Annotated in this window: 31 protein-coding genes; 29 read left to right on the top strand and 2 right to left on the bottom strand. The window is 41.9% G+C overall.

Features of this window, described 5'->3' with window-relative positions:
• Positions 1–209: 209 nt before the first annotated feature.
• From tyrS to CLOL250_RS13150, 8 genes are all read left to right on the top strand, one after another.
• Positions 210–1,430 carry a tyrosine--tRNA ligase gene (gene tyrS / locus CLOL250_RS13180; protein WP_021943639.1) on the top strand — a complete coding sequence of 407 codons (1,221 nt, stop codon included), beginning with the start codon at positions 210–212 and terminating at the stop codon, positions 1,428–1,430.
• An 88-nt stretch (positions 1,431–1,518) separates the two neighbouring features.
• Positions 1,519–3,723, top strand: a complete 2,205-nt coding sequence (locus tag CLOL250_RS13175) for a PTS transporter subunit IIABC (RefSeq protein ID WP_008403096.1) — start codon at positions 1,519–1,521, stop codon at positions 3,721–3,723.
• A 99-nt stretch (positions 3,724–3,822) separates the two neighbouring features.
• Entirely contained in the window at positions 3,823–4,362 is a 540-nt protein-coding gene (locus CLOL250_RS13170; RefSeq protein WP_008403094.1) for a CinA family protein, read from the top strand.
• A 53-nt stretch (positions 4,363–4,415) separates the two neighbouring features.
• Entirely contained in the window at positions 4,416–4,628 is a 213-nt protein-coding gene (locus CLOL250_RS13165; RefSeq protein WP_147554353.1) for a hypothetical protein, read from the top strand.
• The gene (locus CLOL250_RS13990) at positions 4,618–4,767 is read left to right on the top strand and encodes a hypothetical protein (protein ID WP_274922296.1); all 150 of its coding nucleotides are present in this window, start codon (positions 4,618–4,620) and stop codon (positions 4,765–4,767) included. Before CLOL250_RS13165 ends, CLOL250_RS13990 begins: the two co-directional genes overlap by 11 nt.
• A 213-nt stretch (positions 4,768–4,980) precedes the next feature.
• Complete coding sequence (locus tag CLOL250_RS13160) at positions 4,981–7,086, top strand: glutamine synthetase III family protein (protein WP_446714959.1); 2,106 nt, start codon at positions 4,981–4,983, stop codon at positions 7,084–7,086.
• Between the two features lie 216 nt (positions 7,087–7,302).
• A complete protein-coding gene (locus CLOL250_RS13155; RefSeq protein WP_008403089.1) occupies positions 7,303–9,273 on the top strand; it encodes a DNA topoisomerase in 1,971 nt (656 codons plus the stop codon).
• Positions 9,274–9,445: 172 nt separating this feature from the next.
• Positions 9,446–10,126, top strand: a complete 681-nt coding sequence (locus CLOL250_RS13150) for an acyltransferase (protein ID WP_008403088.1) — start codon at positions 9,446–9,448, stop codon at positions 10,124–10,126.
• Between the two features lie 502 nt (positions 10,127–10,628).
• Here the strand turns inward: CLOL250_RS13150 and CLOL250_RS13145 are convergent.
• Positions 10,629–11,084, bottom strand: a complete 456-nt coding sequence (locus tag CLOL250_RS13145; protein WP_008403087.1) for a hypothetical protein — start codon at positions 11,082–11,084, stop codon at positions 10,629–10,631.
• 164 nt (positions 11,085–11,248) lie between these two features.
• On the opposite strand from CLOL250_RS13145, the gene CLOL250_RS13140 reads away from it, so the two are divergent.
• From CLOL250_RS13140 to CLOL250_RS13070, 15 genes are all read left to right on the top strand, one after another.
• Positions 11,249–14,635, top strand: a complete 3,387-nt coding sequence (locus CLOL250_RS13140; protein WP_008403086.1) for a PD-(D/E)XK nuclease family protein — start codon at positions 11,249–11,251, stop codon at positions 14,633–14,635.
• Between the two features lie 5 nt (positions 14,636–14,640).
• Positions 14,641–18,384 carry a helicase-exonuclease AddAB subunit AddA gene (gene addA, locus CLOL250_RS13135; RefSeq protein WP_008403085.1) on the top strand — a complete coding sequence of 1,248 codons (3,744 nt, stop codon included), beginning with the start codon at positions 14,641–14,643 and terminating at the stop codon, positions 18,382–18,384.
• A gap of 206 nt (positions 18,385–18,590) precedes the next feature.
• Positions 18,591–19,313, top strand: a complete 723-nt coding sequence (locus CLOL250_RS13130; protein ID WP_008403084.1) for an ABC transporter ATP-binding protein — start codon at positions 18,591–18,593, stop codon at positions 19,311–19,313.
• Between the two features lie 7 nt (positions 19,314–19,320).
• Positions 19,321–20,985: a hypothetical protein gene (locus CLOL250_RS13125; RefSeq protein WP_044946288.1), complete on the top strand. Its 1,665-nt coding sequence runs from the start codon at positions 19,321–19,323 to the stop codon at positions 20,983–20,985.
• A gap of 11 nt (positions 20,986–20,996) precedes the next feature.
• A complete protein-coding gene (locus CLOL250_RS13120) occupies positions 20,997–22,376 on the top strand; it encodes an aminopeptidase (RefSeq protein WP_008403082.1) in 1,380 nt (459 codons plus the stop codon).
• Between the two features lie 34 nt (positions 22,377–22,410).
• Entirely contained in the window at positions 22,411–26,595 is a 4,185-nt protein-coding gene (locus CLOL250_RS13115; RefSeq protein WP_274922295.1) for a response regulator, read from the top strand.
• Between the two features lie 14 nt (positions 26,596–26,609).
• Positions 26,610–27,161, top strand: a complete 552-nt coding sequence (gene purE, locus CLOL250_RS13110) for a 5-(carboxyamino)imidazole ribonucleotide mutase (RefSeq protein ID WP_008403080.1) — start codon at positions 26,610–26,612, stop codon at positions 27,159–27,161.
• A gap of 189 nt (positions 27,162–27,350) precedes the next feature.
• A complete protein-coding gene (locus tag CLOL250_RS13105; protein WP_444190914.1) occupies positions 27,351–28,262 on the top strand; it encodes a Rossmann-like and DUF2520 domain-containing protein in 912 nt (303 codons plus the stop codon).
• A gap of 117 nt (positions 28,263–28,379) precedes the next feature.
• Positions 28,380–29,207 carry a 3-methyl-2-oxobutanoate hydroxymethyltransferase gene (gene panB, locus CLOL250_RS13100; RefSeq protein WP_008403077.1) on the top strand — a complete coding sequence of 276 codons (828 nt, stop codon included), beginning with the start codon at positions 28,380–28,382 and terminating at the stop codon, positions 29,205–29,207.
• Positions 29,208–29,273: 66 nt separating this feature from the next.
• Positions 29,274–30,125, top strand: a complete 852-nt coding sequence (gene panC / locus CLOL250_RS13095; protein WP_008403076.1) for a pantoate--beta-alanine ligase — start codon at positions 29,274–29,276, stop codon at positions 30,123–30,125.
• Between the two features lie 66 nt (positions 30,126–30,191).
• A complete protein-coding gene (coaBC, locus tag CLOL250_RS13090; RefSeq protein ID WP_044946283.1) occupies positions 30,192–31,418 on the top strand; it encodes a bifunctional phosphopantothenoylcysteine decarboxylase/phosphopantothenate--cysteine ligase CoaBC in 1,227 nt (408 codons plus the stop codon).
• Positions 31,419–31,437: 19 nt separating this feature from the next.
• Positions 31,438–31,914: a VanZ family protein gene (locus tag CLOL250_RS13085; RefSeq protein WP_044946281.1), complete on the top strand. Its 477-nt coding sequence runs from the start codon at positions 31,438–31,440 to the stop codon at positions 31,912–31,914.
• On the top strand, positions 31,901–32,212 hold the full coding sequence (locus CLOL250_RS13080; RefSeq protein ID WP_243104420.1) for a hypothetical protein: 312 nt from the start codon (positions 31,901–31,903) through the stop codon (positions 32,210–32,212). The genes CLOL250_RS13085 and CLOL250_RS13080 overlap by 14 nt, the downstream gene beginning before the upstream one ends.
• Positions 32,213–32,215: 3 nt before the next feature.
• Positions 32,216–32,812 (top strand): HD domain-containing protein, encoded by a 597-nt coding sequence (locus CLOL250_RS13075; RefSeq protein WP_008403072.1) that lies wholly within the window; start codon positions 32,216–32,218, stop codon positions 32,810–32,812.
• Entirely contained in the window at positions 32,809–34,935 is a 2,127-nt protein-coding gene (locus CLOL250_RS13070; protein WP_008403070.1) for an aminopeptidase, read from the top strand. The genes CLOL250_RS13075 and CLOL250_RS13070 overlap by 4 nt, the downstream gene beginning before the upstream one ends.
• Positions 34,936–35,069: 134 nt before the next feature.
• Here CLOL250_RS13070 and CLOL250_RS13065 read toward each other — a convergent pair whose 3' ends face one another.
• On the bottom strand, positions 35,070–37,370 hold the full coding sequence (locus tag CLOL250_RS13065) for a diguanylate cyclase (protein ID WP_008403068.1): 2,301 nt from the start codon (positions 37,368–37,370) through the stop codon (positions 35,070–35,072).
• 282 nt (positions 37,371–37,652) lie between these two features.
• On the opposite strand from CLOL250_RS13065, the gene purM reads away from it, so the two are divergent.
• The 6 genes from purM (at position 37,653) to radA (ending at position 45,080) form a co-directional block, all read left to right on the top strand.
• A complete protein-coding gene (gene purM / locus CLOL250_RS13060) occupies positions 37,653–38,678 on the top strand; it encodes a phosphoribosylformylglycinamidine cyclo-ligase (RefSeq protein WP_008403067.1) in 1,026 nt (341 codons plus the stop codon).
• A complete protein-coding gene (gene purN, locus CLOL250_RS13055) occupies positions 38,672–39,298 on the top strand; it encodes a phosphoribosylglycinamide formyltransferase (RefSeq protein ID WP_008403066.1) in 627 nt (208 codons plus the stop codon). Before purM ends, purN begins: the two co-directional genes overlap by 7 nt.
• A 14-nt stretch (positions 39,299–39,312) precedes the next feature.
• The gene (gene purD, locus CLOL250_RS13050; RefSeq protein ID WP_008403065.1) at positions 39,313–40,584 is read left to right on the top strand and encodes a phosphoribosylamine--glycine ligase; all 1,272 of its coding nucleotides are present in this window, start codon (positions 39,313–39,315) and stop codon (positions 40,582–40,584) included.
• A gap of 136 nt (positions 40,585–40,720) precedes the next feature.
• Entirely contained in the window at positions 40,721–43,174 is a 2,454-nt protein-coding gene (locus tag CLOL250_RS13045) for an ATP-dependent Clp protease ATP-binding subunit (protein WP_008403064.1), read from the top strand.
• Positions 43,175–43,302: 128 nt separating this feature from the next.
• A complete protein-coding gene (locus CLOL250_RS13040) occupies positions 43,303–43,719 on the top strand; it encodes a hypothetical protein (protein WP_044946278.1) in 417 nt (138 codons plus the stop codon).
• 8 nt (positions 43,720–43,727) lie between these two features.
• Complete coding sequence (radA, locus tag CLOL250_RS13035) at positions 43,728–45,080, top strand: DNA repair protein RadA (RefSeq protein ID WP_008403062.1); 1,353 nt, start codon at positions 43,728–43,730, stop codon at positions 45,078–45,080.
• The last annotated feature ends 118 nt before the right edge of the window (positions 45,081–45,198 follow it).

The raw sequence follows: 45,198 nt of genomic DNA, 5'->3' as shown, positions 1-45,198 counted from the left end.
GTTGACGGGATTGTGGAAGTACAGGCTTGTCAAAGTGTTATATTTCGTTGTATAATCACAAAGTATGTGTACTATAGATGAAACAACTGCCGGAAAGTGGTCGAAGACATATATTTTGCCGGTAGCCGGTTGGACACAGAATAAAAAGTAGATAATAATTATGATATAAAAGGTCAGCATCTAAGCAGATGCTGTTACAGGAGGAAAAAATGAAGGTTTATGATGAGTTAGTGGCAAGAGGATTGATTGCCCAGACAACAGATGAAGAAGAAATTAAAGAGCTGGTAAATAACGGAAAAGCTGTTTTCTATATAGGATTTGACCCAACCGCAGACAGTCTTCATGTAGGACATTTCATGGCACTTTGCCTGATGAAACGTTTACAGATGGCGGGTAATAAGCCGATTGCCCTTATCGGTGGCGGTACAGCTATGATCGGTGATCCATCCGGACGTACCGATATGAGACAGATGATGACAACAGAAACGATCGCTCATAATGTAGAATGCTTCAAGAAGCAGATGAGCCGTTTTATTGATTTCTCAGAAGGCAAAGCACTTCTTGTAAATAATGCAGACTGGTTACTTGACCTGAACTATGTAGATGTTCTTCGTGAGGTTGGCCCTCATTTCTCAGTTAACAACATGCTTCGTGCAGAGTGCTACAAGCAGAGAATGGAGAAGGGCTTAAGCTTCTTAGAGTTCAACTACATGATCATGCAGAGCTACGATTTCTATGAGTTATTCCAGAAATATGGCTGTAATATGCAGTTCGGTGGTGATGACCAGTGGAGCAACATGCTTGGTGGTACAGAGCTGATCCGTAGAAAGCTTGGCAAGGATGCATATGCCATGACGATCACCCTGCTTCTGAACTCAGAGGGCAAGAAGATGGGTAAGACACAGAAGGGTGCTGTATGGCTTGATCCAAACAAGACATCACCATTTGAGTTCTACCAGTACTGGAGAAATGTTGCAGATGCCGATGTATTAAAATGTATCCGTATGCTGACCTTCCTTCCACTGGAAGAGATCGACAAGATGGACAGCTGGGAAGGCAGTCAGTTAAATACAGCAAAAGAGATCCTTGCATTTGAACTTACAAAGCTGGTTCATGGCGAAGAAGAAGCAGTAAAGGCACAGGAGAGTGCAAGAGCATTATTCTCCCAGGGTGTTGCTGCTGATATGCCATCTGTTACATTGTCAGCCGATGATTTCAAGGATGGTGCGATCGATATCGTATCCGTACTTGTAAAGTCCGGTCTGGTATCCTCCAGAAATGAAGGAAGACGTGCGGTAGAGCAGGGCGGCGTTGCTGTTGATGGTGACAAGATACCTGATATCTCAGTTACAATTCCGGAAGAGAAGTTTGATGGAGACGGAATCGTTGTAAGACGTGGTAAGAAGAACTTCCGTAAGGTAAGTAAATAAGGTTAAATATAAAATAAGAGAATGATTCTCCCTGTTTTGCAAATACTAGTTCGTATGAATATGTATCTATGAAACAGGGAGATTTTTTATGAAAGATAAAATATTTGGAATATTACAACGAGTTGGACGGTCGTTTATGCTTCCGATTGCGATCCTGCCGGTGGCAGGACTGCTGCTTGGAATCGGAAGCTCATTTACCAATGAAACCATGCTTGAAACATATGGGCTGATGCGGATCCTTGGGCCGGGAACGATATTTGCTGCTGTATTTGAGGTAATGAGTGAGGCAGGAAATGTGGTATTTGCCAATTTGCCAATCCTGTTTGCCATGGGTGTGGCGATCGGTATGGCAAAAAAGGAGAAGGAAGTTGCTGCGCTATCAGCGGCTATTGCATTCTTTATCATGCATGCATCGATCAATGCGCTGATCACGATAAATGGTGGTACGGAAGCAATGCTTGCAGGAGCGGTTACTTCTGTCTGCGGTATCACATCTTTGCAAATGGGTGTATTTGGCGGTATCCTGGTAGGACTTGGTGTGGCTGCCCTGCATAACCGCTTTTATAAGATTGAACTGCCGCAGGTGTTGTCTTTCTTTGGTGGTTCCAGATTCGTTCCGATCATATCAGCATTGGTATATACCGGAGTTGGTATTTTGATGTTCTTTATCTGGCCGGCAATCCAGAAAGGCATCTATACCATAGGTGATCTGGTTTTAAATTCCGGCTATGCAGGAACCTGGGTATATGGATTTATGGAACGTCTTCTGATACCATTTGGCCTGCATCATGTGTTCTATCTGCCATTCTGGCAGACTGCGGTCGGAGGAACGCTGGAGGTTGGTGGGCGTGTTGTAGAAGGAGCACAGAATATCTTCTTTGCACAGCTTGCAGATCCATCCGTTACAAAGTATGCGGTATCAGCCACCAGATTTATGTCCGGTAAATTCCCGCTTATGATATTTGGTCTGCCGGGAGCTGCTCTTGCTATGTATAAAACAGCAGCACCGGAGAAACGGAAGGCAGCAGGCGGACTGCTTCTTTCCGCAGCCCTTACAGCCATGATCACAGGTATTACAGAGCCGCTGGAATTCACATTTTTATTTGTCGCACCGGCTCTGTATGGAATCCATTGTATTCTGGCAGGCTTTGCCTATATGCTGATGCATGTATTTGAAGTCGGTGTGGGAATGACCTTCTCCGGCGGTCTGATCGATCTTACCCTGTTCGGCATCATGCAGGGAAATGCAAAGACGAACTGGATCTGGATCGTTATTGTCGGTATCGGTTATTTTATCGTATATTATGTATTGTTCTATCATCTGATCCGGCGGTTTGATCTGAAAACACCGGGTAGAGATAACAATGACGAAGTGAAATTATATCGTCGAAGTGATATGGATGCCAGAAAGCATGGAGAAAATGCCGGAGAGCAGGGATCAGACAATGACCGGAATATGGATGTTTTCCGGAATCACAGCCCACAGATGGAGACTTCCAGACTGATCTGTGAAGGACTCGGCGGCAAGGCCAATATATCGGATGTTGACTGCTGCGCAACCAGACTTCGTTGTACGGTATATGATGCAGCTCTTGTAAAAGAAGATGTTCTCCGGGCAAGCGGAGCATCCGGCGTGGTGAAAAAAGGATATGGCGTACAGGTCATCTATGGCCCGAAGGTGTCTGTGATCAAATCCAATCTGGAAGATTATCTGGAAGGGTATGATGAGAAGGTGGTTATTGCAGATGAGGGAAGACCGAGAGAGGATGTCATTGCAGGCAAAGAGAAAAATGGGAGAAATGCAAGAAACAGACAGAAAAAGCATATGGATGATAATACAGTATCTATATTGAGTCCGGTTACAGGAGAGGTTTTTGAATTATCAAGTGTGCCAGATGAGGCATTTTCCAGTGGAATGATGGGCGATGGAATCGCTGTATTGCCAACGGATCCTGAAATAACCGCGCCTGTTGCCGGAACGATTGCTTTTGTCTTCGACACGAAGCATGCCATAGGGTTGGTAACGGAACAGGGAATCGGTGTGATGATCCATATTGGAATCGATACGGTAAAGCTAAATGGCAAAGGCTTTGACGTACTGGTTGAGACCGGACAGATAGTGTCTGCCGGACAGCCGGTCATGCGGCTGGATCTTCCTTATCTGAAGAAGCATGCGCCATCCTTAATATCCCCTGTCATTATAACAGAGCTCCCGGATGGCTATAAACTGCGTCCGGTAAAGACCGGAAAGGTGAAGAACGACGAGGAGCTCCTGGTGGTGGAGAAGAGATAAGATAAATAGAAATGACAGAAGGATTTCCACTTGTGGAAATCCTTTTGTGAATATATTATAATAATAAATAGATTAAAGGCAACAAAGGCGGAAGGATAAATGGCAGGAAAAAAACTGGATGAACAGATGGAAAAGACAATACGGAATAATTACAGACGATTGACAGGCTGTCTGATCGACAGGAAAATGACGATCACAACCATGGAAAGTATCACCTGCGGGCAGATTGCTTCCATGATCACAGATACTGAAGGGGCATCTGCAATATTAAAAGGAGCATTTGTAACCTATTCCAACGAAGCAAAGATCATGCAGGGTGTTCCGGAAGCGGTGATAGAAACCTATGGTGTATATTCAAAAGAAACAGCGCGGGCAATGGCGGAAGCCTGTAAACAGGCATATCGTGCAGACATTGGAATCGGTATTACCGGTACAACGGGAAATATTGATCCAAACAATCAGGATAGTGTACCGGGAGAAGTATATTATGCAGTGGCTGTTTCGGATACGATCATCGATGGATATTTCCAGATGGGAGAACAGGATTCCAGACTGTATTATAAACTTTATGCCGCGGAGAAGGTGGCAGAAACGCTTGGGGATGTGCTTGGGGTTGAAATAGAAGCGGTTCTTGCCTGATGGTGTGACGAATATATTGTTGGAGAAATATATAAGATATGGGGGATGAAGATATGAAAAAGAAATTAATGGGGTTGATTATATGTTTAATAGGATTCGGGATGGGCTTTCTGTCCTTACTGTATTCCAATGAGACTGTGCGGTCCCTGAAAGAATGTACGCGAAAAGTAGTTAATTCAAGCATAAAAGATAAAAAGGACTGGATATTTTCCTCAATTGGGAATATAGGAACCGTTGGCTTCGATGCAGTTTTATGTGATCAGTGAAATGAACTGGTCGGGAAATCAGGAAGTAGCACAGTGGAAGTATTATTCAAATGGTGACTTTATAGACCTGGATGATACAGAACTCAGAACCAAACTGCTGGTTGCAAAAAATGCTGAAAATATAAACTGGCAGTTATAGGATAAAAAAGTGAGTATGTTTTGGATATTGTTACTGCTGTTAACTTTCTAAAAAATTTTCCCTCAAAATTTTTATTTTTCCTCTTGATTTTTCAAATCAAAAGGAGTATATATATTGTATCAAATAAATAGACGAAATGAACAAAGGTGTTCCAAATCATTGGGACACCTTTCTTTTTTTGTTTTATCAGAAGAAAGGAAGTACAAAATTATGATGAACAAAATTTCAGCCGTATTCGGTTCACACGTTTTCTCCGATCAGGTTATGAGAGAGCGTCTTCCAAAAGCAGTTTATAAATCCTTGAAGAACACAATCGATAAGGGCGAACCTCTTGATACATCTATTGCAGATTCTGTTGCAGCAGCAATGAAGGAATGGGCAATGGAACTTGGCGCAACACACTATACTCACTGGTTCCAGCCACTGACAGAGACAACAGCCGAGAAGCATGATTCATTCGTAAGTACAGTAGGCGATGGCGGAGTTATTCTTCAGTTCACAGGTAAAGAGCTGATCAAATCCGAGCCGGATGCTTCATCCTTCCCTTCTGGTGGACTTCGTGAGACATGCGCAGCCAGAGGATATACAGCATGGGATTGTACCTCACCGGCATTTGTAAAAACAACAGATGCAGGAACCTGTATCCTTTGCATCCCAGCAGCATTCACATCATATACAGGTGAGTCACTTGACTACAAGACCCCACTTCTTCGTTCCATGGATGCGATCAGCAAGGAAGCTTTAAAGGCACTTGCATTATTTGGAAATACATCAGCAAAGAAGGTTACAGCTTCTGTTGGTCCTGAGCAGGAATACTTCCTGATCGATAAGAAGAAATTCGCCAAGAGAACAGACCTGAAGCTTTGTGGACGTACCTTATTCGGTGCGATGCCTCCAAAAGGACAGGAGCTTGACGATCAGTATTTTGCAGCGATCAAAGATAAGGTTGCATCATACATGACCGAGTTAAATGAAGAATTATGGAAATACGGTATTCTTGCTAAGACACAGCACAACGAAGTTGCACCTGCTCAGCATGAGTTAGCACCTATTTTCTCAACAACCAATATTGCAACCGATCAGAACCATCTGGTTATGGCTACGATGAAGAAGATCGCAGCAAAGCATGATCTGGAATGTGTTCTTCATGAGAAACCATTTGCAGGTGTCAATGGTTCCGGTAAACATAACAACTGGTCAATCTCAACAGATGAGGGCGAGAACCTGATCGATCCTGGTAAACATCCGGAGACAAACCTTCAGTTCCAGTTCTTCCTTGCAGCCGTTCTTGCAGCCGTTGATAACAATGCAGAGTTGTTAAGACTGTCCGCATCATCCGCAGGAAATGACCACAGACTTGGAGCAAATGAAGCACCTCCAGCAATTATTTCAGCATTCCTTGGTGAACAGCTTGAATCCATCGTTAAGCAGATCATTGAGAAGGGTGAAGCTACAGAATCACCAAAGGGCAAGACTTATGTATCCGGTGCATCCACACTTCCTACATTTACAATGGATGCTACAGATAGAAACAGAACATCACCATTTGCATTTACAGGTAACAAATTCGAGTTCCGTATGGTAGGTTCTACACAGTCCATCGCATTCCCAATGATGGTATTAAATACGATCGTTGCAGATCAGTTAAAGAAGATGACTGACGAACTGGAAGGTGCAGAAGATTTCGAAACAGCATGTAAGGCACTGATCAGAAAGACTCTGACAGAGCATCAGAAGATCATTTTCAACGGAAATGGTTATTCAGATGAATGGATCGCAGAAGCTGAGAAGCGTGGACTTCCAAATATCAAATGTATGGTAGATGCAGTTCCATATCTGGCAGCAGATAAGAGCGTTAAGATCTTTGAAGGCCTTGGCGTTATGGATAAAGCAGAGTTATCAGCCAGAGCAGAAGTTATGCTTGAGAATTACGCAAAGAAGATCAACATTGAGGCACTCACAATGATCGAGATGTCAAATGAAGAGATCATCCCAGCAGTTATGGAATATCAGGCAGAGCTTGCAAAGGGCGCTGCTGAGATCAAAGCTCTTGGTATCGAGCCAAGCGTACAGGTATCTCTGTTGAATACAATCTCTGATAAGCTTGCAGAACTGAAGACAGCAACTGTAAAACTGGAAGAGCTTGTTGCAAAAGCTGCTGATTACGAAGATGATATCGAAGCATGGGCAAAATACTATCACAACGTAGTATTTGCAGCATTTGATTCTGTAAGAACACCTGCTGACGAATTGGAAAAAGAACTTCCAAAGACAGCATGGCCATTCCCTACATACGAGCAGTTATTATTCGAGCAGTAAGATCAAATACAGTAAATGTTTATTACAACCTAAAATAGTCAAAGGGCATCTCGTTTTCTATAATAGAAGGCGGGGTGCTTTTTTACTTTGAGCCATTGTCGTATGGAATCACTGTACGGATATCATAAAAGCTATGGTCGAAACCCCGTTTTTCTGGTATTATAAAAAGATGTGATGTGTAATATTGATCAAATATAAAAGAATCAGGAGTTTGATTTGAAGAACTTATATATAGCAGAAAAACCAAGTGTTGCAAGGCAGTTTGCAGATGTGCTTGGTGTAAAAGGAAATGCCGGAGCGGGCTATCTGGAATCGGAAGATTCTGTTGTGACCTGGTGTGTGGGACATCTGATCACGATGAGCTATCCGGATGCCTATGACGAGAAATTAAGAAAATGGGATCTGGCTACGATTCCTTTTATTCCGACAGAATTCAAATATGAAGTGATACCGGATGTCAGCAAGCAGTTCAAGATCGTAGCAGGGCTGTTGAACCGGGATGATGTAGGCTGTATCTATGTCTGCACCGACTCAGGACGTGAGGGAGAATACATCTATCGTCTGGTGGATCAGATGGCAAAGGTTGGAAATAAAGAGAAGCGGAGAGTCTGGATCGACTCCCAGACAGAGGAAGAGATCCTGCGTGGGATCCGGGAAGCCAAGCCGCTTTCAGAATATGATTCGCTTAGTGATGCCGCATATCTTCGTGCAAAAGAAGATTATCTGATGGGTATTAATTTCTCCAGAGCTTTATCGTTAAAATACAGCTATGTGATAAGAAATTATCTGAAACTGGACAAATGTGTGATTGCGGTTGGACGTGTTATGACTTGTGTACTTGGCATTATCGTGAAGCGGGAACGGGAGATCCGTGAATTTGTAAAGACACCATTTTACCGTGTTGTTGGTACGGTAAATGTTGCCGGGCAGACATTTGAGGCAGAATGGAAAGCAGTAAAGGATACACCGTATTTTAATTCACCGCTTCTGTATAAAGAAAATGGTTTCAAGCAGAAGAAGGATGCAGAAGATCTGGTAAAAAAGCTGTCGGCAAATGGAATGGAAGCCACGCTTGTTGCAAGTGAGAAGAAGAAAGAAAAGAAGGCTCCGCCAATGCTGTATAACCTTGCCGAGTTGCAGAATGACTGTTCTTCCCTCTTTAAGATCAGTCCGTCCGACACCTTAAAGATCGTGCAGGAGTTATACGAGAAGAAGCTGGTGACATATCCGAGAACGGATGCCAGAGTGTTGTCAACGGCTGTGGCAAAGGAAATTTATAAGAACATATCCGGCCTGAAACGCTATACGCCGATGGCTGCCTATGCCGATGAGGTTCTTAACATGGGAATCTATAAGACGATCGCAAAGACCAAGTATGTAAATGATAAACAGATCACAGACCATTATGCGATCATTCCGACCGGACAGGGCATGGGTGCGTTAAGGGGATTGTCTGAGATCGCGGCAAATGTGTATGAGATTATTTGCAGACGGTTCTTAAGCATCTTTTATCCGGCAGCAGAATATCAGAAGCTTTCAATGACACTGGCAAAGCAGGATGAATTCTTATTTGCCAATTTCAAATATATGTTAAAAGAAGGTTACCTGAAGGTTGCCACGAACCGCTTTGCAAGGAAAAAGGATGATACAAAGTACAGCCCGGAATTCATCGAGACGATCGGACATTTGAAAAAGGGAGATATTCTTTCACTTGACAAATTCGAGATCAAAGAGGGTGAGACATCACCTCCGAAACGCTACAATTCCGGTACGCTTATCCTGACGATGGAAAATGCCGGACAGTTTATCGAGGATGAGGAGCTTCGTGAGCAGATCAAGGGCGCAGGTATTGGAACCAGTGCGACCAGAGATGGAATCATCACCAAGCTTGTAAATAACAAATACATTGCTCTGAATAAGAAAACGCAGATTGTAACACCGACATTTCTCGGCGAGATTATTTATGATGTTGTTTATTATTCAATCAACGGACTGCTTCGGGCGGATCTGACGGCAAGCTGGGAAAAAGGCTTGTGTGGTGTCGCTGATGGTTCGATCACGAAAGAAGAATATACAGACAAGATGAACACCTTTGTGATCAAATATACAAATCTGGTAAAGGGAATCAGCAATCAGAACCAGATTACAACAGTATTTGACAGAACAAGGGTATATTATAAAAAATAACCTTGAACATAGTTGCTTAATAGAAAGAATTATCCTTTGTGGATAGATGATTGCTTTTTAAAAAAGAATTATTCTTTGTGGATAAATGATTGTTTTTTAGATAAAAATTGTCCTTTGCGGGCGAATGATTGTTTTCTATTAAATTCTGAAAAAGATAGTGAGGTATAAGAAAATGAATAATGAAACAGTAAAACAGGTAACGATCAAAGAATTATATGATCTGACAGAGACAGCAGCAAAGCCATTGCTTGAAAGCGTTACATATCCGTGGGAAGCGCTTCCGAAGATCAAGGACTTTATCATTGAACTTGGAAACAGCTTAGATCCGGAAGAGTATGAGAAACGTGGTGAAAATATCTGGATTCATAAATCAGCAACTGTATTTGATTCTGCTTATATTGCAGGCCCATGTATTATTGGAAAAGATACAGAGGTCAGACAGTGTGCATTTATTCGTGGAAGTGCTTTAGTGGGAGATAACTGCGTTGTCGGTAACTCCACAGAGTTAAAGAATGTCATTATCTTTAATAATGTGCAGGTTCCACATTATAACTATGTAGGTGATTCGATCCTTGGCTTCCATTCTCATATGGGAGCAGGTAGCATTACCTCTAATGTCAAGTCAGACAAAACACTGGTGCATGTCAAAGGTGCGGACTTCGATATTGCAACCGGCATGAAGAAATTTGGCGCAATGCTCGGCGATTATGTAGAGGTTGGTTGTAACAGCGTTTTAAATCCGGGAACTGTGATCGGCTCACATTCAAACATCTACCCATTGTCCCGTGTCAGAGGCTATGTGCCATCAAACAGCATCTACAAAGACCGGAACGACATCGTAACCAAGCATTAGACGCTAGCCTTTACGTTGAGGCACAAGGACGAAGGCTGGCAGGCTGTTATATCTTTATTCCGCAAAACGCTTTCGCTCTATCCTCAACGCAGCGGTACCTAAGGCTCCCTGCATCCGCAGTTCGCCAAGTACCGGCGTGAGGAGAGGTTTGCTTCATAAAATATAACACCTATCATCCTTCTATATTGTGGTAAGCATATAAAGAAATATTTGGCTATGCGATTTATGATTGAAAGGCAGCGCAGCCAAGGCTGGGACAATAGTGTGCTAGTGTACAAAAAACTGACATACAGAAATGTTATATAACGCATCTTGGTATAGAAGCACAAATCACCTGAGTAGAATGTCCTTATGTAGCAGACCTGTCCGAGCGTCGGTACTTGGACAGCGTAGTTTGCTGTCCTATGTACCGTTACGCCGAGGATAGAGCGAGAGCGTTCTGCGAAATAAGGAGCATACTATTCAGGTGATTGTACGGTAACAAGGCATATATCGTTCGATTTCATTGAGCCACAGCCTTGGCAAGCGCCTCTTTGATGGCGTTGATCAGCAGCATTGAGGTATACTTGGTATCGCCGGAAACGGTGAGGTTGTCAACGGATGACACATACTGCAGGTCGGTGTTGATCGCCTCTAAAGAAGACGACAGGAGCGGATACATGGTGGTGACACTTTCGTCCAGGTTGGAGAGCGCAACATCCCGGATAGAATGTTCATCAACCGTAACCATAACAGACAGAGTAGATTCGCCAAGCGTGATAGTAGAATCATATGTACCGGGGTTATAAGAAGGCTCCGTTGTTTCGGAAGCGGTATTCGAAGAAGCAGTTTCTGAAACGGTGGCAGGTTTTTTGAACATGATCGTCAGTATGATGATAAACAGGGCGACAAGTCCGAGAAAAATAACCGTGTATATGATTTCTTTAGATTTTAAAACGATAAGCTTTGTGGATGCCATATAAATATTCCCCTCATTTATTATTACTATATTGTATTCACGGAGAAAACAAAATATAACCAAAGAACAGATGGTTAGTAAAACAATATTGAAGTAAATATGGCTTAGCAAAGAGAGAGTCAGAAAAAGAGTATTGCTTGACAGATGAGTGAAAGGAGACCGTTATGTCAGTTCGATTCTTACTTGGAGCATCCGGATCAGGAAAATCCAGACAGATTTACAATGAAATCATTCAGGCATCGATAAAAGAACCGGAGCGGAATTTTTATCTGATCGTGCCGGAACAGTATACGATGGAAGCACAGAGAGAACTGGTCACAATGCATCCGGCCGGAGGCATGATGAACATTGATGCGATCGGCATGAACCGGTTGGCATATCGTGTATTTGATGAACTGGGGATCAGCACCGGACAGGTGCTGGAAGACTTTGGAAAAAGTATGCTGATCAAGAAGATCTTATGTGAACAGCAGGACACCTTACAGGTATATGGAAGCTATTACGACAAGCTTGGATTTGTGGATGAGATGAAATCCATGATGTCGGAGATCTTTCAGTATAATATCAAGCAGGATACGATCGATGAGATCATGGAGCAGATTTCGGAGGATAGCGTTGTTGCAGGTAAAATGCAGGATATCAGACACATTTACGAAGAATTTGAAGCATTTGCAGGTGAACGCTATATTGTGGCAGAACAGTTGGTGGAACTGTTGACCAGACATGTTGGCCAGTCTAAACTTGTGTGTGGCAGTTCGCTGTATTTTGATGGGTTTACCGGATTTACGCCGGTACAGCTTGAACTTGTTGAGAAGTTGATGACCTGTGCGGATGATCTGACCTTTTCCTTTACATTAGATGACAGAGATCAGAAATATGAGCATATAAAAGACTACGAATTATTCTATCTGACAAAGACTACGATAAAGAAATTAACAGAAGCGGCAGCAGCCGCTGGTGTGGAGATTGAGTCTCCGGTCGTTCTGCCTGGAACAATCAACTATCGTCTGGGGGAGAACCGAGAACTGTTTTTCCTGGAGCGGAATTTGTTCCGTAGTCCGTATCAGAAATGGAAGCAGCCATTAGAGCGGATCCATCTGACAGCGACAGGAGATGCGCAGGACGAGATCGTATTTGTCGCATCTACGATAAGGAGGCTCGTGCGGGAGAAAGGATACCGTTATAAGGATATCGCGATCGTAGCGGGAGATCTGGAACAGGCATCCCACATCTATGAACGGGTGATGGATGAATATGAGATCCCTGTATTTATCGATGCAAATGCCTGCCTGAAAGCAAATCCATGTGCGGAAACGATCCGAAGTGTACTGGCGGTTCTGGCAGATGATTTCTCCTATGACAGTGTGTTCCGGTTCTTAAAAGCGGGTATGACAGATCTGTCCTTTGAGGATATAGAGCTTCTGGAAAATTATGCATTAAAGCGTGGTGTCCGTGGCTACAGCAGATGGAACCGGGCAGTATCTGAAAACTATGAGAAGACCTCTCCGGTAAATATAGAAGAGATCCGTCAGGCATTTATGAAGATGTTTGGGGATATCCGTAAGGTCTTTGCAGATAAAAAGGCAGTCACAAAAGATTATGTGGAAGCCCTTTATGACTTTCTGCTTCAGATTCATATGTATGAGAAGTTAGAAGCCAGAAAGAATGAATTATATGAAGAAAACCGGATCAATGAAGGAGATGCTTATGGTCAGATCTTTGAGAAAACGGTCCGGTTATTTGATAAGATAGCGGAACTCTTAGGCGATACAAAGATGAGCGTGAAAGAGTTTTATGAGATCGTGGATACCGGACTTTCAGATATTGAAGTCGGTGTTGTACCGCCTACGGTTGATCGGGTGTTGATCGGAGATATCACAAGGTCAAGATTAAATCATATAAAGGTGTTATTCTTTACATCGGTCAATGATGGAATCGTGCCAAAAGCACCGAAAAAGGGAAGAATCCTAAGTGACAGAGACCGGGATATTTTGTCAGACTGCGGCCTGGAGCTTGCTCCATCCGACAAACAGAACAGCTATATCGAGCAGTTTTATATTTATACGATACTGACGAAACCATCCGATTATCTGTATATATCGTATCATAAATTAAGCGCATCACTTGAAAGCATGCGTCCGTCTTATCTGCTTGGAAGGATCAGCAGCATTTTTCCGTCCCTTCAGGCAGAAGAGTATGATGCTGCTTCCTGTATGCCGGATACCGTCAACCGTTCATTAAGACGGATTCTCCGTGCAGAGGATAGCGAAGATGCAGAGAGCCGGATACTGACAAGAATCTTGACAGAAAAGGGATTTGCCGGAGAATTGACAGCCATTTATAAAGGCAGAACATACAGAAACGTGGCAGAACAGCTTCCACCGGAGACGATCGCCCTGTTATATGGCAGATATCTGCATGCATCAGTATCGAAGCTTGAATTATATGCCAGATGCGGATTTGCATATTTCTTAAAATATGGTCTGCGTCTAAAAGAGCGGGAAATGTATCAGGTCGATGTCAGAAATGTCGGAGTTATCCTTCACAGTGTAATGGAAGGACTGTTTAAGCAGGTAAGAGACACCAGAAATAATGACTGGGAGAATTTTCCGGAAGATGAAAGAATGCTGATGGTCACGGAGCTTGTAAATCGTGCAGCGGAGGAATCGGCAGGAGATTTCTTTGAAGATAATGCAAGAAATGCCTACATGCTTCAGATGATCGAACGTATGGCACAGACATCCGCCGGTATGTTACAGAAGCATATAAGACTTGGCAGCATGAAGCCTGGAATGCTGGAAAAGACCTTTGATTCCGCAAAGGATGAAGTGGGTTCCTATCTGTTTGAGCTTCCAAATCAGATCCAGATGAGCATCAATGGTAAGATCGACCGTGTGGATGTGGAAGAAGAGGATGGAACCGTTTATATCAAGGTGATCGACTACAAATCATCTGCCAGAAAACTCAGTCTGGAGGAGATACTGAATGGAGAACAGCTTCAGCTTGTGACCTATTCTGCGATCGCATATGAGATTGAAAAAATGATCTATCCCGATAAGAATATTCAGATCGCCGGTTTATTATATTACAGCTTTGATGATCCGGTGATCGAGATTGAATCTTCGGAGATTGATACCGATACAGAGCAGCCGGAATTCTCGGATCAGGAGAAATTAGACGCTGAGAGAATGGAGAAAATGAAGCTGCAGGGATTTGTCAATGAATCACCTGCCGTGATACAGAAGATGGATCATACCTGCAATCAGTCACTTCCGGTAAAACTTGATAAAAATGGTGACATCAAGAAAAGTGAGAATGTGGTATCGGCAGACCAGATCCGGACGATCATGGAATTGACGAGAGAGAATATAGAAGAACTTGGAAGTCAGATCGCAGAGGGAAAGATCGCGATCGAGCCATATAAGAATAAGAGCAATACAGGCTGTGATTATTGTGAGTTTAAGAATATCTGTCATTTTGATGTTAAGAATGGCGGAAATCAATATCGCAGACCGGATAACGAGAAGCTTAAGCGGTACAGGGAGGAGTAGCAGAGATGGGTATTTCATGGACAGATGAACAGAAATCAGTCATTAATTCCAGACATGGTAATCTTCTGGTATCTGCTGCGGCAGGCTCCGGTAAGACGGCTGTCCTTGTAGAACGGATTCTTGAGATGGTCATGGGAGTTGATGCGGATGGCAATAAGGCAGAGGAGAAAATCGATATTGATGAGGTTCTGGTTGTAACATTTACCAGAGCTGCGGCTGCCCAGATGAAAGAGAAGATTGCCGATAAGCTTGAGCAGGCAGCCGAAGATCATCCGGAGGATGAGCATATCGTTAAGCAGTTATCCCTGCTGCCACGGGCAGATATTATGACGATCGACAGCTTCTGCCTTGGAATCGTAAAAGACTATTTTCAGATGATCGGGATCGATTCCTCTTTTGATATAGCAGATAATGCAGAGATGGATCTGATCAAGAATGATATATTGGATGAAGTATTAGAACAGAAATATCAGGAAGCATCCGATGAATTTATCGGACTGGTAGACAGCTTTGCGAGAAAAGAATCGGATGAGAAGATCCGGGAGCTGGTCTATCAGATCTACCGGGTTGCTTCCGGTTATCCGAAGCCGGAACGTTGGATAAATGAAGCAGAAACAGCACTTGAAGTATCAACAAAGGAAGAACTGTATACCTTAAAATGGTATCGGGATTATATGCAGATCGTAGCAGACACGCTTGATTCAGCGATCGGTCAGGCAGAACAGTGCTTAGAGATTGCAGGTGAAGCAGATGGTCCTGCAGGTTATGATCCTATTATACGCTTGGATCTGGAATTACTGCGGAATCTGAGACAGGCCGAGGATATGGATGAGGCATATAAACGGGTTTCCAAATTTTCCAATCTGAAGCGTATCGCAGCCTGTGATCCGGAGAAACAGCAGTATGTAAAGACGACTATGCAGACCTATCGTGGGAGTGTAAAGGACATGATGGCATTGTTCCGTCCGACAGGTGTCATACTTTCAGAATGTGCGATGATGAAAGGACCATTGTCAGCTTTATTATCCCTGACACGTTCCTATATGGAGCGGTTAAAGGAAGAAAAGCTCGACAGGAATTTGTATGAATTCCGTGATATTTCAGAATTTGCCTATGACATCCTGTGTGCAGGAACGGATGAGAATGGCTGTGTGATTCCATCGGAAGCAGGAAAGACGGTTGCCAGACGGTATCGTGAGATCCTGATCGATGAATATCAGGACAGCAACTTTTTACAGGAAGATATCTTAAATTGTGTGACAGGTCACGGAGAAGATCGGAAGAATATGTTTATGGTGGGGGATATCAAGCAGAGTATCTACCGTTTTCGTATGGCAAGACCGGATCTGTTCCTGAATAAATATAATACATATTCTGACCGGGAAGATGCAGAAGATCAGAAGATCCTGCTTTCGAATAATTTCCGAAGTGCAGGAAAGGTGATTGATACGATCAACCAGATCTTTGAACCGTTGATGTCAGAGAATCTGGGCGGGATCGATTATGATGAATCGGCAAAGCTGCATATCGGAAGACAAGACAAGAATAATATGGGGTATGGATCCGAGATCCTGATCGTAAGGAATGATTGCGCAGATTCGGAGAAATCCCAGCCGGAAGAGATACGGTCGTTAACAAATGTGGATATAGAGGCACGGATGATCGCAGATGAGATCTATGAGTTAGTGAAGGGTGATAAACCACTTTATATTCCGGATGGAGATAACGGAGAGACCAGAAGGGTTTCTTACCGGGATATTGCGGTATTGATGCGAAGTGTGAAGAAGAATGCAAAAGCCTTTGAGGAAGCATTTGCGGAGCGTGGGATTCCATTATTTGTAGAGAGCGAGAGTGGATATTTTGATGCGATCGAGATCAGTACCCTGCTTGATATGCTAGCGGTGATCGATAATTCCCATCAGGATTATGCACTTGCAGCAGTCCTTCGTTCACCGCTTGCAGGTGTAAAGGAACAGGAGCTTGCAGAGATTGTAGGTATCTATGATCGGGACTTCAAGGATCATGAGAAGAATCTGGCGCGGACGGCAAGTTTTTATCAGAAGGTCTGTTATTATGCAGAAAAGCCGGACTCAGAAGCTTCAGAGGAGCTTCGACAGTTTCTTCGTATGCTGGATAGCTGGAAGGCAGATAAAAACTATATGAGTATCAGTGAACTGCTTCATTCGATATTGGAGCAGACCGGATATTATTGGTTTGTTGGCGCGATGCAGTCGGGAAAACGAAGACAGGCAAATATCGATATGCTGATCCAGAAAGCGGATACCTATGAGGACAGCAGTTTTCGTGGACTGTTTAATTTCCTGCGTTACATGGACCGGCTGAAGACGAATGATCTGGATTTTGCAGAAGCGTCGGTGCTTGGAGATGATGACGATTCTGTTGTGATGATGACGATGCATAAGAGCAAGGGACTGGAATTTCCGGTTGTATTTGTCAGTGGACTGGCAAATCGTTTTTCGAATCTGGATGCCTTATCTCCGGTGACGGTAAATGCAGACAGCTATCTGGCAGGTTATGCGATCGACCGGAAGAACCGTGCGAAGAAGAAAACATTTGCAAGAGCGGCCATGCTCAGTGTCATGAATGCAGAGAAGCTGGCGGAGGAGATCCGTATCTTATATGTTGCCCTGTCAAGAGCAAAAGAGAAGTTATATATGACAGCGGCGGTAAAAGACCCCGGAGCGGAAAAGGCAGTCTTTGATTATCCGCTGCAGACTGATTTTCTTATTGAAGCGTCCGGACAGATGCGGATGGAGCTTCCATATATCACCAGAATGGAAGCCGGCTGTTTTATGGACTGGATCTTATCGGCGTTATCTATGCATATCGTATCAGAAGATATTGTATGCAGAAAGGATACTTATGCAACCTGGGTACTTGCAAAGACCGGCTATCAGAATCAGATACTTGCCGGAACAAAAACAGATATGTCAGAAGAAAATGCTGTACAGACAGAGAATGAAACAGAGAATAAATCTAAGAGCATGATTGCACAGGAAGATCGTCAGTTATATGAAAAGTATAAGGAACTTTTAGATTATACCTACCCGTATAAAACAGAGCAGGCAGTAAAAAATAAGATGTCCGTTACAGAGATCAAACGACTGGCACACCGCGGAGAGGAGAATCCGGGATCTGACCTGTATCAGCCGCCTGTGACAGAAGCAGAGCTTACAATACCGGTGCTTCATTCCCGCATGAAGGAGGAGCCTGTAAAAGGAAATGAGATGGGTACTGTGATCCATAAGATCATGGAGCTTATTGATTTTACAAGAAACAGCATGGATGAGATCAGAGAGCAGATCCGGTCATTTTTTGATCATGGATATCTGGAAGAACGGTACAGAGAGCATGTCCGTGCAGATAAGATTTATAACATGGTCAACAGTCCGCTAGGAATCCGTATGGCAGAAGCACAGAAGAACCATACCTTATACCGGGAGCAGCAGTTTTATATCGGCATGAAGCCGGAAGATATATCACCTGAGTATAAAGACAGCAAGGATATGGTCGTGGTTCAGGGAGTGATCGATGCCTATTTTCTGGAAGGAGATCAGGTGGTTTTAATGGACTACAAGACAGATCGGGTGGATCAGATATCGGATCTGGTCAGCCGTTATCATGTGCAGCTTGATATGTATGCAAAGACGATACATCAGCTTACCGGAAGAATGGTAACAGAGAAGATCATCTATGCCTTTCATTTTGATGACAGTATCAACTTATAAACAGTAAAATGTCCACGGACAATCATTTAAAGAAGATGGCAGCCTGTTACTATGCAGAGTATTTTCAGGCTGCCTTTGGTATATTTATATTGTAAAGAGATTAGGTGCTTGGTATAATTAAAACCAAATGGAAAGAAGTATTTTGATAAATGACAGACCAGATAGAAACGATGGTGTGACAGATAAGAACCGGGAGAAGATAAAGAATGATAATAGCCAATAACTTAAAGAAAATTTACGGTAAAGATTTTGTGTCCGTAAACAATTTAAGCTTTCATATTAAGAAAGGTGAGATCGTCGGATTCGTAGGGCAGAATGGTGCGGGGAAGACGACAACGATCAAGATGCTGACAGGCATATTAAATCCGACAGAGGGCAGAGTTCAGATCAATGGTCATGATATCCGGAAAGATCCACTTGAGGCAAAACAGTCGATCGGATATATTGCAGATAATCCTGATATCTTTTTACGGTTGACAGGACTGGAATATGTGAATTTCATTGCAGATATTTATGGTGTATCAGAGACTGACCGTAAGAAGCGGTTAGAGGAAATGGCTGGGCGTTTTGGTATGGAAGACAGCTTAAATAAACAAATGGTCAGCTATTCGCATGGTATGCGCCAGAAAATGATGGTAATAGGCGCATTAGTACATAAACCACCGGTCTGGATCTTAGATGAACCGATGACCGGATTGGATCCGAATGCGGCATATGAATTAAAGAAGATGATGCGGGAGCATGCGGATGAAGGTAACTGCGTATTTTTCTCAACGCATGTTCTGGAAGTTGCAGAGAAATTGTGTGATAATATCATCATGATCAAGAAAGGTCATGATATCTATCAGGGAACGCTGGATGATCTGGTTGCCGCACATAAGAATAAGTCACTGGAAGATATATTTATAGAAATGACACATGAGGAATAGAGTGCTTATGAAGAATTTTTTGTATTTGACCAGAGTAATGGCAAAGGATACAGAGATGACGATGCCGGACACCGGAGAAAAAGCGAAGGTATATAAGACACTTGGTTCACTTGCGATGTTCTGTATCATGGTTCCCTGTTGTCTGGTCGTTGGATTTATTGTATATATTATGACAGAAGCACTGATAGAAGCCGGAGGAATGACCGAAGGTGTAGAGCTGATCATACAGTTGATGTCCGTATTTGGCATGATCTTTTCGGTGATGGTACTGTTTAATGTACTGTTTTTTTCATCGGATCTGGATCATCTGCTTCCACTTCCGGTAAAGCCGGGTGAGATCGTAGCAGCCAAATTTGTAAATGCATATATCGCAGAGAGTGTTATGGAGTTTATGGTTTTATTCAGTGGCTTTGTAGGCTACTTCATAGCTGCCGGATTTAAGCCGGTATCTGCACTGACTGCATTGGTCGGAGTTGCACTGCTTCCGATCCTTCCGCTTGTATATTGCGGTATTTTCGCTTTACTTTGTATGGCATTTTTAAGCCGGATAAAACTGTTTCGGAATGTAGATGTCATGACAGGACTGGTAACCGTTATTTTCCTCGGACTCTTTTTATTATCGTTTATTCAGATGGACAGCATCAATATTAACAATTATATTGATGGTCTGATGAATCATAATAATATGTTTACAGTGATCATGGGAAAGATATTCTTTACGGTTCCTGTATTCTTAAAAGCGCTTGAAACGAACAATATTGCATATTTCCTGCTGTTCATTCTGCTAAATGTGATTATGGCAGGACTGTTGTTCTTTCTTGGAAGCAAGCTGTATCTGCGTGGTGTATATCTGGTTTCATCTGTCGGAAAAGCAGAGAAGAAAGAAGATGTGGTTTCTGATGCGGCATATGCGAAAAAAAGTATTCACAAAGCATATTTTCTGAAGGAATGTAAGATACTATACCGGACACCGGCATATCGCAAATATTGTGTAATGGTAAATATTATATGGCCGCTTCTTGCGGTGGCATTGTTTGTTCTGCCTGCAACAAAGAACTTCATGACTTCATTTGAGAATCTGCTTTCCAAAGGTTTTGTAGCATCCGATCTGATCGCATTATTGCTGGTGCTGATCGTTTCCTTCTTTGCAACAGCAATGAACAGTATCGCATCAACCTCATTTACAAGAGAGGGAGAGCATTTCAGCTTTATCAAATATGTACCGGTCAGCTATCGGACACAGATTGGGATCAAAGCAGGTGTCAGTCTGGTATATAGCGGAATTACGGTTATAATTACGATTATCGTATTATGTGTCTGTATGCATATCAGTGTGCCAACAGCAATTTATTTTATTATTATTGCGTTATTGTCGGTTATGTGTTGTACTTATATCGGCCTTTGGTTGGACGCAACACATCCGAAATTAAACTGGGAAGATGAATACGGAGCGCTCAGAGGCAATTTGAATGCGTTCTTTAATATGGCGATTGCAATTCTGGTATCCATGATCCTATGTGGAATCGGTTTTTGTTTATTTAAGTTTACAAGGATGGATTCTTTTATGATCTTTGCAATCTATCTGGTAATTCTCGGACTTGTGACATACAGGATCCGCAGAAATGCCATTATATATATAAAAAAGAGTATAAGCAATGACTTATATGTTTAGGAGGCATAAAAATGAAAGATAAAAATGCATGGAACAGTTATGACAAGGAAGAACTTGCAAAGCTGGAAAAATTATGTAAAGCTTATCGTGAATTTCTGGATGCAGGAAAAACGGAGCGGGAATGTGTAAAAGAGATCGTAAAACAGGTAAAAAAAGCCGGATATGAAGATATTCAGGATGTAATCAAAGAAGGCAGGAAGCTGACAAAAGGTTCAAAGGTATATGCGGTATGGATGAATAAGACCGTAGCGCTATTTAACATCGGTAAGAAGAATATCGAAAAGGGTATGAATATTCTTGGCGCACATATTGATTCCCCACGCATGGATATCAAACAGATCCCATTATATGAGAAAGAGGGATTTGCTTATCTGGATACGCATTATTATGGTGGAATCAAGAAGTATCAGTGGGTAACTTTACCACTTGCTATCCATGGTGTAGTTGCCAAGACAGGCGGAGAAGTTGTAGAGGTAAACATTGGGGAAGACAAGAATGATCCTGTATTTTGTGTTACCGATCTGCTGATCCATCTTGCCGGTACCCAGATGGAAAAAAAGGCAAATAAGGTCATCGAAGGAGAAGAGTTGGATATCTTATTTGCAAGTAAGCCGTTAAAGGGAAAAGAAAAAGAAGCAGTAAAGGAACAGGTACTTGCACTTCTGAAGAAGAAATATGGAATGAAGGAAGAGGATTTCATTTCAGCAGAGCTTGAGATCGTCCCGGCAGGAAAGGCAAGAAACTGTGGAATCGATGAGAGTATGGTCATGGCATACGGACAGGATGACAGAGTATGTGCATATACATCTATGGTTGCGATGTTGGAAGCAGAAGATGTAGAAAAGACGACCTGTTGTCTGTTGACAGATAAAGAGGAGATCGGAAGCGTGGGGGCAACCGGAATGCAGTCTCATTTCTTTGAGAATACAGTCGCTGAGATCATGAATGCGATGGGCTGTTATAATGAACTGGCACTCAGAAGATGTCTGGCATCCTCCAGAATGTTATCCTCTGACGTATCTGCAGGCTATGATCCAACCTTTGCAAGTGCATTTGACAAGAAGAATGCAGCTATCTTTGGTGAAGGTATGGTATTTAACAAGTTTACAGGTGCAAGAGGCAAATCCGGTTCCAACGATGCAAATGCAGAATATCTCGCAGCTATCCGTAAGGTGATGGATGATGCAGGAGTATACTATCAGACAGCAGAGCTTGGTAAAGTAGATGTTGGCGGTGGCGGTACGATCGCTTATATCTTATCATTATATGGAATGGAAGTTGTGGACTGTGGTGTGGCAGTATTAAACATGCATGCTCCATGGGAGATCACCTCCAAAGCGGATATTTACGAAACTAAAAAAGGATATGTAGCATTTTTATTAGGTGCATAAGAAAACTATGAAGCAGTTACATTCAAAAATCAGAATGATTATTTTAATAGCAGCAGCCGTGATGATACTTTTTTCACCACGGCTAGTTGTGTCTGCCGGAGAGAATTTTACCTCTGATTACAGTCAGACAGAGTATACAGAAGAAGATGGATTTGAGAGCGGTGAGGCGAATTGTATAGTCCAGTCTTCCAGTGGATATATATGGATTGGAACGGATAGTGGTCTGTATCGATATGACGGAAGTGAATTCCGTAAATTTACACTTGGTGAAGATGAAGGAAGCAATGCTTATTCTGTAAACAGTATTTTATCAACATCTTCCGGTGAGTTATATGTTGGAACAGAAAATTATGGCTTGTTTGTCTATGATAAAGGCAAATTTTTTCGTGTAACAAATCCATCCGATGCAGAGATAACAACGATCCATAGTATGTATGAAGATGAAGAGGGTAAGATATGGCTGGCAACATCTTCGGGTATTTATTATTATTCAGACGGAGATATGACATTAGTTGCTGATGAAGATATCGTATATCCGGATGTGACTGCAATCGGCGGATACAAATCTTATGTGTATGCGATAGTAAACAGTGATACGATTGTCAATATTAAAAATAATGAGATCGTCAGTAAGACAAATAAGGCGGCATATACTGAAGAAGATCTGAACAGCCTGTATGTGGATTCGGATGGAAATCGCTATATTGGTACGGTTGGGCATACGATTGTTCGTTTAACGACGAATAAAAATTTTACCCTGATTTCAACAGCTGCCCTCAGTGGTATCAATAAGCTTGGCTTATATGGAGACAGATTCTGGGTGCTTGCGGATGATGGTATAGGTTACATAAATCAGGACGGCGGTATACAATATGTGACCGGGCTTGCGTTTAATGAATCGATGAGTGATATTCTGGTAGACTTTGAAGGTAATTATTGGATGACCTCTTATCGAAAAGGACTACTGTTTCTCGGTCGAAGCAAATTCCAGAATGCGACACTGAAATATGGCATGAATGAATCCATTGTAAACTGTGTGACAGAATATCAGGGGAGATTGTATGTTGGTACAGATGATGGTCTGGACATCATTAATGCAGATGGGACATTGGACAGAGAATCAGATCTGGTGACCATGCTTTCCGGCAAAAGTATCCGTGATTTTTGTGTGGATTCCAGAAACAATTTATGGATATGTTCTTATCGTCTCTATGGTGTAATCAAGGTTAATCCGAGAGGTAAATATAAAGTATATAATAAGAGTGAAGCGCTTCTTACCAGTAATGCCGTTAACTGTATAATTGAACTGAAAGATGGAAGCATGGCAGTCGGTACAGAGAATGGTATTACTATACTCAGTAATGGTAAAGTGGCAGCAAGTTATGGCAGATTTTCCGGAATGGAAAATGCGGATATCATATCACTGTATCAGGGAGATGATGGAACGCTGTATGCAGGTTCTAATGGTTCCGGTCTGTATACGATCGACATAGAATCAAATCTTCGAAAACTATCTGCAGCTGACGGACTGGATTCCAATATTGTTTCTTCTATTGTTGGTGGCAGTAATGGAATCTGGATCGGAACAGACAATGGTCTGTACTATCAGGAGGGCGTGATTCGTCAGATTAGTGCCATTGATTCATCAAATTCTATTGCAGATCTGATCATGGATGAATCCGGCAATTTATGGATCTTCGGATCCAGAGGTATTCAGAAATATTACGAGGGGGATCTGCTTAGTTCAACGGCGCCTGAAGGTGAGAGTTATACAAAAAATGATGGGTTGATTTCCGGTATTTCGGATAATTCTACAGAATATATATCAGCAACTGGAAAAGTATATGTATGCTGTGATCAGGGACTCAGTGTTTTGGATCTGAATCAGATATATACAAATGAGGTTTCCCCACAGGTCCGTATATCATCAGTTACGGTTGATGATAAAGAATATGCATTTTCCGATCTGGATGGTAAAATCCGCGTTCCGGGAGATACGAACCGTATCGTTGTGAAATTTTCGGTTCTTAGTTATGTGAATCGTGGAGACATTCAGGTAAAGTATCATTTGGAAGGCTTTGAAGATAAGGATCGTGTCTTATCAGGGACCGATTATCTTGAAGCGGAGTATACAAATCTGGAAGGCGGGGACTATACTTTTGTCCTGACGGCCGAGAATTCAGATGGTATAGCCTGTAAAGAACCGCTGTCTTTCTCAATCGTAAAAGAATTGAAATTCTGGGAAACATCATTTTCAAAGGTTCTGATCGCTTTATTTGTGATTCTGACCTGTATTACGATCATAGTGGTTGCCAGATATATTTTCATATTACTTGGCAGAAAAAATAAACAGGTAGAAGAATTAAGTAAAAAGAATGAGCAAGCAGAGAAATCAAATCGGGCAAAGAATGATTATGTTAATTATCTGAGCCGTGAGATCCGTGTTCCGTTGAATTCCATTCTTGCAATCAGTGAGATGCTGCTCCGTAATGTAGATTCTCAAAATGAAGAAGAGCTAAAGCAATTATCAACGGTTTATGGTTCCGGTTATGAGATACTTGGAATTATTGATGGTATTTCCAGACTATCAAATCTTCAGGATGGAACAATTGATCTGGTTGAAAAGGAATATGCAGTTTCTGATGTGATCGAAGAACTGGCAATACAATTTAAAGAGATGATCAATCGAGAGCTTGTAAGTATAAAAGTAAGTATTGAGGATGATATTCCAAATGGACTGATTGGTGACTGTTCAAAGATAAAAGAGATATTGCTTAATCTATATCAAAGGGCGGCTAAGACGACGAAAGAGGGAAGTATAAGTATTTCGGTTGACTGGCGTACGATTCCGCCTGAGGAATGCGAGAAAGAAGACAGTATATATCTGGATATAGAGATATCGGATACAGGCACGGGTGTAAAGGAAGAACGTTTGGACAGCTTTTTTGATCTGGATGATTCTTACGACAGAACAGATATCGGTAATTTTGATGTCAGTATCGGGCTTGCGATCGCGCGACAGTTGATTGAGAGTATGGGTGGAACTCCTGAGGTTGACAGCACATATGGAGCAGGAACGACGATCCGGTTCTCGATCATACAGCAGGTATTTGATTACAGCTATGTAAATTATAATGTTAGCAAGCGAAAAGAGTTGGCCTTCCGTAACTCGAGTTCCAGAATCTGGCTGCCGGATGTACGTATACTTCTTGTAGATGATTCTGAGGTCAGTCTGGGAATCCAGAAAGTTATATTTGAATCATATGAGTTGGTCTGTGATACGGCATTATCGGGCTTTGAGGCAATCGATAAGGTAATGGTGACACCATATGACATGATATTTATTGATACCGTGATGCCTGTTATGGATGGAGCAGATACTGTTCGTGAGATCAGAGGCCTGGATGGAGAAGAGTATAAGAGAGTTCCGATTGTTGCGCTTTCAGAGAATAATGTAGAGAGCAACAGGGATGAGATTGTTAAAGAGGGATTCAGTGATGTTCTGGTAAAACCCCTTGAAATGGATGGAATTGAACGGGTGTTCCGGTTATTCCTGCCGGAGGAGAAGATCAAAGAAAAGACAAGCAATATCAGACAATATATCAGTGAATCCAGATTTAAGGATGATGTTTATATTCTGGAGAACAGTATTGTTGTAGAAAATGCATTGAAGATGCTTGGTGGCAATTTTGATACATTTAACCGATTTATTATGGCGTTTAAGGAAGATTATGAACAGGATGCGGACAGACTGGAAGAATATATCGACGATGATGTCAGAAAATATCGGAATATCATTCATGATATTAAGAGCAGCAGTGGTAATATCGGCGCATACAGCATCGAACGTAAAGCGGCCAATCTTGAATCGGCAATTAATATAGGAAATATGCAGTATGCAAAAGAGAATACGCATGAATTTGTGTCAATGTTGAGACGATTATTTAAGGATATCGGACTTTATCTTGATAAGATCAATCCAGAAGAATCACAGGAAAAGATAATGAAAGATTCTGTTGATCGTGGACAGCTGAAGGATATGCGTAGCTTCTTACGGGATGCGGATATCAAGTCTGTTAAAGAGATATTTATCGAGATAGAAAAATATGAATATAGCGATGCTGACATAGAATTCTTAAATGCGTTAAGGATGACGGTAGATGCGATGGATTATGAAGGTGCAAGTGAGATTATCGATCAGTATCTGAACAGTAAATAGTATACCATTGTGTGATGCAGATTCATGCAGAACACAGGGATATTAAAATACAAAAAGGAAGAAAGAAGGATAAAAACATGAGAGTAGCGATCATTATGGGATCAACAAGTGACCTGCCTAAGGTTGAGCCGGCAATTGGCATTTTAAAAGATTATGGAGTAGCTGTTGATGTAAGATGCCTGTCTGCACACAGAGCACATGCAGGACTTTCAGAGTTTATTGAAGAAGCAAATAATAATGGAACACAGGTTATCATTACTGCAGCAGGTATGGCAGCAGCACTTCCGGGTGTTGTAGCAAGCCAGACAGTTATTCCGGTTATCGGTGTACCGATTTCCGGTTCAGTATTAGATGGAATGGATGCACTTCTTTCTATCGTTCAGATGCCATCCGGTATCCCTGTAGCAACAGTAGCGATCAACGGAAGCAAGAATGCAGCATACCTGGCACTTCAGATCATTGGAAATAGCAATGCAGAAGTAAGAAAGAAACTTTTAGCAGAACGTGAGTCCATGGAAGCTGCAGCTATGAAGGCAAATGCAGAAGTAATAGCAAAATATAATTAATCAGTTGCAGGTCATATAAAATGATGATTTCATATGTAGATATGTGATCTGCATAGAGTGAAAACAGAAGAAAAGCAGGAGAAAAAATGATGATAAATTCAGGTTCTCCTGCTTTACTTTTTACCTTGTAAATGGTATTGTAAAGGGCGGATGGTATTCGAAAGAAACTATACCTGATTTACACCACAGATAGAACAGGCGATAGCAGGTGATCATATGAGGATTGGATTTATCGGTGCAGGCAAAGTAGGCTTTACACTTGGAAAGTATCTTGAGCAGAATTTGAAAAAAGAAAAGATACAAAAGAATCTTCCGGAGACAGTAACCGTATCCGGATATTACAGCAGACAGGTGGAGAGCGCAAAAGAAGCTGCAGCATTTACCGATACCGCAGTGTTTGATGATCTGAAGAAGATCGTTTGTGCAAGCGATGTCCTGATGCTTACCGTTCCGGATGGAAGAATAGAAGCAGTGTGGGACAGTATAAAAGCCTTTGATATCAAGGGCAAACTGATCTGTCATTGTAGTGGTGCTATGACATCTAATATTTTTTCAGGTGTAACAGAGGCAGGAGCCTTTGGTTATTCGATTCATCCTATGTATGCAATCAGTTCAAAGACAAAATCCTACAGGGAAATGCAGAAATGTTTTTTTACAGTAGAAGGTGATGAAGAGTGGGGAAATGAAATTTGCCGCTTTATTCGTCTTTTAGGAAATGACTGTGTACTTCTCTCAACAGAAAATAAAACAAAATATCATGCTGCAGCAGTATTTGCCAGTAATCTGGTAAATGGTCTGTACGGATCGGCAGTTTCATTACTGGAAGACTGCGGATTTGAAAATAAACAGGCAGAACGTGCGCTTGTTCCATTATTTATGGGAAATGCATCGCATATAGCAGAAGATGGACCGGTGGCAGGGCTGACCGGACCGATTGAGAGAAATGACACAACGACAGTAAAGAAACATCTGAATGTTCTTGAAAAAAATGAGAAATATATTTATACCGGTGTATCAAGAGCTGTAGTTACTCTGGCAGAACAGAAATATCCTGACCGTGATTATTCAGAGATGAAGAATATTCTATCAAAGCAGGAGTAAAAGACGAAAATGCTGCAATGCCGGATGGGCTATGACAGGCAAGCCGGCAGATATAACAAAACAGGATTTTGAAATGAACAAAGTACGAAATGATTTCAGAATAGGAGAATAAGACGTATGAAGAACACAACAACATCAATTATGCAGATGAAGAATTCCGGGCATAAGATTTCTATGCTGACAGCGTATGATTATACGACAGCAAGATTATTGGACGAAGCAGGAGTCAACACGATCCTTGTCGGTGATTCCCTCGGAAATGTAATCCTTGGATATGAGGATACGATCTCCGTAACCGTAGAAGACATGATCCATCATAGCGCAGCCGTTGCAAGAGGAGCCAAGAATGCACTGGTTGTAACCGATCTTCCATTTATGTCCTATCAGACCAGTGTATATGACGCAGTCGTAAATGCAGGCCGTCTGATGAAGGAAGGCAGAGCCGGAGCTGTAAAGTTAGAAGGTGGTAAAGAAGTCTGCCCACAGATTAAAGCAATCGTATCAGCAGGAATCCCTGTTGTTGCACATCTGGGACTGACTCCGCAGTCAATCAATACTTTCGGTGGCTTTAAGGTTCAGGGTAAGACAGAAGCAGCAGCTAAGAAGCTGATCGAGGATGCCAAGGCAGTAGAAGAAGCAGGTGCGTTTTTACTGGTACTGGAGTGTGTCCCTGCAAAGCTTGCAAAGCTTGTAACAGAGAGCATCAACATTCCTACGATCGGAATCGGAGCAGGAGCAGGATGCAACGGACAGGTTCTTGTAATTTACGATATGCTTGGCATGTTCAGTGATTTTAAGCCGAAGTTTGTAAAGCATTTTGCAAATGCAGGAGACATGATTCGTGAAGCAGTAAAGACTTATATAGCAGAGATTGACGATGGAACATTTCCGGCAGAAGAACACTGCTACAAAATTGATGACGAAGTAATCGATAAATTATACTAAGAGATAGAAGCTGTCTGAACCGGTAAAAACCGGGAGACAGGATCAGGAAAGGACTGGAAATCAGAAATGAAGATTTTAAAAACAGTAGATGAAGTAAGAAGTCAGGTTAAGGCATGGAAGAAAGAAGGCTTAAGTGTTGGACTTGTACCAACAATGGGATATCTCCATGAGGGACATCAGAGTCTGATCAGGAAATCCGTAGAACAGAATGACAGAACCGTTGTATCTGTATTTGTCAATCCGATGCAGTTTGGACCAACAGAGGATCTGGAGAGTTATCCAAGAGATCTTGATGCAGATGCAAAGTTATGCGAGACAACAGGTGCAGATGTGATCTTTCATCCGGAACCGGAAGAAATGTATAAGCCGGGATTTTGTTCTTATGTCAATATGACAGGGCTTCCGGATGCATTATGCGGACTGACTCGTCCGGTACATTTCAAAGGTGTATGTACAGTTGTAAATAAATTATTCAATATCGTTCAGCCGGATCGTGCTTATTTTGGTCAGAAGGATGCACAGCAGCTTGCGATCATTATGCGTATGGTTACAGATTTGAACATGGATATTGAGATCGTTGGATGTCCGATCATCCGTGAGGCAGATGGTCTTGCCAAGAGTTCCAGAAATATTTATCTGAAGCCGGAAGAACGTCAGGCAGCAGTTGTACTGAGCAAGTCAGTTAAGCTTGGACAGAAAATGATCGAAGATGGTGAGCGAGATGCGAAGAAGATTGTAGCAGCAATGAAAGACCTGATCGGATCAGAGCCACTTGCAGATATTGATTATGTTGAGATGGTGGATATGGATACTATGAAGTCAATCGATATAGTAGAGGGACATGTCCTTTGTGCTATGGCAGTCAGATTTGGCAAGGCAAGATTGATCGATAACTTTATCCTTGATATGAACAAATAACAGCCGGATCAGGATTCGTTCCGGACAGAATGATTTTCAATGATACGATGCAGAATGGAGAAAATGATGTTAAAGAATAAGACCGTTGTTTTAGGTGTAACAGGAAGTATAGCAGCATATAAGATGGCAAATGTTGCCAGTATGCTTGTAAAACTGCATGCAGATGTAAATGTCATCATGACAGAAAATGCGACCAATTTTATCAATCCGATCACATTTGAGACCTTAACAGGAAATAAGTGTCTGGTGGATACCTTTGATCGTAATTTTCAGTTTAACGTAGAGCATGTTGCACTTGCAAAACGGGCAGATGTCTTTATGGTCGCTCCTGCATCGGCAAATATCATTGGGAAGATTGCAGGCGGAATTGCTGACGATATGTTGAGCACTACGATCATGGCAGCAAAATGTCCGAAGCTGATCGCACCTGCAATGAATACGAATATGTTAGAGAATCCGATCGTTCAGGATAATATCAGAAAACTGCAGTCCTATGACTATGAGATCATAGAGTCGGCAAGCGGATACCTTGCCTGCGGAGATACAGGCAAGGGAAAGCTTCCGAGTGAGCAGTTGTTAGTTGATTATATATTAAAAAATATCGCAGCAGAGAAAGACATGCAGGGAATAAAAGTACTTGTTACTGCAGGTCCTACGATGGAAGCAATTGACCCGGTTCGCTTTATCTCAAATCATTCAACCGGTAAAATGGGGTATGCGATCGCGAGACAGGCGATGCTCCGTGGGGCAGACGTAACCCTCGTAACAGGAAAGGTAGCGATTGCACCACCAAAATTCGTAACAGTGGTTCCGGTTACTTCTGCACAGGATATGTATGAAGCTGTAACGGCAGCCAGTGCTGATCAGGATATCATTATTAAGGCAGCCGCAGTTGCTGATTATAGACCGGCAGAGGTAGCAGATAACAAGATCAAGAAATCGGATGCTGATATGAGCATTCCGCTTACAAGAACAAAGGATATTCTTGCATTTCTTGGAATGCAGAGAGAAAAGGCAAGAAAGACAAACGGGGACAGCAGACTTGCCGGACAGATCATATGTGGATTTTCGATGGAGACACAGAATCTGTTAGAGAATTCCAGAAAGAAGCTGGAAAAAAAGAAGATCGATATGGTCGCAGCAAATAATTTAAAGACAGCGGGGGCTGGATTTGGGACAGATACCAATGTGCTGACATTGATCACACAGGATGAGGATATTGAATTGCCACAGATGAGTAAAGAGGAGTGTGCAGACAGACTTCTTACCCAGTTAATAAAAATGAGGAAATAATATTACCTGGAGGCTGGCATTGAGCATAGAAAATAAGAAAAAGCTGCGGGTGTTATGCCTGGTGCTATTTATATTATACAGTATATCCATTGTCTATTTTCTGATATTCAGTGATATGTTTGGAAGGGGACATGGATATGAAGAGATGCGGTACAATCTGACACCGTTTCTCGAGATTAAGCGTTTCGTAAAGTACAGAAGTTATATGACGACCACAAGCGTGATGTTGAATCTGGTTGGAAATGTTCTTGCTTTTGTACCATTTGGAATGTTGATCCGCTGGGTCAGAGGTAAAAAGACCGGATTTTTTACAGCGACTCTGGCGGCATTTGCGTTTTCGTTAAGTATTGAACTGGTACAGTTGATAACAAAACTTGGGGTGTTTGACGTGGATGATATTATCATGAATACCTTTGGCGGTATGATTGGATATATTATTTATTATATTTTAGCAAGATTTGACAGAAAAAGGAGAAAAGAGTTTGAAAAACAGTGATTTCAGGATGGCTCCTTCCGGAAATTCAAGAGATACAACAATTTCGTATATATTAGGAATACTCGGTGGTGTTTTTATAGTACTGTCCGTGATCAAATCTATTATATCAAGAGGTGCGGTAGAACGTATCTATGGTGTATTGATGATCAGTGCATTTTTGATGGCATTAACAGGAATCGTATTTGGCGTAATCGGATACCATTCTGAGGAAGGCGGTGTCACATCTAAAAAAATGGCTGTTTACCTGAATATTGTTGTATTTGTGATAGCGGGTATCTTTTTTATTAAGGGGATGTAGTATATGGACGAAAGATTAAGGAAACAGCTGGATTTTATATTGGAAGTAGACAAGAGTAAATTTGTAGTCAGACAGACGTATCTGACAGATGGAATCAGAAAAGAAGATGATGCAGAACATTCCTGGCATATTGCACTTATGGCAATCTTACTGGCGGAATATTCAAATGAACCGGTTGACGTATTAAGAGTAGTTTCCATGCTGCTGGTTCATGATCTGATCGAGATAGATGCAGGTGATACATATGCATATGATAAAAATGCAAATGCAACAAAAAGAGAGCGGGAATTGAAGGCTGCTGACCGGATATTTAATATCCTGCCGGAAGATCAGGCAAAGAAGCTTCGTGGGCTATGGGATGAATTTGAGGAGTATCAGACGCCGGAAGCCAAATTTGCACATGTGATGGATAATCTGGCACCGGTTATGTTATGCGATGCAGTCGGAGGAAAAGGCTGGAAAGAGCATGGAGTTTTTGAGAGTCAGGTGTATGGCAGAAATAAGCGGACACCGGAGGGATCAGAGACGTTATATCAGGTGATCGATGAGGTGTTTCGGAAGAACATTCAACTTGGGAACATAAAGGGAGACAATAAATGACATATTATAAGGATATAACAGCAGAATATGAAGATATCGAAGATCGTTACGAACTGATGGTTGAGCGGATCCGTTCGATCACAAAAGAAGAAACAGTGGACATGCGGTATCGGGATTATTTTGTAAGAACTGGAGAATTTTTACTGCAGTTAGATAAAGTGATCGAAAAGGTAAAAAGTGGGATGCCCATTTCGGAGAGCTGTACAGCGGGCGAATTACAGCAGATAAATGCAGCACTTTATCAGGATGTTATGCCTGAAAATTACGAAACGAGTTATTGCAACTATGAATACACCAGACAGATGTTTGGTGAGAAAATAGCAGAGAACGAGATTGAAGACATAGACAAGCGGGAATATTTATTTGCTGACTATCTGACATTTCTTTGTTATGAATTCCATGGACTGATCGCGGCAGCATTTGAAGGAAGAGTTGTAGACCTTACTGTATGGTTTGAATTGTTTGTGGAGGTATATGGGATCTTTGAGGATTTTCCATCTGTTAAAGCAGTAAAAGATGCCATTTATTATTTTGAACATGATTATGCGGAGTTCTTCATGGATTATCGTGTGCGTGAGAAGATGGATCCGATTCTTTCCTTTGCGACAGATATTGTCATGAAATGTGAAGACGGAGATAACAGCTATTTATATGAATATGGCGAATACATCGGAAAGAATGAATTGGAAACGGAAGCGTTTCTTCGCAGGATGTCATCAGAAAAAGTGGCGTCGATCGCCCGGACTTATACAGAAGGGTTTCGACAGGGCTTTGTAGCAGCCGGAATTGATATATCAAAAAAGAAGCATGTAAACATCCGCTATTCGATCGGTATGGAGCGTATCGTAAAAGCTGCAATCCTCCAGTTCCGTGATATGGGGCTGGAACCGTTATGCTTCCGTTATGATACCAACCGGATCAATCGGATCAGAATGAACCGGATTGGTTATGTAGGTACTCCGGTAAATAAGCAGATGGATTACGATCATCAGATGGATCAGGCGTTATTCCTTGATCGTAAGCTGATGGAACGAAAGTTAGAGATAATGCGAGGCGCTTATGAGAAATACAGATATGAGGCGTCCGTATATGCAGGACCGGCGTGTATCGAGATCTTTGGTGAGACACCGTTTGAACCGGTAAGCAAGCCAGGACAGCTTACGCTTAGCAAGAAGCAGCAGGAGCTTGGTGTGGAATATACCAATGAACTGTCACAGATCGTGAATGAATATATACCGGGAGATGAGTATAGCTTTACAATCATCGCATATCCAATGCCTGAGATCGGAGATAATTATGAGGAGATATTTGAACAGATCATTCGAATAAACAATTTGGAGAGTAATGCATATCGTCCGATTCATCAGACGATCATCGATGAGCTGGATCAGGCAGAATGGGTACATGTGATCGGACAGAATGGCAATCAGACTGATATGAAGGTAATGCTGCATGTGTTAGAGCGCCCGGAGACAGAGACAAATTTTGAGAACTGTCTGGCGGATGTGAATATTCCTCTTGGCGAGGTTTTTACATCGCCGAAGCTTACCGGAACGCATGGAGTTTTAAATGTAAGTGAGGTCTATCTGAATGATCTGAAATATGTCGATCTCAAGCTGACCTTTGAAGATGGAAAGATCAGAACCTATACCTGCAAGAACTTTGACAGAGAAGAAGATAATATCAAATTTGTAAAGGACAATCTTCTGGGCGGACGGGAGACACTGCCGATCGGAGAGTTTGCAATCGGAACAAATACGACCGCATATGTACTTGCAAATAAATATAACATGGTATATAAACTGCCGATTCTGATCGTAGAGAAGATGGGGCCGCATTTTGCAGTCGGTGATACCTGCTATAGCTGGAGCGAAGAAAATATCCTTCATAATCCGGACGGCAAGGAAATCGTTGCAAAGGATAATGAGTGCTCGATCCTTCGAAAGACGGATATCAGCAAGGCATATTTTAACTGCCATACCGATATTACGATACCATATGATGAGATCGGAGGCATTTATTCGGTTCATGCAGATGGAACCAAAGTTGCCATTATCGAAAATGGCAGATTTGTTCTTCCGGGAACAGAGATGTTAAATGAGCCGTTTAAAGAGGCAAAATAAAAAATAAACCATATAAATGAGAGTGGATTCATCATCCTGAACATGGGAGAGAAACTATCATTTATATGGTTTATTTTATTTCATAGCGTTTATCTGTGCTTTTATAAAGAAGTTAGTATTCGTATCGTATTTTATTATTTTAAAACAGACATTCGCTTATATCGTTTATTTGAATACAGTGCGCTGTCTGCCTGGCTTAACAGATCCTCAATCTTGATATCCGGATCGCAGGAAAATTCCGATACACCGACACTCATTTCGATATAATATGGTTTGCCACAGGTTTCATTTAATTCATTGGACAACTCCTGAATCCTTGCCTGTACAGTCTTAGGAAAATCAAGATCATCAATGAAAGCAAAACATACAAACTCATCACCGCCGATTCGACCAACAATGTCACTCGCCCGGAAACTTGTCATCAGGATATTTGCAATATTCTTTAAAGCAAAATCTCCATCGTTGTGTCCGAATTTATCGTTTACGATCTTTAAGCTGTCCATGTCTGCAAACAGTAGCATTGCCTTACGTCCATGATTGGCAGGTTTATTGATCAGGTATTCTACTTTTTCCATTAATCCACGTCTGTTATTGACTCCGGTCAGTTCATCGGAGGTAGACAGGTGATTTAACAGCTCATTTTTTTCATGGATCTCATTTAAGGACATTACTAATTGTTCTTTTGTCTGGATCTGTTCTTTTAAAAGTGATAAATATTTAAAAGAAGCACCAAGATGAAGAGAAGTTGTATAAATGTGTCCAAAGTGATTTACATCTGTATTGCATACAAACAGACCATGATGTTGTTCATTTGTAAAAATAGGAACAATAACAACGGTAAATCTATCTTCAAAACCGGTATATTCATTGTCGAAGATATCGGTAGATGCAATACGACGTGTTTCACCTGATAAAACAGCTGTATGTTTTGGATTGTAAAAAGCTTGAAGATACAAAGTATCCGGCGTTTTCCAGCTTCCGTCCGGTTGAATGGCGACGGGCTCATCATACGCATATAAATAAGATGCTGCAAATCCAAGGTCTTTTAATTTAGCAAGCATAGATGAAAAGGTTTTTGCTGTATCGGTTCCATATGTAAGAGTATCTCTTGTAATATAGATTGAAGACCATGATCCCGTTTTGCTGTCATGTTCCTGTTGGTACAAAGAAGTTGACAAAAACTGTGCGATAGCACTTGTAATATGAGAATTTAGCCGATAGTATTCAGACCGTTTATCCGGATCGTTGATTAATGCTATGATGACACCGGAAAAACAACGGAATGAAAATGCAATATTGGTTACTGAAAAGAAACTTGTGACAGGAGATGACAATAATGTCATCAGTTTGTCTACAATCAGATTCTTTGGATATGGTTTTGCCTTTGGTAAAATAGCAATTTCTATTATATCCTTCCAGATGCTGTTGATCTGATCAAGAACAATCGTACCAAAAAAGCTGTTTTTAATGTTGCCTAAAATAGAATCATCACAGTATTCCAGAATATCTGTTACAGTAGAGAAATTGTCAATCGGCATATGTTCGGTATTTTCATGCAGAATGCACCCACATGATAATCGTTTTACAAAGTGGGAATCCAAGACAGAAGAACAGAATTCGCCTGTCTTAATATCCTGAATTATCTTGCCAACGGCACGATAGCCCAATGCCGGGGTGTTCGCGTTTACGGTTGTAAGGGGTGGAACCATAGTTACGGAACCGGGAGAGTTGTCAAAACCGATTACACTGATATCAGCTCCGATTCGGATGTTACGGCTTTTCAATTCCTGATAGCCGCCGATAGCCATCTGATCGTTAGAGAAAATGATTGCATCAGCATCCGGATTATCATCAAGCAGTTTGCTGACAATCTCACGGCTGTATTCAGAATAATCACCGTATACGATCATATCTTCGGTGACCGGTATGTTGTGAGCTTTCATTGTAGTTCGGTATACATTCAAACGTTCCAGAGCATCTTCATTTGTCTTTCTTCCGGCAACAAAACAGATATGCTTTCGGTTGTGATGAATAATCAGATGTTCAATGGCATCTCGAAGACCGGCAGTACTGTCGGTCTGTAAACAAGGATAACCTGAAACCTTAGATTCCAGAGTAAGAATCGGAATATCCTTAAAGGTATCCAAAAATGCTTCGATACTTTTTTGTGATATAAAAGATGCAATCGTGCCAACGGACACGATCAGGGCATCCAGATTTTCTTTTTTAGCATAATAAAAAACAGAGTTGTACTGATAATCATAAATTTCGTTTTCAGGATCGTTAAATGAAGCATTTAAAAACATGCCCGGAAAGACGATGAGATTCACGTCTAGCTCTTTCGCTGCGTATTCAGCTCCTTTACATATTTCATTTGCATATTCATTGTCGAGATGACATATGAATAATCCGATGTTTAATCTATTATTTGTCATACAACTACCTCTTGTTAATGAAAATACAGTTACTCTGCATATGATATTATATTACCATAAATGGGAATCATTATCAAATTATATTTGATATTTATATAGTATTTTTAAAAAAAAGAAACACGCTTTGCTGATGAACAAAATTGTGCCGAACAGAGACCTGTTTTGGGCTGGTATATTTGTGAGAATGGCTTCTTTACAAACAGAAATTAATCCCGTATAATTTATAAGAATCAATTGGCATGAAAATGCACTTTATAATGGATAAAACAGGAGGATTTTACAATGGATTACAAGAATGCCGGCGTTGATATTGAGGCAGGATATAAGTCAGTAGAACTTATGAAGAAGCACATCAAGACAACCATGAGACCAGAGGTATTAGGTGGTATCGGAGGTTTTGCTGGTGCGTTCAGTCTTGCAAAGATCAAAGAGATGAAAGAGCCTGTATTACTGTCTGGAACAGATGGATGCGGTACAAAAGTACAGCTTGCATATATCATGGATAAGCACGATACGATCGGAATCGATGCTGTGGCTATGTGCGTGAATGATATTGCATGTTCTGGTGGAGAACCTCTTTTCTTCCTGGATTATATAGCATGTGGTAAGAATTATCCGGAAAAGATCGCTACGATCGTAAGTGGTGTTGCAGAAGGCTGTAACCAGTCCGGTGCAGCTTTAGTTGGCGGTGAGACAGCAGAGCATCCGGGACTTATGCCGGAGAATGAGTATGACCTTGCGGGATTTGCTGTAGGTGTCGTAGAGAAGGATGAACTTATCACAGGAGAGAATATCAAAGCCGGAGATACATTGATCGGTATCGCTTCCAGCGGTGTACACAGCAATGGTTTCTCATTGGTTCGTAAAGTATTTGAGATGACAAAGGAATCTCTGGATACATATTATGATGAACTCGGAACAACACTTGGCGAAGCACTTCTTGCTCCGACAAGAATTTATGTAAAAGCATTAAAGGCAGTAAAGGATGCCGGTGTAATGATTAAGGGTTGCAGCCATATTACAGGTGGCGGTTTCTATGAGAACATTCCAAGAATGCTTCCGGACGGAGCTCGTGCACAGGTGAAGAAGGACTCATATGAAGTGCCTGCTATATTCAAGCTCCTTGCAAAGAAGGGCGATATAGATGAGCATATGATGTACAACACATATAACATGGGCGTTGGTATGTGCCTTGCAATAGATCCTGCAGATGCAGATAAGACAATAGCAGCTATAGAGAGTGCCGGAGACAAGGCATTTGTTCTCGGTACAGTAGTAGCCGGTGAAAAGGGAGTAGATTTATGCTAAGAATAGCAGTTCTGGTTTCCGGTGGCGGTACGAACTTGCAGGCGATCATTGATGCGATCGCAGCAGGAAAGATCACAGACACCGAGATCGCAGCAGTTATCAGTAATAATAAAAATGCCTATGCACTGGAACGTGCAAAACAGGCAGGTATAAAAGATATCGTAGTATCACCAAAGGATTTTGAAACAAGAGAAGTATTTAATGAGAACCTGTTGAAGACTTTACAGGAAGTGAATCCGGATCTGATCGTACTTGCGGGATACCTTGTAGTTATTCCGGAGAGCGTGATCGATGTATTTGAGAATCGGATTATCAATATCCATCCTTCCCTGATCCCTGCTTTTTGTGGCACAGGCTATTATGGACTCAAGGTTCATGAGGCAGCGTTAAAAAGAGGTGTAAAAGTAGTAGGTGCTACGGTACATTTTGTAGATAAAGGAACCGATACTGGTCCGATCATTATGCAGAAAGCGGTTGCAGTACAAAACGGAGATACTCCGAAGGTGCTTCAGCAGAGAGTCATGGAGCAGGCAGAGTGGAATATTCTACCTGCTGCTATTGATAAGATCGCACATGGAAAGGTTCGGATCGAAGACGGCATAACAGTTGTAGAAGACTGACAGGAGGAAAACAAATGAAGATTTTAGTTGTAGGTGGCGGCGGAAGAGAGCATGCTATTATTACAAGTATTGCAAAGAGCAGTAAAGTAACAAAGATCTATTGTGCACCGGGAAATGCAGGTATTGCAGAACTGGCAGAATGTGTGGATATCGGTGTTATGGAATTTGATAAACTGGTTGATTTCGCAAAGAAGGAAGCAATTGATCTTGCAGTTGTAGCTCCGGATGACCCGTTGGTTGCCGGTGCAGTCGATACATTTGAAGCGGCAGGTATCCGTGCATTCGGTCCTCGTGCAAATGCAGCGATCATCGAAGGTTCAAAGGCATTTTCCAAGGATCTTATGAAAAAATACAATATACCTACAGCCGCATATGAGAATTTTACAGATGCAGAATCAGCACTTGCATATCTTGAAACGGCAAGCTTTCCGATCGTATTAAAAGCAGATGGACTGGCACTTGGTAAAGGTGTTCTGATCTGTAAGGATCTGGAAGAAGCAAAAGCCGGCGTAAAAGAGATCATGCTGGATAAGCATTTTGGAAATGCGGGAAATACTATGGTTATCGAGGAATTCATGACAGGACGTGAGGTGTCTGTTCTTGCATTCTGTGATGGTACAACGATCAAACCAATGACCTCTGCACAGGATCATAAGCGTGCACAGGACGGTGATCAGGGGTTGAATACCGGTGGAATGGGAACATTTTCACCAAGCCCATTCTATACAGATGAGATCGCAGATTACTGCATGGAGAATATATACAAGCCTACAATGGCAGCCATGAAGGCAGAGGGAAGAGAATTCAAGGGCGTATTATTCTGCGGACTTATGATCACACCACAGGGCGTAAAGGTACTGGAATATAATGCAAGATTTGGAGATCCGGAGGCGCAGGTTGTTCTTCCTAGAATGAAGAATGATATCATTGATGTATTTGAGGCTTGTATTGACGGAACACTGGATCAGGTAGAGCTTGAATTTGAAGACAACGCTGCTGTATGTGTAGTACTTGCATCTGACGGTTATCCGGTTTCCTATAAGAAAGGCTATCCGATCTCAGGCCTTGAGACATTCAAAGACAAGGACGGATATTATGTATTCCATGCCGGAACTAAGTTTGAAGACGGCAAAGTTGTAACAAATGGCGGTCGTGTACTTGGAGTAACAGCTACAGGAAAGGATCTTCATGAAGCCCGTGCAAATGCATACAAGGCAACCGAGTGGATCACATTTGAGAATAAATATATGCGCCATGATATCGGTAAAGCGATTGATGAGTGTTAATTATTATTGAAAGATATACGAAAGAAAAAAGTCTCTGGGGAACATACTAATATATGGGAGCCGGGGACTTTTGTATCATAACAGAAGATAGTAGGACAGAAAATGTCATATACTATGAAAAAAGAGGTGACATAATTTGAAACTTCCGAACAGTGAAAAATTACAGGAAATATTAAAAGAAGCTAAACGGATATCCAAGAAGCTGGGACAGAATTATATAGGAAGCGAACATCTGCTGATGGCACTTACCTTTGTCAGTGATACGGCACCGTTTGTTGTTTTGCAGGAAAATGGAGTAACGATACAGTCGATCATTAATATCTTAAGCCAGATACCATTAGCCGGAGGAAACTTTGGTGCAGAAAAAAGCAAATATACAAAATCCGCAGAGTCAATCCTGGAGCTTGCGGGAAATGAGGCAAAACGTCTGGAAAGTACAGAGATAGGAAGTGAACATCTTCTGATTGCCGTTTTGAAGCATCTGGATTGTACGGCGGTAAAGATCATACTGTCATTAAAGGCAAATATCCAGAAAATATATGTAGATATCATGTCTGCATGCGGAGTGGATGGCAGTACGGCAAAGAAAGAATTTGTAAGTCTGAAAAAGGGAAAGAATAAATCCAAGGCATCGGCAACACCGACGTTGGACCAGTTCTCCAGAGATATGACGATGGATGCCCGTATGGGCAATCTGGATCCGGTTATAGGCAGAGAGAAAGAGATAGAGCGTGTGCTTCAGATTTTAAGCAGGCGTATGAAGAACAACCCATGTATGGTTGGAGAACCGGGTGTAGGTAAGACTGCGGTAGCAGAGGGGATTGCTTACCTGATCGCTGCAGGAGATGTGCCAGATACGGTGCGGGATAAACGACTGCTGTCATTAGATTTATCCAGTATGGTAGCGGGTTCCAAGTACCGTGGAGAATTTGAGGAACGGATCAAGAAGGTGATCGCAGAGGTAAAAAATGCCGGAAATGTCATTCTGTTTGTGGATGAGCTTCATACGATCATCGGAGCCGGTGGAGCAGAGGGAGCAATCGATGCATCTAATATCTTAAAACCATCCTTATCGCGCGGAGAGATCCAGATGATCGGAGCGACGACGCGTGCAGAATACAGAAAATATATAGAAAAGGATGCAGCGTTGGAGCGAAGATTTCAGCCGGTCTATGTGGAAGAACCGACCAATGAAGAAACAGTAGAGATCTTAAAGGGACTTCGACCTGCATACGAGGAACATCATCATGTAGAGATCAGTGATCAGGCACTGGAAACAGCGGTATCATTATCGGTTCGATATATCAGTGACCGTTTCCTGCCGGATAAAGCTATTGATCTGATGGATGAAGCCTGTTCCAGAAAACGTCTGGGATTCGGAAAAAAAGCAAAGAAGACCCTGCCATTGGAGCTTGAGATACAAGCGCTTTCCGATGATCTTGAGAACCTTTTAGAGGCTGGAGGTATCGATGAAGCGGCAGAGCTGTTAAAGAAACAGAGAAAGCTGGAAGCAAAGCTTGATAAAATGAAGCAGAATAAAAATGCGAAAAATGTTGTAGTAGATGCAGAGGATATTGCGGATGTTGTATCTGTATGGACGAAGATTCCGGTAAATAAACTGACCGAACAGGAATCCAAACGTCTGGAACGTCTGGAAGAGGAGCTGCATAAGAGAGTTGTCGGTCAGAATGAAGCAGTTGATGCGGTAGCAAAGGCGATCAAGAGAAGCCGTGTAGGCTTAAAAGATCCCAAACGTCCGGTTGGTTCGTTCTTATTCCTTGGACCTACCGGCGTAGGTAAGACTGAATTGTCGAAAGCTCTTGCAGAAGCAGTATTTGGCAGCGAGGACGCGCTGATCCGTGTCGATATGTCGGAGTACATGGAGAAACACAGTGTGTCGAAGCTGATCGGGTCGCCTCCGGGCTATGTTGGTTTTGAGGAAGGAGGACAGTTGAGCGAGAAAGTCCGTTCCAATCCGTACTCTGTTATATTGTTTGATGAGATAGAAAAGGCACATAGTGATGTGTTTAATATATTATTGCAGGTACTGGATGATGGACATATTACAGATTCTCAGGGCAGAAAAGTAGATTTTAAGAACACGATAATTATCATGACATCTAATACCGGTGCACAGAGGATTATTGATCCGAAGAAGCTTGGATTTGTTACCGCGTCAAATGCAGATACAGAGCACGAAGATATGAAGAAGAATGTTATGGATGAGGTAAAACAGAACTTCAAGCCGGAGTTCTTGAACCGTATTGACGACATTATCGTATTCCGTGCACTGACAGAGGATGATGTAAGAAATATTTCGAATCTTCTATTAAAAGAATTAAAGCAACGTGTTGCATCGCAGATGGAGATTCAGTTGAAGTTTGGAGATGCAGTTAAGAAACTGATCTTTGAGAAAGGCTACGATAAGAAATACGGAGCAAGACCGTTGAAACGTGCGATCCAGACGAATATAGAAGATGAGCTTGCAGAAGCAGTCTTAAAAGGTGAGATCAAACGGGGAGATACCGTTCAGGTGACTGTGCGCAACGATAAGGTGAAGTTTGTAGTAAAAAATGAACCTGAAAAGTAGTTGCTTCCAATTCTATAAAATAATTGTGAACTGATTATATTTGGTGTGGCAAAAGCCGGAGCATTATTGTATAATCAGATTATAAAAGTGCCGGGTAAGGCATGAGTATAATGTACAGGAGGATAAAAATGTCAGTAATCAACGATTTAATTAACATAGAGTCCGATTCACTGGATTTCGGAAATTATGAATTAGCAACAAAGACAAAGAAAGATGGTATTGAATATAAAGGTGATATCTATAAGATCAAGACTTTCAATGAGATCACCAAACTTGAGAAGAATGGTATGTTTGTATATGAATCAGTACCGGGTACAACGGTACATGGCTTCCGTTCATCAGAAGAAGATGTATCATTTATAGTAGAAGGAACAGAGACCTCATCTATTACACTGGAGCTGGAACCGGAAACAGATTACAAGATTCATATTGATGATATATATGTAGGAAAGAATAAAACAAATCTCGGTGGCAAGTTAAGCATCAGTGTAGATCTTGAACCGGGCAGAGAAGTAAAGGTAGACGTCAGAAAAGCATTTGACTAGGAGTTTATATGGCAAAAGAAAAACAGATCTTTTTTTGCCGGGAATGTGGATTTGAGTCAGCAAAATGGATGGGACAGTGTCCGGGTTGCAGATCCTGGAATACGTTCTGTGAAGAAAAAGTAACGGTAGGCGCCAGAAAACAGTCCGGAGGACGGACTGCTGTGGTGCCTACAAGTATTTTAGAAGTAAAAACGGCTGATGAGACAAGATTTTCCACAGGACTGGAAGAATTGAACAGAGTACTTGGAGGAGGAATCGTAAACGGTTCTCTTGTTTTGGTAGGGGGAGATCCCGGTATCGGTAAGTCGACAATCCTGCTTCAGATGTGCAGAAATCTATCGGCGGATGGTCATAAGATCCTCTATGTTTCAGGCGAGGAATCTTTGTCACAGATCAAGATGCGCGCGGAACGAATTGGTACATTTCAGAAGGATATGCTGCTTTTGTGCGTAAATAATCTGGAAGATGTAGAAGAATATGTTAAGAAGGACAGACCGAAGGTTATTGTTATCGACTCAATCCAGACAATAGTAGTAGAAGATATTGCTTCGGCACCGGGAAGTGTATCTCAGGTAAAAGAAGTAACAGCACGTTTGATGCAGATGGCAAAACAGATGGATATAGCGATCTTTATCGTTGGACATGTTACGAAGGAAGGAACGGTAGCAGGCCCGAGAAATCTGGAACATATGGTAGATACGGTGTTGTATTTTGAAGGCGATCGTAATGCAGGCTTCCGTATTCTTCGTGCGGTAAAGAACCGATTTGGATCAACAAATGAGATCGGTGTATTTGAAATGCTTGAAACCGGCTTATCAGAGGTGAATAATCCATCGAAGGTTATGCTGGCAGGCAGACCGCTTCAGACATCCGGTTCGGTTGTGGTATGTTCTTTAGAAGGAACCAGACCGATCCTGTTGGAGATCCAGGCACTGGTCTGCCAGACCAGCTTTAATCTGCCGAGACGTACAACAGTTGGTTTGGACTATAATCGTGTGAACCTTCTTCTTGCGGTACTTGAAAAGAGAGCGGGGATGGTATTATCAGGAAGTGATGCATATGTCAATATAGCCGGTGGTATGCGGCTTGATGATCCGGCAGCAGATCTTGGAATTGTATTTGCACTTGTTTCCAGTTTTCGTAATCGTCCATTGGATGAGAGTATGGTCGTATTCGGTGAAGTAGGACTTTCAGGAGAAGTTCGTGGCGTATCCGCAGCGGAGCAGCGTGTAAGAGAAGCTGTGAAAATGGGTTTCAGGACATGTATTATGCCAAAGACAAATGCAGAGCATCTTAAGAGTATAGAGGGCATAAAAGTAGTAGGAGTATCGAATATCAGTCAGGCGTTAGAGTATATATAAGATTGTATTTATTTTAATACAATTTTTGTCAAAAAAAGTGTTGACATCTGACGTCTGATTTAGTATTATATCAACTGTTCGCGGTACGAAACACCGAACGAACAAAGATCACAACTTA

This window comes from Clostridium sp. L2-50 (assembly GCF_000154245.1).
Classification (GTDB): domain Bacteria; phylum Bacillota; class Clostridia; order Lachnospirales; family Lachnospiraceae; genus Coprococcus.
Note: the sequence above shows the minus strand (reverse complement) of the source record. Positions and strands in the feature narration are given on the sequence as shown.

Coding starts and splice junctions, on each gene's coding strand:
- tyrS (WP_021943639.1), top strand. CDS start 210: ATGAAGGTTTATGATGAGTTAGTGGCAAGAGGATTGATTGCCCAGACA.
- CLOL250_RS13175 (WP_008403096.1), top strand. CDS start 1,519: ATGAAAGATAAAATATTTGGAATATTACAACGAGTTGGACGGTCGTTT.
- CLOL250_RS13170 (WP_008403094.1), top strand. CDS start 3,823: ATGGCAGGAAAAAAACTGGATGAACAGATGGAAAAGACAATACGGAAT.
- CLOL250_RS13165 (WP_147554353.1), top strand. CDS start 4,416: ATGAAAAAGAAATTAATGGGGTTGATTATATGTTTAATAGGATTCGGG.
- CLOL250_RS13160 (WP_446714959.1), top strand. CDS start 4,981: ATGAACAAAATTTCAGCCGTATTCGGTTCACACGTTTTCTCCGATCAG.
- CLOL250_RS13150 (WP_008403088.1), top strand. CDS start 9,446: ATGAATAATGAAACAGTAAAACAGGTAACGATCAAAGAATTATATGAT.
- CLOL250_RS13145 (WP_008403087.1), bottom strand. CDS start 11,084: ATGGCATCCACAAAGCTTATCGTTTTAAAATCTAAAGAAATCATATAC.
- CLOL250_RS13140 (WP_008403086.1), top strand. CDS start 11,249: ATGTCAGTTCGATTCTTACTTGGAGCATCCGGATCAGGAAAATCCAGA.
- addA (WP_008403085.1), top strand. CDS start 14,641: ATGGGTATTTCATGGACAGATGAACAGAAATCAGTCATTAATTCCAGA.
- CLOL250_RS13130 (WP_008403084.1), top strand. CDS start 18,591: ATGATAATAGCCAATAACTTAAAGAAAATTTACGGTAAAGATTTTGTG.
- CLOL250_RS13125 (WP_044946288.1), top strand. CDS start 19,321: ATGAAGAATTTTTTGTATTTGACCAGAGTAATGGCAAAGGATACAGAG.
- CLOL250_RS13120 (WP_008403082.1), top strand. CDS start 20,997: ATGAAAGATAAAAATGCATGGAACAGTTATGACAAGGAAGAACTTGCA.
- CLOL250_RS13115 (WP_274922295.1), top strand. CDS start 22,411: ATGATTATTTTAATAGCAGCAGCCGTGATGATACTTTTTTCACCACGG.
- purE (WP_008403080.1), top strand. CDS start 26,610: ATGCAGATTCATGCAGAACACAGGGATATTAAAATACAAAAAGGAAGA.
- panB (WP_008403077.1), top strand. CDS start 28,380: ATGAAGAACACAACAACATCAATTATGCAGATGAAGAATTCCGGGCAT.
- panC (WP_008403076.1), top strand. CDS start 29,274: ATGAAGATTTTAAAAACAGTAGATGAAGTAAGAAGTCAGGTTAAGGCA.
- coaBC (WP_044946283.1), top strand. CDS start 30,192: ATGTTAAAGAATAAGACCGTTGTTTTAGGTGTAACAGGAAGTATAGCA.
- CLOL250_RS13075 (WP_008403072.1), top strand. CDS start 32,216: ATGGACGAAAGATTAAGGAAACAGCTGGATTTTATATTGGAAGTAGAC.
- CLOL250_RS13070 (WP_008403070.1), top strand. CDS start 32,809: ATGACATATTATAAGGATATAACAGCAGAATATGAAGATATCGAAGAT.
- CLOL250_RS13065 (WP_008403068.1), bottom strand. CDS start 37,370: ATGACAAATAATAGATTAAACATCGGATTATTCATATGTCATCTCGAC.
- purM (WP_008403067.1), top strand. CDS start 37,653: ATGGATTACAAGAATGCCGGCGTTGATATTGAGGCAGGATATAAGTCA.
- purN (WP_008403066.1), top strand. CDS start 38,672: ATGCTAAGAATAGCAGTTCTGGTTTCCGGTGGCGGTACGAACTTGCAG.
- purD (WP_008403065.1), top strand. CDS start 39,313: ATGAAGATTTTAGTTGTAGGTGGCGGCGGAAGAGAGCATGCTATTATT.
- CLOL250_RS13040 (WP_044946278.1), top strand. CDS start 43,303: ATGTCAGTAATCAACGATTTAATTAACATAGAGTCCGATTCACTGGAT.
- radA (WP_008403062.1), top strand. CDS start 43,728: ATGGCAAAAGAAAAACAGATCTTTTTTTGCCGGGAATGTGGATTTGAG.